46 protein-coding genes (1 of these 46 running past the window's edge) are annotated in these 57,671 nt (G+C 44.9%); 19 read left to right on the forward strand and 27 right to left on the reverse strand.

Features of this window, described 5'->3' with window-relative positions; all coding sequences use genetic code 11:
* Positions 1-442: 442 nt before the first annotated feature.
* Positions 443-3,721, forward strand: a complete 3,279-nt coding sequence (locus tag AC1DP6_RS17680; protein WP_477056021.1) for a S41 family peptidase — start codon at positions 443-445, stop codon at positions 3,719-3,721.
* Between the two features lie 28 nt (positions 3,722-3,749).
* On the opposite strand, the gene AC1DP6_RS17685 is transcribed toward AC1DP6_RS17680, so the two are convergent.
* The 8 genes from AC1DP6_RS17685 to AC1DP6_RS17720 form a co-directional block, all read right to left on the reverse strand.
* On the reverse strand, positions 3,750-4,211 hold the full coding sequence (locus tag AC1DP6_RS17685; RefSeq protein ID WP_477056022.1) for a hypothetical protein: 462 nt from the start codon (positions 4,209-4,211) through the stop codon (positions 3,750-3,752).
* A 6-nt stretch (positions 4,212-4,217) separates the two neighbouring features.
* Positions 4,218-4,613 carry an ACT domain-containing protein gene (locus AC1DP6_RS17690; RefSeq protein ID WP_477056023.1) on the reverse strand — a complete coding sequence of 132 codons (396 nt, stop codon included), beginning with the start codon at positions 4,611-4,613 and terminating at the stop codon, positions 4,218-4,220.
* Positions 4,614-4,696: 83 nt separating this feature from the next.
* The gene (locus AC1DP6_RS17695) at positions 4,697-5,674 is read right to left on the reverse strand and encodes a DUF6268 family outer membrane beta-barrel protein (RefSeq protein WP_477056024.1); all 978 of its coding nucleotides are present in this window, start codon (positions 5,672-5,674) and stop codon (positions 4,697-4,699) included.
* 187 nt (positions 5,675-5,861) lie between these two features.
* Entirely contained in the window at positions 5,862-7,103 is a 1,242-nt protein-coding gene (gene fabF, locus AC1DP6_RS17700; protein WP_477056025.1) for a beta-ketoacyl-ACP synthase II, read from the reverse strand.
* Between the two features lie 6 nt (positions 7,104-7,109).
* Positions 7,110-7,667, reverse strand: a complete 558-nt coding sequence (locus AC1DP6_RS17705; RefSeq protein ID WP_477056026.1) for a TetR/AcrR family transcriptional regulator — start codon at positions 7,665-7,667, stop codon at positions 7,110-7,112.
* A gap of 69 nt (positions 7,668-7,736) precedes the next feature.
* Positions 7,737-8,762 (reverse strand): hypothetical protein, encoded by a 1,026-nt coding sequence (locus tag AC1DP6_RS17710; RefSeq protein ID WP_477056027.1) that lies wholly within the window; start codon positions 8,760-8,762, stop codon positions 7,737-7,739.
* Positions 8,763-9,236, reverse strand: a complete 474-nt coding sequence (locus AC1DP6_RS17715; protein ID WP_477056028.1) for a hypothetical protein — start codon at positions 9,234-9,236, stop codon at positions 8,763-8,765. It abuts the gene before it with no gap.
* A gap of 185 nt (positions 9,237-9,421) precedes the next feature.
* Positions 9,422-11,794, reverse strand: coding sequence for an ABC transporter permease (locus tag AC1DP6_RS17720; RefSeq protein WP_477056029.1), 2,373 nt, complete (start codon positions 11,792-11,794; stop codon positions 9,422-9,424).
* A gap of 265 nt (positions 11,795-12,059) precedes the next feature.
* Between AC1DP6_RS17720 and AC1DP6_RS17725 the strand changes: the two genes are divergently transcribed.
* On the forward strand, positions 12,060-13,088 hold the full coding sequence (locus AC1DP6_RS17725; RefSeq protein WP_477056030.1) for a hypothetical protein: 1,029 nt from the start codon (positions 12,060-12,062) through the stop codon (positions 13,086-13,088).
* Positions 13,089-13,184: 96 nt separating this feature from the next.
* Here AC1DP6_RS17725 and AC1DP6_RS17730 read toward each other — a convergent pair whose 3' ends face one another.
* Complete coding sequence (locus tag AC1DP6_RS17730; RefSeq protein ID WP_477056031.1) at positions 13,185-13,544, reverse strand: GIY-YIG nuclease family protein; 360 nt, start codon at positions 13,542-13,544, stop codon at positions 13,185-13,187.
* A gap of 4 nt (positions 13,545-13,548) precedes the next feature.
* The gene (locus AC1DP6_RS17735; protein WP_477056032.1) at positions 13,549-14,139 is read right to left on the reverse strand and encodes a TetR/AcrR family transcriptional regulator; all 591 of its coding nucleotides are present in this window, start codon (positions 14,137-14,139) and stop codon (positions 13,549-13,551) included.
* Positions 14,140-14,268: 129 nt separating this feature from the next.
* Here AC1DP6_RS17735 and AC1DP6_RS17740 point away from each other — a divergent pair, with 129 nt between their 5' ends.
* Both AC1DP6_RS17740 and AC1DP6_RS17745 read left to right on the forward strand, forming a co-directional pair.
* Positions 14,269-15,216 (forward strand): heme-binding domain-containing protein, encoded by a 948-nt coding sequence (locus AC1DP6_RS17740; protein ID WP_477056033.1) that lies wholly within the window; start codon positions 14,269-14,271, stop codon positions 15,214-15,216.
* A gap of 2 nt (positions 15,217-15,218) precedes the next feature.
* Positions 15,219-15,686, forward strand: coding sequence for a cytochrome P460 family protein (locus AC1DP6_RS17745; RefSeq protein WP_477056034.1), 468 nt, complete (start codon positions 15,219-15,221; stop codon positions 15,684-15,686).
* A 15-nt stretch (positions 15,687-15,701) separates the two neighbouring features.
* Here the strand turns inward: AC1DP6_RS17745 and AC1DP6_RS17750 are convergent, their stop codons facing one another.
* On the reverse strand, positions 15,702-18,911 hold the full coding sequence (locus tag AC1DP6_RS17750; RefSeq protein WP_477056035.1) for a hypothetical protein: 3,210 nt from the start codon (positions 18,909-18,911) through the stop codon (positions 15,702-15,704).
* A 114-nt stretch (positions 18,912-19,025) separates the two neighbouring features.
* Between AC1DP6_RS17750 and AC1DP6_RS17755 the strand changes: the two genes are divergently transcribed.
* Positions 19,026-20,009 (forward strand): glycoside hydrolase family 43 protein, encoded by a 984-nt coding sequence (locus tag AC1DP6_RS17755; protein WP_477056036.1) that lies wholly within the window; start codon positions 19,026-19,028, stop codon positions 20,007-20,009.
* Positions 20,010-20,098: 89 nt separating this feature from the next.
* Positions 20,099-22,534, forward strand: coding sequence for a TonB-dependent siderophore receptor (locus AC1DP6_RS17760; protein WP_477056037.1), 2,436 nt, complete (start codon positions 20,099-20,101; stop codon positions 22,532-22,534).
* Positions 22,535-22,683: 149 nt separating this feature from the next.
* Here the strand turns inward: AC1DP6_RS17760 and AC1DP6_RS17765 are convergent, their stop codons facing one another.
* The 6 genes from AC1DP6_RS17765 to AC1DP6_RS17790 form a co-directional block, all read right to left on the reverse strand.
* The gene (locus AC1DP6_RS17765; protein WP_477056038.1) at positions 22,684-24,876 is read right to left on the reverse strand and encodes a peptidase domain-containing ABC transporter; all 2,193 of its coding nucleotides are present in this window, start codon (positions 24,874-24,876) and stop codon (positions 22,684-22,686) included.
* Positions 24,877-24,890: 14 nt separating this feature from the next.
* Positions 24,891-25,895 (reverse strand): hypothetical protein, encoded by a 1,005-nt coding sequence (locus tag AC1DP6_RS17770; RefSeq protein WP_477056039.1) that lies wholly within the window; start codon positions 25,893-25,895, stop codon positions 24,891-24,893.
* Positions 25,896-25,948: 53 nt separating this feature from the next.
* Positions 25,949-27,289 (reverse strand): radical SAM protein, encoded by a 1,341-nt coding sequence (locus AC1DP6_RS17775; RefSeq protein WP_477056040.1) that lies wholly within the window; start codon positions 27,287-27,289, stop codon positions 25,949-25,951.
* A 99-nt stretch (positions 27,290-27,388) separates the two neighbouring features.
* Positions 27,389-27,628 (reverse strand): hypothetical protein, encoded by a 240-nt coding sequence (locus AC1DP6_RS17780; protein WP_477056041.1) that lies wholly within the window; start codon positions 27,626-27,628, stop codon positions 27,389-27,391.
* Between the two features lie 213 nt (positions 27,629-27,841).
* Positions 27,842-30,166: an outer membrane beta-barrel protein gene (locus AC1DP6_RS17785; RefSeq protein ID WP_477056042.1), complete on the reverse strand. Its 2,325-nt coding sequence runs from the start codon at positions 30,164-30,166 to the stop codon at positions 27,842-27,844.
* 456 nt (positions 30,167-30,622) lie between these two features.
* Entirely contained in the window at positions 30,623-31,864 is a 1,242-nt protein-coding gene (locus AC1DP6_RS17790; protein WP_477056043.1) for an MFS transporter, read from the reverse strand.
* Between the two features lie 117 nt (positions 31,865-31,981).
* Here AC1DP6_RS17790 and AC1DP6_RS17795 point away from each other — a divergent pair, with 117 nt between their 5' ends.
* On the forward strand, positions 31,982-32,869 hold the full coding sequence (locus AC1DP6_RS17795; RefSeq protein ID WP_477056044.1) for a LysR substrate-binding domain-containing protein: 888 nt from the start codon (positions 31,982-31,984) through the stop codon (positions 32,867-32,869).
* 96 nt (positions 32,870-32,965) lie between these two features.
* On the opposite strand, the gene AC1DP6_RS17800 is transcribed toward AC1DP6_RS17795, so the two are convergent.
* The 4 genes from AC1DP6_RS17800 to AC1DP6_RS17815 form a co-directional block, all read right to left on the reverse strand.
* Positions 32,966-33,949 (reverse strand): hypothetical protein, encoded by a 984-nt coding sequence (locus tag AC1DP6_RS17800; RefSeq protein WP_477056045.1) that lies wholly within the window; start codon positions 33,947-33,949, stop codon positions 32,966-32,968.
* A 24-nt stretch (positions 33,950-33,973) separates the two neighbouring features.
* A complete protein-coding gene (locus AC1DP6_RS17805; protein ID WP_477056046.1) occupies positions 33,974-35,035 on the reverse strand; it encodes a FecR family protein in 1,062 nt (353 codons plus the stop codon).
* A 66-nt stretch (positions 35,036-35,101) separates the two neighbouring features.
* Positions 35,102-35,659: an RNA polymerase sigma factor gene (locus tag AC1DP6_RS17810; protein ID WP_441576968.1), complete on the reverse strand. Its 558-nt coding sequence runs from the start codon at positions 35,657-35,659 to the stop codon at positions 35,102-35,104.
* Positions 35,660-36,383: 724 nt separating this feature from the next.
* The gene (locus AC1DP6_RS17815; RefSeq protein ID WP_477056047.1) at positions 36,384-37,715 is read right to left on the reverse strand and encodes a DEAD/DEAH box helicase; all 1,332 of its coding nucleotides are present in this window, start codon (positions 37,713-37,715) and stop codon (positions 36,384-36,386) included.
* A 150-nt stretch (positions 37,716-37,865) separates the two neighbouring features.
* On the opposite strand from AC1DP6_RS17815, the gene AC1DP6_RS17820 reads away from it, so the two are divergent.
* Positions 37,866-38,792, forward strand: a complete 927-nt coding sequence (locus AC1DP6_RS17820) for an NADP-dependent oxidoreductase (protein WP_477056048.1) — start codon at positions 37,866-37,868, stop codon at positions 38,790-38,792.
* Between the two features lie 26 nt (positions 38,793-38,818).
* Here AC1DP6_RS17820 and AC1DP6_RS17825 read toward each other — a convergent pair whose 3' ends face one another.
* Complete coding sequence (locus tag AC1DP6_RS17825; RefSeq protein ID WP_477056049.1) at positions 38,819-39,202, reverse strand: winged helix-turn-helix transcriptional regulator; 384 nt, start codon at positions 39,200-39,202, stop codon at positions 38,819-38,821.
* Between the two features lie 106 nt (positions 39,203-39,308).
* Here AC1DP6_RS17825 and AC1DP6_RS17830 point away from each other — a divergent pair, with 106 nt between their 5' ends.
* Positions 39,309-40,016, forward strand: a complete 708-nt coding sequence (locus AC1DP6_RS17830; RefSeq protein WP_477056050.1) for a DsbA family oxidoreductase — start codon at positions 39,309-39,311, stop codon at positions 40,014-40,016.
* Between the two features lie 82 nt (positions 40,017-40,098).
* On the opposite strand, the gene AC1DP6_RS17835 is transcribed toward AC1DP6_RS17830, so the two are convergent.
* The gene (locus AC1DP6_RS17835; RefSeq protein WP_477056051.1) at positions 40,099-40,563 is read right to left on the reverse strand and encodes a hypothetical protein; all 465 of its coding nucleotides are present in this window, start codon (positions 40,561-40,563) and stop codon (positions 40,099-40,101) included.
* A gap of 156 nt (positions 40,564-40,719) precedes the next feature.
* On the opposite strand from AC1DP6_RS17835, the gene AC1DP6_RS17840 reads away from it, so the two are divergent.
* Positions 40,720-41,691, forward strand: coding sequence for an ion channel (locus tag AC1DP6_RS17840; protein ID WP_477056052.1), 972 nt, complete (start codon positions 40,720-40,722; stop codon positions 41,689-41,691).
* A gap of 48 nt (positions 41,692-41,739) precedes the next feature.
* On the opposite strand, the gene AC1DP6_RS17845 is transcribed toward AC1DP6_RS17840, so the two are convergent.
* Entirely contained in the window at positions 41,740-43,182 is a 1,443-nt protein-coding gene (locus tag AC1DP6_RS17845) for a sodium:solute symporter (protein ID WP_477056053.1), read from the reverse strand.
* 157 nt (positions 43,183-43,339) lie between these two features.
* Here AC1DP6_RS17845 and AC1DP6_RS17850 point away from each other — a divergent pair, with 157 nt between their 5' ends.
* The 3 genes from AC1DP6_RS17850 (at position 43,340) to AC1DP6_RS17860 (ending at position 46,509) form a co-directional block, all read left to right on the forward strand.
* Positions 43,340-44,758, forward strand: a complete 1,419-nt coding sequence (locus AC1DP6_RS17850; protein WP_477056054.1) for an MFS transporter — start codon at positions 43,340-43,342, stop codon at positions 44,756-44,758.
* A 2-nt stretch (positions 44,759-44,760) separates the two neighbouring features.
* Positions 44,761-45,333: a Crp/Fnr family transcriptional regulator gene (locus AC1DP6_RS17855; RefSeq protein WP_477026383.1), complete on the forward strand. Its 573-nt coding sequence runs from the start codon at positions 44,761-44,763 to the stop codon at positions 45,331-45,333.
* 243 nt (positions 45,334-45,576) lie between these two features.
* The gene (locus tag AC1DP6_RS17860) at positions 45,577-46,509 is read left to right on the forward strand and encodes a bifunctional helix-turn-helix transcriptional regulator/GNAT family N-acetyltransferase (RefSeq protein WP_477056055.1); all 933 of its coding nucleotides are present in this window, start codon (positions 45,577-45,579) and stop codon (positions 46,507-46,509) included.
* Here the strand turns inward: AC1DP6_RS17860 and AC1DP6_RS17865 are convergent.
* A complete protein-coding gene (locus tag AC1DP6_RS17865; RefSeq protein WP_477056056.1) occupies positions 46,506-46,964 on the reverse strand; it encodes a DinB family protein in 459 nt (152 codons plus the stop codon). The genes AC1DP6_RS17860 and AC1DP6_RS17865 overlap by 4 nt on opposite strands.
* 209 nt (positions 46,965-47,173) lie before the next feature.
* Here AC1DP6_RS17865 and AC1DP6_RS17870 point away from each other — a divergent pair, with 209 nt between their 5' ends.
* From AC1DP6_RS17870 to AC1DP6_RS17890, 5 genes are all read left to right on the forward strand, one after another.
* A complete protein-coding gene (locus AC1DP6_RS17870; RefSeq protein ID WP_477056057.1) occupies positions 47,174-48,811 on the forward strand; it encodes an acyl-CoA carboxylase subunit beta in 1,638 nt (545 codons plus the stop codon).
* 152 nt (positions 48,812-48,963) lie between these two features.
* Complete coding sequence (rnhA, locus tag AC1DP6_RS17875) at positions 48,964-49,425, forward strand: ribonuclease HI (RefSeq protein WP_477056058.1); 462 nt, start codon at positions 48,964-48,966, stop codon at positions 49,423-49,425.
* Positions 49,426-49,495: 70 nt separating this feature from the next.
* Complete coding sequence (aspT, locus tag AC1DP6_RS17880; protein WP_477056059.1) at positions 49,496-51,211, forward strand: aspartate-alanine antiporter; 1,716 nt, start codon at positions 49,496-49,498, stop codon at positions 51,209-51,211.
* A 440-nt stretch (positions 51,212-51,651) separates the two neighbouring features.
* On the forward strand, positions 51,652-54,738 hold the full coding sequence (locus AC1DP6_RS17885) for a SusC/RagA family TonB-linked outer membrane protein (protein ID WP_477056060.1): 3,087 nt from the start codon (positions 51,652-51,654) through the stop codon (positions 54,736-54,738).
* An 11-nt stretch (positions 54,739-54,749) separates the two neighbouring features.
* Entirely contained in the window at positions 54,750-56,240 is a 1,491-nt protein-coding gene (locus tag AC1DP6_RS17890) for a RagB/SusD family nutrient uptake outer membrane protein (RefSeq protein WP_477056061.1), read from the forward strand.
* 96 nt (positions 56,241-56,336) lie between these two features.
* On the opposite strand, the gene AC1DP6_RS17895 is transcribed toward AC1DP6_RS17890, so the two are convergent.
* Positions 56,337-56,900, reverse strand: a complete 564-nt coding sequence (locus tag AC1DP6_RS17895; RefSeq protein WP_477056062.1) for a methyltransferase family protein — start codon at positions 56,898-56,900, stop codon at positions 56,337-56,339.
* A 98-nt stretch (positions 56,901-56,998) separates the two neighbouring features.
* Here AC1DP6_RS17895 and trxA point away from each other — a divergent pair, with 98 nt between their 5' ends.
* Positions 56,999-57,298, forward strand: a complete 300-nt coding sequence (gene trxA / locus AC1DP6_RS17900; RefSeq protein WP_477056063.1) for a thioredoxin — start codon at positions 56,999-57,001, stop codon at positions 57,296-57,298.
* 100 nt (positions 57,299-57,398) lie between these two features.
* On the opposite strand, the gene AC1DP6_RS17905 is transcribed toward trxA, so the two are convergent.
* A protein-coding gene (locus AC1DP6_RS17905) for a hypothetical protein (RefSeq protein WP_477056064.1) crosses the window boundary here: on the reverse strand, positions 57,399-57,671 show its 3' end. It continues 879 nt past the right edge of the window; 273 of the gene's 1,152 nt are visible here — the last part of the coding sequence; its start codon lies beyond the right edge, outside the window; the stop codon is at positions 57,399-57,401.

A 57,671-nucleotide genomic window follows, 5' to 3' on the forward strand; every position in this document is an offset into this window, starting at 1 on the left:
CATGTCTTCCAGACTCTTTCCTTTTCCACTGTTTGCTTTGCGTTCTTCCTTTCTTTCTGCCTTGTCCTGGCGTTGTTTCGCTTTTTTCTTTTCTTTTTCTTTTTTACCAACTGTTTCCTGGGATCTAGCCATATTTTGATTATATATTTTGATATGCTGCAAAGATCGGCTTTTTTTGCGTAAGCAGCCGGAAATATAAGCGTTTGCAGGCGTTATGCACAGGCAGTTTCCGCCAGGATGTACTGCAGGGGCTATTCTATCTTTTTTGCACATTCCTGAAATGGATGGCCTCACTTGCTATAAATGCGCTAAATACCATTAACTTGTTACATATAACATTAACAATATCTTTTATCAGATTTACATAGATTAGCAAATCGATTTTATAATCCGCAACAAAAAATCAGACCACCAAAAAGTCTGTTCAAACATCTAAACGCTTATGATGAAAAGAACTGCCCTGATCTTTTTCGCCGCTATGGCAGGGAAACAGGCAATGGCACAGGTAGATGCAGGCCTGTTCCGCTATCCTGACGTGTCCCGGTCACAAATTGCATTTTCCTATGCAAATGATATCTGGATAGTGCCAAAAACAGGTGGTACCGCTATCAAACTGATTTCTCCTCCCGGCGTGGAAACATTCCCTAAATTTTCGCCGGATGGCAGCAAACTCGCCTTCAGCGGCAACTACGACGGCAACACAGACGTATATGTATTACCGGTAGCCGGTGGTGTGCCGTTGCGATTGACGCAATTCGGCGGCGCCGATCGCGTGGTAGACTGGACCCCGGATGGGAAACAGGTACTCTTTGCTTCAGGCAGAGAAAGCACCAAAGAACGCTTTAACCAGTTTTACACCATCCCGGAAACTGGTGGCAGTGCTACCAAACTACCACTGGCCTACGCAGAATTCGGATCTTACTCACCCGATGCCGGCAAAATAGCCGTCACCACCCGCTCCCAGAGCTTCCGCAACTGGAAACGCTACCGCGGCGGCATGAAAGCAGACATCCACGTATTTGACTTTGCAAAACAACTCTCTGAAAATATTTCCGCGAAAAGCGAAGCCGGCGATGAATTCCCGATGTGGTACAACAACTACATCTACTTCCTCTCTGACCGCGGCGCCGAGAAACGCATGAACCTCTGGCGCTACGATACCAACACAAAAGCATACGATCAAATCACTACGTACAAAGACTATGATGTGCATTTCCCTTCTATGGGACCAGCCGATATCGTGTACGAAGCCAACGGTAAATTGTATGTGATGTCATTGGCAACACAACAATCCACGGAAGTGAAAATTATAATCACTACTGATCTCGCAGCACTAAAACCCAGACTCGTTCGTACCGTAAAGTACATACAATCCACGGCTATCAGCCCCGATGGACAACGGGCACTGATCAGCGCCCGCGGTGATGTGTTCTCTGTACCCGCCATCAACGGATATGTAAAAGACCTTACCCGCAGCAGCGGTGTAGCAGAACGTTACCCGGCATGGTCTCCCGATGGCAAAAACATTGCCTGGTGGAGCGATAAATCGGGCGACTATGAATTGTGGATGGCCCCTGCCGGCAAAGAAAACGAAGCCAGACAAATCACCCACTATGGCCCGGGTTTCCGCTACGCTCCATACTGGTCACCGGATAGTAAACAGCTGGCCTTTATCGATCAGGCCATGAAAATATGGGTACTCGATGTTACTACCGGAAAAACCACCGCAGTAGATCAGGCCCTCCGCTATTCACCAAATGTATTTGAGGGCTTCCGCTTCAGCTGGACACCCGACAGCAGATGGCTGACCTATAGCCGTGACCTGGATAACCTGCACGAAGCGGTATTTTTGTTTGATACAAAAAATAACCAACGCCACCAGGTCACCAGCGGCTTCTACGATTGCAGCAGACCAGTGTTTGATGAGGAAGGTAAGTATCTCTATATACTCACTAATCAATCTTTCAAACCTACCTACAGCAGTATCGACAACACCTTTATCTACGCTAATGCCACTATGATAGGGGTGATTGGCCTGGAGAAAGCAACGCCTTCTTTACTCGCTACCCGCAACGATGCCGTAGATGTAAAAGAAGATAAAAAAGAAACAACACCTGCTGCCAAAGAAAAAGGGAAGAAGGACAACGAGAAGAAAGACAAAAAAGAAACACCGCCTGCAGAGAAAAAAGCAACTAACATTGACCTGGACAACATGGAAGCCAGGCTAGTGTTACTGCCAATACCCGGTAGTAACTATTCCCGCCTCGGCGCTACCAAAGGAAAGATCCTGTTTCTCAACAGCACGCCCCCGGATGATGATGAAAGCAGCGGTGAATCTACCTTGCAGTACTACGATATCGCTACCCAACAGGTGAAAACGATCATCAAAAATCCAGGCTCTTACGAGATCTCCGCTGACCGCAACAAAATACTGATTAACAGCGGGCCCTATGGCATCATTGAGCCGGCAGAGAATCAGAAAATAGATACGGCCATGCGCGTGGAGGAAATGGAAATGACCGTTGACCCGAAAGAAGAATGGAAACAATTATTTATGGATACCTGGCGCATGGAAAGAGACTTTTTCTATGATCCACATATGCACGGGGTAGACTGGAATGCGGTGAAAGAGAAATACCTGCATCTGCTGGAAGGCGCCCGCACCCGTGATGAAGTGAGTTTCGTGATCAATGAAATGCTGGGTGAAATGAATGCTTCCCATACTTATAACTTTGGCGGTGATGTGGAAGAAAGTAAAACAGAAAGTGTCGGCTACCTGGGTGTAGACTGGCAGGCCGATGGGCAATATTATAAAATCAAACGGATCATCCGTGGCGCTCCCTGGAATGCGGAAGCCCGCAATCCACTGGATGAGCCAGGCGTGAATATCAAAGAAGGCGATTACATTCTTGCAGTGAATGGAGTACCGCTTACTACCGCACAGGAGCCTTACAGTGCGTTCCAGTCGCTCGCAGGCAAAGTAGTAGAGCTGACTTACAACAGCCGCCCTTCCCTGGAAGGCGCTAAAACTGCTATCGTAAAAACAATAGGGAAAGATTACCGGCTGCGTCATCTGGCATGGATAGAGAGCAACCGCAAACGCATTGCGGATGCCACCGATAACCAGGTAGGCTATATCTACGTGCCCAGCACCGGTATTGATGGACAGGATGAATTGATCCGTCAGTTCAATGCACAATGGGATAAAGCCGCGCTGATTATTGATGAACGCTTCAATAACGGCGGACAAATCCCCGATCGCTTCATCGAAATGCTGAATCGCAAGCCACTGGCATATTGGGCTACCCGTGATGGTAAGCCTTCACCATGGCCGGGATATGCCAACTTTGGTCCTAAAGTGATGCTCATCAACGGATGGAGCGGTTCCGGCGGAGATGCATTTCCTGACTACTTCCGTAAAGCAGCACTGGGCCCCATTATCGGAAGCCGCACCTGGGGCGGATTAATTGGTATCAGCTCCACACCCGGACTAATCGATGGCGGCGTTATCACCGTGCCGTCATTCCGTATGTTTGAAAGAGATGGTACCTGGTTCCGCGAAGGACATGGCGTAGATCCTGATATCGCAGTAGATGAAAACCTGGGCGATATGGCTAAAGGAATAGATCCGCAGATAGAACGTGCTATTACTGAAATTAAAAACCTGTTGCAGACGAAGTCTTACAAGGCCCCTGCACAGCCGCCTTACGAGGTAAGATAAAAAGCTGTGTCATCATGATAGCTGGTTATCATTGCCAGCTATCATGATGATCCTTTATTTGTTGCAGTATATGGTTGCCCCAGTGAAGGTCATTTTCAGTTACAATGATGGTATTGAAATGATGACGCCCCCCTTCTATAGCTACGCCTGGTGAGTCATCTATATGTACATCAATATTAAACGCCGGCGGATATTTGGAAATAAGAGCGGCCTTTTCTCCTAATGTTTTATCATGCAGGGTTTTATTGATGATCTTCTCCGGATAAATATCATAAGAAAAAAACAAGCACCTGATATAAGCCGGAGACCTGTAAGAAGTTGTATATACAAATATCCTGTGTTCCCTGGCCTTTAGCGCCTTCATCAAATCAATTGTACCTGCTCTGATTTTTTCACGACTGAAAAGCTTTTGCCACATTCCCCTTTGCTCTGTAGGAAATTGTTTCATACCAGGTATGAGGGTGTCGTCCAGGTCAAAGGAGATAGTCATGAGATGTTATGCTGACAGTTGTTGTAATACCTGCATCGCCTTTTCGGCGTCTTTGCTGGCTACAAAGATATGATCGTGGTAATAGGCGGCGACTACATTGCAACTAATATTTTGCGTAGATAATGCCGATGAAAATGCCGCCGTTAAACCTACTGCCTCGAGTGAGGAATGCACGGTCAGCGTAATCCACGCAGCTACAAAGGAATAGGGCAGCTGTAACTGGTCGGCCAGTTGTCGCGGAATGATGATGGCAACAGCTTCCTGTTCACGGAAAAAACAAATAATATCCGCCGGGTTGATAGCAGAAATATCTGGTACCGTACAGAAAGCATACTCTCCTGCATTCAATACAGGAGTCATTGTTTTAAGCAGGGTGTTGAGATTTGTGATACCTGTTGTCATAAGTGCTAAGATAGTAAGTAAAGAGAAATATCTGCCCCACACCAGTACACTGATATGAGGCGGACAAGCTTTTTGTGATGCCGTTAACGTCTTGGCTGGAAATTCCATCTCAGTCCGCCGCTGAAGAAATAATTGGTGCCGAGACGCGCCCTTGGTTTGTCGCTGAACATCTCAGATAATTTTTTCTCTGTGAAGCTGGTTTCATTCAGCAGGATAGAACCGCCCGTTGCTACAAAATCTATGCGCTTGCTCAGGTGCCAGGTGTTCTCCAGTCCAATGCTTATCTCGCTATGCCCCATCAGTCTCTTTTTGTCTGCGCCTCTTTCTACATCATATGCCGCACCATTCATGCGGAACGCCAGTCCCAGATCCGTGTATTTATTTAATGTGGTTGACACACTTATTTTTTCAGGGAAGTTGATATCAATTCTGAATTTATTTTCAGTCTGCCATTTGATCATGAATGCAGGTAATATCATAGGCGTACCAAAGCTATTGGTGAGCATAGCGCCCAAACCATATGAAAACCTGGGGTTCACCTGCTTTATGAACAATACGCCGCCATTGATAAAAATATCGTTCTGGTCAATTTTTTCCATATCCGTGAAAAGCCCTACAGATAATATACCTACCATACCCCAACGCTTGTTGATGTTACGGTAATGCTGCAGTGCTAACTGTACACCCAGTAATTCTTCCGGGAATATTTTACTATCATACTCTTTATTGGTGAGTTTAGTATAACTACCACCAGCCGCGAGGGACCAGTTTCTAACCTTGCCGGTAGCCGTATCTACGCGGTTGCTCAACATAAACATCGCACCAAAATTGTAGCGCACCTGCGTAGTAGTGGATTTTGTTTTCACACTATCTTCTCCTCTGATATAGTGGGATGGTGGTAAATAATCTATACTGAGACCTACTCCGGGACCATTCGGTGTAGCGGCGCCTAATTGTGCCCACAGGCGTTGTGCGGGAGTGAGGGCGAATAATGCGAGTAACAAACAGGTGTAACCTTTCTTGTGATTCGAATGTTGCAGGTGTGTTGGCTTACGGCTCATAATGACGTTCTTACTTAAAGTGATTTTTTATTGCTTTAGAGTACGACAGCATGAGGACCTTCTACCCCTACGAGAAGATTAAATTTTTTTTAGCTTTTAGCCATTAGCTTTTAGCAAAAATGCAGCGAAAAGAAACATAACTATTATGTTCTTCGCTGCATTTTTGCTAAAAGCTAAAAGCTAATTTTTATATTTTCCGGAAGACAACAATACCATTATGTCCGCCGAATCCGAACGTATTGCTCATGGCTACGGATACTTTTTTTTCTATTGCGGTAGTCAATACAATCTGCAATCCTGTGGGTATAGCCGCATCCAGTTGCTGCGTATTAATAGTAGGAGGGATGATACCCTGTTCTATACTCTTAACGCTCGCAATGGCTTCTATAGCTCCTGCAGCGCCTAACAGATGGCCTGTCATTGACTTGGTGGCACTGATGTGCAAATGATCCGGTGTAGTGCCAAATAGCTTACCGATAGCGGCAATTTCACTCAGGTCACCTACAGGAGTAGATGTAGCATGTGCATTCAGATAGTCCACTTCCTCTTTATTCAGTCCTGCATCTTCCAGGGCGAGCTGCATGGCGCGGAAGGCACCCAGACCTTCGGGATGGGTGGCAGTCATATGATAAGCATCAGCAGTCATGGCCGCACCGGCTACTTCTGCATAGATATGTGCGCCTCTCGCTTTGGCATGTTCGTATTCTTCGAGGATGAGGGCGCCGGCGCCTTCTCCCATCACAAATCCATCCCGGTCCACATCAAATGGGCGGGATGCTGTGGTAGGATCTTCATTACGTACAGACATGGCTTTCATGGCGCAGAAACCGCCTACGGAAGCTGGGGTAACAGGAGCTTCGGAACCACCTGTTACCATCACTTTCGCCTTACCTATACGGATATACGTTAACGCATCCATAATGGCCGTGTTGGAAGTGGCGCAGGCAGATACGGTTGTATAGTTAATACCCATCAGGCCGTATTTAATGGAGATCATGCCGGAAGCCATATTGGTAATGAGTTTGGGCACAAAATAAGGACTGAAGCGAGGGTTGAAATCGCCTGTAACATACTCTGTTACCTGCTCTTCGAAGGTTTGCATACCACCCTGACCAGAACCCCAGATGACGCCTGTATCAAATGGGTCCATGCTGCTAAAGTCCAGTCCGGAATCCCTGATCGCCTGATCGGCAGCCACCAGTGCATATTGTGTAAATGGATCCGTTTTGCGTACTTCGGCTTTGTCCAGTAATGCAGTGGCATCAAAGCCTTTCAGCTCATGGGCGAAGCGTGTACGGAAACGGCTGGCGTCAAAATGGGCAATAGTGGCAGCGCCGCTTTTCCCGTTTATAAGACTATTCCAGAAATCCGTTACGGTGTTACCGACAGGAGATACCGTCCCCATTCCTGTAATGACAACTCTTTTCATAGTATGTTATTTTTGACACAGATCTTCCAGCAACTGATCCGCAATACTGCGGAAGGCTGCCGGTCCCATTACCCTGGATAATAGCAGGGAAGACTGTAAATTGGACATGATGATAAGGGCCCGCGCATGGGCAGGTCCTTTAAAGTGAATACATTTATTTTTCCTGCCCTGCTCCAGGCAGTTAGTCAGCCAGGATACAATGCCATCGGCCATTTCCTGCACCTTCGCCTGCATAGCGGGTGAAAATGTTTCAAAGTCTGTGGCCAGTGAGCCCATCAGGCAGATATTGCCCTGGTTATTGTGTTTACGAAATACCTCCACCAGTTTGGCAAGCTGCTCATTTTCCGGCAACTGTTTCCATTTAACGGTAAAGCTGTTGAATTTTTCAATCTCCTGGTCAATCACTTCCACTCCCAGGTCTGATTTAGCCGGGAAGTGATAATGTACTGCCGCATTTTTAATATCCAGTGGTGCCGCAATATCCTTGTAACTAAAGGCATTGAAGCCTTTTGTCCGTACCAGCCGGTCAGCCATGGATACTATTTTATCTTTCGTTTCTGACATATATGTGCCTTTGGGCGCCACAAATATACTTACTTAGTAGTAAGTAAGCAAATAGGGCAAAAAAAACGACTAATTGCGGTAGCTCAATTTTTCTTCTATAAGCTGCAGGATTCGCGTAAACTGTTGCCGGTTTTCCAGTAAGAGCGGAAGGTAACATTCCTGCCAGGTAGTATGGAGTAATATGCTGTCGCCAAATAGTTTAGAGGGTATCAGCTCCACAGACTTTATATCACTGTAGGCTATAAACCGGTATTTCTTTCTGAAATAGATGTCAATGATGGGGTTGTTGTTACTTCCACGGCTCCAGCCGGACCTTCCCCATACCATATCCTTAAAGAGAAGGCCGTTTGTCCCGATTTCTAATTGTATGATTTTTTGCCTGAAAATGAGGATACACAGAAAGAGTAAGCCTAAACCCAGTAACAGGAGGCAAACGGATAGTATAAGGATAAATAGATCCGGATGACCGCCGACCAGGTCAATGATCATGTTGATGGACATCCAGAGTAGTATACATCCCATGAAAAATAAGGCGCCGGCGAGTAAGTATTGTCTGAAGGGAGAAATATAAATCTGCGTACCATTGCCAGACAAACCCGGCACTACCGTTCCCTGGTCTGCGCGTGGTTCCGGGGTAGTTTTTGAAGCGTCCTGCTGGCTACTGGTTTTGGTGGTGATCAAAGCAGCCAGTAGTTGTATATCTTTTCCGGAGAAGTTATCCAGCCTGAGGTGTACGGACGCCCCAGTCTTTATATTCAGATCCAGCCGGTAAAATTTGTACCCGTTGATAACAGCATCTGTTAGGGTACAATGATGGATGTCTCTGTAATAATAAAAAGTTTCCCTGTTTCCTAAATTCTTCGCTACCAGGCCATCAGCATAAGTGTCTATATAACTGATGCTATCCGCTTTATAATGGGAGTCATATACATACCAGCCCATTGCAGCCAGCAGGAGGGCGATAAAATAGTAAACAGGGATTTCATAGTTTAGGTTTGGGACAAGGTACCAGTATAACAGGTAGGTTAAGGCAGCAAAAATGAAGAACAGGAATATCAACTTATAATGGCGGAAGGAGAAACGCTGTTCTTTCATTTAATCTGCTTTTGAGCTGGCCACGATATATGGCACAATGGAATCCTTGTAAAATTTCTCTGCTTCTTTGGCGGCACCGGGCAGCGTTTCGAAATAAATCTTATTGTCTGCCTTGTTTTCGAAGCCTACTAAGGTGTACGGACCATAATCCTTGAAATTCAGGTTAAATGAAAAGTGGGCATAGGTTTCATTGGTTTGTATAATATAAAAACGACTTTTGCTGAACTTTACTTTTATCTGGTGTATGCCCTTCGGAATGTTGATGACCCCGGTGGGAAACACGGTTTTTACTTCCAGGCTGTCAATACTGGTGATCTCTATATTATTGCCGGTATAAAGTGATACACTGCTGTCGCCATGTATCAGATGTTTCAGTGAACGGATATTACTGCGTCCTTTGATTTCTGTACGTGCAAAGAAAAATACGCCCAGTAACAGGAGCAGGATATAAATAATATTCTTTAGTATTTTCATCGGTCAACGGTTAAAATCTACAGCTAAACTAATGACTTCGCCTGTTGCTGACCGTTCTTAATGCATATTCGTGGGTACCTATTGTATATTCGTCTTATCTAGTAGGATCTGCGTGATAAAAGCAATGGCCGGCTCATAGTTTCCCATGAATGACCGGCCATTGCCTTTATATCGTGTTGAATAGATTATTCTGCTTTTAAGCTCTCTACGGGGTTCATGAGCGCGGCTCTGATAGACTGGAAGCTGATGGTCAGCAAGGCTATCATCATGGCTGCCAGGCCCGCCAGTGCAAATACCCAGTAGTGAATCGTTACGCGGTAAGGGTATTTCTCCAGCCATTGGTCCATGGTATACCAGGCCACCGGGAAGGCAATGAGTGCTGCAATACCCACCAGTTTCAGGAAATCGGCGGACAGTAACCGGGTGATACCCGTGACACTGGCCCCCAATACTTTGCGGATACCAATTTCTTTTGTTCTGCGTTCGGCTGTATACGCTGCAAGGCCAAATAAGCCAAGGCAACTGATGATGATGGCCAGGGTGGCAAACAAACGGGAAAGCTGCTGCATCAATGTTTCATTTACAAACATGTCATTGAACTGATCGTCTGTAAACCGGTAAGTAAAGGGATAGGCAGGGTTGTATCGCTTCATCACTTCACCTATTTTAACGAGGCTGGCTTCTTTGTTGGTGCCGGCATTCATTCGTACATACATGAGGGTAGCTTCCTCTGGCATGCAGTAAAATACCACCGGATCAGGGGTACCATACATATTGCCGTATACGTAATCTTTTATGACGCCCACAATCCTGGAATGGACAACACTGTCGCCATGAGGAGTCAATAAAGTTTTGCCAACAGCACTTCCTTTCCCCATTACCTTTTCCAACGATTGGGTAATCAGTACATCCATACCATTGGCCGCTGCTATCGGCTTGAAATCACTACCGGACATTATTTCCATACCGGAAGTACTAACAAACTCCGGACTGATGAGTCGTTGGGAGATCAAAATTTTATCCGTTTCCGGTTTGCCTTCCCAGGTAAGAGCATTTGTATTATTACCGCCGTCAATGGTAACATGATCGGCCAGTGCCACATTCTGGACGGTACCAGTGGCCAGCAATGCATTTTTTATAGAGGGGAAATGCTGCACCATATCTCCTTTTACTTCCATGGAAATCAGGTTATCCTTATTGAATCCCAGGTTCCTGCTTTTTACATGTTGTATCTGCTGGTAAATGATCGCTGTACAAATGATTAATATGATGGACACGCTGAATTGCGCTACTACCAACCCTTTACGGATAAAAGTAGCACTGCCGGCCTTTATTTTCATGCCTTTCAATACAAAAACCGGATTGAAGGAGGAGAGATATAACGAAGGATAACTACCCGCTACCACACCGCAAACCATGGTGATCAACAATAGCGATCCGATGTGCATCGGATTGTTGAGGCCAACAACGAGGTTTTTATCTACCAAAGCATTAAAACCAGGTAATACCACACATAATATTAACAGGGCTATTCCTGCTGCCAGCAGTGACATGAACAATGCTTCGCTGATGAACTGTATGATCAGTTTACCTTTTCCGGCGCCCATTACTTTTCGGATACCCACTTCTTTTGCCCGCTTTTCACTCCGCGCGGTAGCCAGGTTCATGAAGTTAATACAGGCAATGAAAAGAATGATCCAGGCAATCAATGAAAACAGGTGCACATATTCAATCCGTCCTCCGCTTTGCTGCCCGTTCTGAAACCGCGCCCGTAAACGCCAGTCGTTCATCGTAAATAAAAAAGCATGATTGATAGCCGCCGGATCATATCGCTGTATATAATTCTGCAATTGATGATTAATCTTCCCCAGATCTGCATTAGGAGCCAGTTCCACATAAGTACTTACCGCGTTGGCGTTCCATCTTTTTAGGTAACCATTGGCATTAACAGCTACTTCAAAAGGAGCCACCCAATCAAACCGGATACTCGAATTCTCCGGTATATCTTTTATCACACCAGATACCACATAAGGTTGTTTATTATCAACTATCACCGTTTTGCCAATCACATTTTTGGTGTCGCCAAAGAATTTCCGGGCAGTTTTTTCAGTAAGAACAATGGAATATAACTGAGGAAAGGCAGTGGCAGCATTACCGGCTACAAATGGCAGCGTGAAAATATCAAACAGACTGGAATCTGCGTACATACCTCCTGCATACAATGCTTTATCACCAATCGTAAACAAGGCGGTCGTCAATTCTTCTGTTGTGCGACAGGTTTGCCGGATACCTGGTATGTCTGCTTTTATGGCTGGGGCCATTGGACCAGGAGTAGACGAAAAGGTGCGGATACCATCATAATTCCAGTTCTCCATCACCTGGTAAATCTGATCTTTCTTTACATGACTATTGTCGAAAGTCACTTCATCTTCAATCCATAAGTAAATAACCCCTGCGCAAGCCAAACCTATTGCTAACCCAAAAATATTGAGGAAGCTGTAAGTCTTGTTTTTCCAGAGCGTTCTTAATGTGATTTTAAAGTAATTTTTAAACATCATGATATGTTCACCTTTTACAATAATAGTGAGGTTGCATAAAAGACCAAGATAATGCCATGGTACTAATTATTGATAATTAACTATTTAGAGAATGATGCCTGTCCGCTTTTAATGAAACGGTGTCCGGTTTTGAACAATAGTACTAAGATGCTACTTTTAAATTGATAAATAATTATTTCTTTTGCACGCATGTTACCTATGTTTCATTAATTATTGTAGTACCTGATTGTTGATGTGTTACCCTGTTTTTAAATTTAATTTAATTATGAAGAAGATCCTCTTTTTGTCCCTGTTAGTATTGACCTTTACCAACAGATTATCAGCACAGCTGGATTCCTTAAAGTATGTCCTTAACCGTACCGGGCCTACACAAGTAGCTAATTTTAATATAGCCGGATTCGGTGCATTTGTACATGATGGATCCAATAACTTTTCGGGTACTTTATTATTGCAAAATGCGACCGCTCCAAACGGTGGCGTAAATATGCAGTTGACCGGCGAAGCTACCCCCGGCTTCGCCACCTGGATGCGTGATGCCACCGGCTTCAAAGAAAGAATGCGGCTTCTTTGGAATGGCAATTTGGGAATAGGTAGTACGGCACCCTCCGCCAGGTTGCATGTCAACGGAGATTCGCTTGTCTTTTTTAAAGTTACTCAATCAAACATAGCAGCTACAGATGCATATCTGCATATTAGAAATGCTACAAGTAATCTCGCTTATTATATTCCAAATATTATAGGCCGCACTTCCATGCCGGGCCGTGCATATGGGCTTTATATTACCGGCGAGGCGGAAGATGTACTTCCGGCAAGCGATAATTCCATTGCTGCAGTTATACTGGATGGCAGAACTAAAACCGCCACCAGGCTGCAAACCAATAACGTACTGGCCATTAACAGCGCGGGGGCAAATCTCCTCATGGTAAAGGCGGATGGAAGTTTAGGGATTGGTACTTCGGATACCAAAGGGTACAAGCTGGCAGTCAACGGTAGCGGCGTATTTACCAGGGTTGTCGTGAAGGCATACAATAACTGGCCGGACTTTGTATTTAAACCGGACTATCAATTACCATCACTTACTGCAGTAGCGCAATATGTAACGAAACATGAGCACCTGCCAGGTATTCCATCTGCCGGCGAGGTAGAGAAAGAAGGTATTGATGTAGGGGAGATGAACAAAAAATTATTGCAGAAAATAGAGGAGCAGATGTTGTATATGATAGAAATGAACAACCAGATCATGACGCTGAAAAAAGAAGTACAGGAGCTGAAAGAAAAAGCAGCAACAAAATAAGCATCTTCCTCCGGTGTTCCTCTGCAGCATGGTTTGCAGAGGAATACCGGAAGTTTTAGGATCGGATATTTCTCGGAATGGTGTCAAAAATGCTGTTCAGAAAATGTGTTTTTGATGATATCCCTTCTCCTCATATGGCTCCAGCTCCATCATCACCAGTTTTTCCATGGTCTTTACTTCCTGTTTCACATCCACAGCCGGATCATTATTCTCTTTTATTACGGCTACTATTTCATATGCGAACTCCGCTTCCCCCAGTTCCAGCCAGTCCCGCTGCAGTTGTTCATTAAAATGATTGCCCGTTTGTAACTGTACCCGCAGGGAGTTCCAGGCTCTGTCCAGGTCCATACTGCTACCAATAAATACTTTGTTGTTACGTGTATTTCGCAACTGATAAACCCCTTTTCGGAAAGTCATTTCTCTATATGCCTGCTTCAGTTCTTTTTTCGATGTCATGTGTTTAATTTTTTAATTGTCCGTCTATTAAATTACCCGCCTGTTTCAGAAAAGCCGTGTAGCTTTCCGGATGCCGCCTGTTCAGATATAAGGTGAGTAAGCCGGTGATGCCATAGAGCAGCGCGGCCTTTTTTAACCCGGCTTCTCTGGCTGTCAGCATGCGTTTGTCGATACAGTAGGTCCAGTCGGCAGCGCACAGGTCTTCGAGCAACGATGTGACCAGCGCCGTGGTGGCTCCTTTGTTATCCATATCAGATAGCTTCTCCACAAAAAATAGTTCAAAGATGCCGGGGTATTGAATGAAGTATTCCATATAAGCCAGCATAATGGCCTTTAACCGCTTGTTGCCCGGTGTTATGGCCGCAGTACGACTCAACACGTGCTCCCGGCACTCTTCCCGGAAATCCTTGACACAGAGGAATACCAGGTCCTTCACATCCTTGAAATAATTATACAGGGTAGCAAAAGAATAGCCTGCCCTGTCCGCAATATTGCGCACACTCACACTCTTCAACCCCTCACTTTTCAGGATGTCTTTGGTGGCGGCAATAAAGTAGCCTTTCACCCTTTGTTCCTGTATTTCCTTTTTATTCATAATAGCGCAAATATATTGAACACTGTTCAAAATGTAAAACAGTGTTAAATAGAGATGGTTTTGCAACCTTGTAAGCGATTCATTGTTATCTGAATGCCTGTTTGATACGGTGCGCCAAATTGTTGGACTATGACACATAAAAAAAAGTGGAAGGTGGTACTGCTGATCCTGGTTGGTGGCTTTATTGGAATACAATTTATCCGCCCGCAGATAGATCATCCGCCGGTAACAGCAGATATGGATGCGCCACCCGCCGTAAAAGCCGTGTTGCGAAAGGCTTGCTACGACTGCCATTCCAACGAAACCCACCTGGCCTGGTTTGATAAGATAACGCCCGCCAACTGGCTGGTCGCCAGCCATATCAGGGAGGGGAGGCAACTATTGAATTTTTCTCAATGGGATAGTATACCCAAAGACCAGCAAAAAGCAAAACTCTTTGAATGCTTAAATCAGATGGCCTTTGACAGAATGCCCATTCCACAATATACCATGCTGCACCCGGAAGCAAAGCTCAGCCCCGCCGATATCACCGTGCTGCAGGACTATCTATCCGGGCAGTTCGTGGCCGGGCCGCCAGATAGTAGCAAAACAATCGCTGCCAATAAACAATTCAATGTCTGGCTGGCGGCACCTTTAATACCGTCAGTTAAGCCTGCGCCCAATGGCATCGGCTTTTTCCCGGAATATAAAAACTGGCAGGCTATCAGCACCACACAACGACTGGATAATGGCACCATGCGGGTAATTATGGGGAATGACGTGGCCGTAAAAGCTATCCTGGAACAGCAAATCAATCCCTGGCCAGATGGCACCACCTTCGCTAAAATAGCCTGGGATGAACAAATAGATGCCCAGGGAAATATTATTCCGGGTGAGTTTAAGCAAGTAGAGTTTATGATCAAAGACAAACATAAATATGCTGACACTGATGGTTGGGGATGGGCCAGATGGAAGGGAATGCAATTGCAGCCTTATGGAAAAAATGCCATGTTCACGATGGAATGCACGGGCTGCCATAAACCCATGCGTGACAACGATTTTGTGTTTACGAAACCCATTAACCTTTCAACGAAATAGCCATGAAGTATTGCTTATTCTTAATCGTCAGCATGGTATTGCTTAGCTGCGGCGGGAAGCATCGGACCAACGACTACAATACCGCTGCCGCATTGCCGGATACCTTGTTGCTTCAACCGCAGGAATGGAAAGTGATCACCAGTAGTATCAATAAAACCACCCAAACCATGTCTACACTCTATGATAATGAGCTGGCGGTGAAAGCCGCCAGGAGCGGGCAGGGGGACTATCCCGCCGGTGCATTGCTGTCGTTGGTTACCTGGAAGCAACAACCGGATGATCACTGGTTTGGTGCCATTATTCCCGGCGCAGTGAAGTCTGTAGAACAAGTGTCATATACCGCGGGTAACATCTCCCCGGTATATACAAAATATACCGGTAACAGGCTGGCGAAAAGTACGGAAAGCCCGGAAGACAGCCATAACAGGACGAACTGGATCATACAACAACGCGCATCTGTCATGCCGTGAAGCATGCAGGCCGCGTCACGTTGTCTGCTTCGCCTTCTTCAATGCTATTTTATATTTGTCCGGAGTACCTGAAATATTCAGATTCATGAAACGTATTTTTTTGTCCTTATCCCGGACTTCAATGGCGTCTACCTGGTCGACATTCACCTCTTCCTGTTTTCTGCCAAATAACGCCTGGAAACCTACCTGGGTCACCATCTTCATGGGGATACGGAGGTAGTAGTTCATACTCATATCCAGCGACTGGCTACCAGATACTTCTATATAACCCAGAGACGAATTGATATTCATATTCGGTATTTGCAATACGCCGTTTTTAAGCGTCAGCTTATTACGAAGTGTATCAAACCGTACCATGCGGAGGTTCTTGTCTTTGAAATACCCGGCCATGGCCTGCATAGGGCCAAAGTCCAGCAATGTACCATTATGGATTTCTATGTCCATCTGCGATTCCGTTTCACTTAGTACAGGCGTAAGATCCGGATGCATCCGCACATAACTCTTGATATGTCCACTCAGGGTACCTTTCAGGTTGTTGTTCAACACAAAGTCCTGCCCGAAATTATCAAACTTGATGAGCAGTTTGGAGATGTCTACATTGTCCAGGTAAATCCCGTTTTTGAAATACAGCTTTTTCGGATCACTGGCATTGAACATGCCACGCATGGCTACATGACCACCGGCAATGTTCATAGCAATGGTGTCGACCTTTATTTTCTGATCTTCCCGCATATGTACATTGGCGAGCACGTTTTTCAGCCACAGCTTTTTGTACTTCACTTTTTTTACATCTACCTGTGCTTCAAATTCAGAAAAAGGAATATTGAAAATATTAAAGCCCGCAGCATGCAGAGAGTCGTTTTCCTTTACAGTAGTGCGTTTTGTAGGTGCAGCTGTAGCCACCGGATGATCAATGAAGTCATAATTCATCAGCTCATCTATATCCAGCATATTGGATTTAAACCGAAAATAATTACTGCGCTTTTGTTTGTTTTTACCCGGACCTACAGCGTAACGCATGTTCAGGTCAAAGTCCGTACGACCGACTTTTCCGGCCAGCGTATCAATAACAATAAAGCGATTATTACCATAACGTATCCTGCCGGTAACTTTTTCAATATTAATAGGATGCTCTTTCAATGTGCCGGAAATATTGGCGATGCGGGCATCTACTTTTTTGAAAACGGTATCGTATTTAATATTCATTTTAGACCGCAGCCAAACGTTGTTGGCCTGTTCATACCAATAGCCCTGCGGGATGAACTTGCGGCCACGCTGGCTGATCAGGTCATTCACTGCCAGCCGGTCTGACTTGAAGTCGAACGCAATTTCAGTATTCCCCTTTTTGATTTTATCGAACCAGATCAGGTAATTGTTCAACCTGCCTTTGAATGTAAAACTGCTGCTATCTATATTTCCGCTGAAATTAGGCACGCGTAAGCTGGTATCATTAATGATAACCGCCGCATTAAAATCATGTAAGGCATGCGGATACTGCTGGAATTTAGCATACAGCTTTTCCACTTTGAAAGTGCCGCGGGGCAAAGGGTTGGGATGCAGTAATTCCTTCACTGACGTTTCCAGTGCCAGGCCAATATTGAATCCGGTAACCACTTCTTTTGATAATATGGCATGGGTAGAATCAAATTTATATAATTCTCCCAGCTGTAAACGCTTGCTGGACGCACTGAAATTAACCGCTACCGGCTTATTCTGCTGATGAAACAACGCAGGTACATCACTGACCGATCCCTGCGCCAGTATATCGGAGCTGCCTATACGAAATGCAATGGAATCCAGCTGTAAACGCCCTTGTTCTATCTGTGCATGCACATTCATATTCCGTACGGGCAGGTGATAGCCGGGGATACGAAACTCCAGGTTTTTTACGGTTAGTTCACTCTGCACGCCATCTTTCAGTTTCGCGAGATTTTCTTCCGGAATGCGCAGGTCCACCAATTCCCGGAAATTCATATTCAGCTTTATTTCACCGCTGATCTGCTCCAGATCTTTGATGCCCAGGAATTCTCCCACAAACCGCAGGTTCAGCTCAGAATAAAGCTGCATGATGATCTGCGGGTCAGTAAAGTTTTTCATGACAAAGTTACCTTTGAACACGCCTGTACCGGGTCTTGCATTGAAATTCAATACATGCAGTTCTGAGGTCTGCAGATTATGTGCGGCGCCGTTGGTATAATACCCCTTAAAGCCCATTGAGTCTACCTTGCGGTCTATCTTCTTATTCTGAAACCATACATTTTCGCAACCAAAATTAAACGCCATGAGCGGCATGATGCCTTTGCCAATTTCACCTTTAATGATACCATCAAAGAAAATGCGGCCATCATGTTTGTATTTGTCCATCATATCGGCCACGTCTTTAGGTACCATGGCCAGCAACAGGTTCATATCTGGTTTGTCGCCTTTAACTTTAAGATCTACATAATGCTCACTGGCAGTTCCTTCCAGTTGCAACGAGGCTTCTTCGAGGCGGATAGTGCCGGGAGGTAGCGTGAGTTGTTTCTTAAGTTTATCGTAAACACCACTCAGTTTGAAGCTCAGTTGTTTATGCCGGAACAGGGAAGTATCCGTTTTGCCGGTAACATCTATCAGCAGCTTACTGTCCAGGTCAATGGCTATGCGGGCCGAGTCCATGGCGAAAGCCGTTTTTATTTTATCAATATGAGAGGAGACCTTCCAACCGGAAACATGATCCTGGTAGGTGATATCGATATTTTTCAGGATAATTTTCTTCAGGTCCAGGTTCAGGGTTTCAGCCGTATCAGCAGGAGTGGGGCTGCTACTGCCCGTAAATTCATGTGCTTTGATCAGGTCCACCTCGCCATTGGCATAACGGGCCATGTGTACACGTCCATTAGCCAATACAATGATTCGGGCATTATATTGTTGTTGTAAAACATCCGGCAAACTGAAACCAACGTACAATCTTTCTACCTGGTACAAAGGGGAACCACTCATTTTTTTGTTGGCAAAAAAAAGGACATCATGTAAAGCGATAGATATATATGGAAAATTGCTGAACGGTGAAATGCTGCTGCTTTTAATCACCAGCTCTCCGGCAAATTGCTTGTTCAGTTCTTTCACGGCCATCTGGGTGAGCCGTTCCTGTTGACTATACAGGATACCACCTGCTATAGTCACTAATAATAAAAACACACCTATGATGATCAATAGTAGTCTGATGATTTTTTTTCCCCTCTTCATGTAAACTGCCTTTCTATGCGATAAAAGTATGAAAAAAACATACTGAAAATTTATCATCTCTAAAACGCCACGCGTTTTTTATTATTTTTAACGATTCATATTAATTGCAGCTACATGAAAAGAATAATAGCGTTGTTACTATTGGCGGGAAGTACGCAAATCAGCACAGCCCAGCAGAAAAAGTTGGATAAGCTATCGGGGAACCCCGTATTCCCGGGCTGGTACGCTGATCCGGAGGGCGTGGTATTTGGTAAAACATACTGGATTTATCCCACCTGGTCTGCTGCCTATGAAAAGCAGGTATTCTTTGATGCCTTCTCTTCTCCTGACCTGGTCACCTGGACGAAGCATCCGCAAATCCTGGACACAGCTGCCATCAAATGGGCCAAACGTGCCATGTGGGCGCCTGCCATCGTAGAAAAGGACCAGCGTTATTACCTATTCTTTGGGGCGAACGATATTCAAAGCAACCAGGAAACCGGTGGTATTGGTGTGGCGGTAGCAGATAATCCTGCCGGCCCCTTTAAAGATTACCTCGGCAAACCCCTGGTCGATAAAATCATTAACAAAGCCCAGCCTATTGACCAATACGTTTTCCAGGACAGTGACGGGAAGTATTATCTCATCTACGGCGGCTGGGGACATTGTAATATTGCCCGGTTAAAGGATGACTTCACCGGCTTCCTGCCTTTTGAAGACGGCAGCACCTTCAGGGAAATTACGCCGGAAAAATATGTGGAAGGCCCTACCATGTTCAAGAAAGACGGTAAGTACTACTTTATGTGGTCGGAAGGTGGCTGGACAGGCCCCGACTACAGCGTAGCCTACGCAATCGCAGATTCCCCGATGGGGCCGTTTAAACGGATCGGCAAAATACTGGAACAGGATCCGGCTATCGCCACCGGTGCCGGCCACCATTCGGTGATTAGCATCCCAAACGAAAATCGCTGGTATATTGTGTACCATCGCCGTCCACTCACCGAGAAGGCCGCCAATTCCCGCGAAACCTGCATCGACAGAATGTATTTCGATAAAGACGGACAGATAAAACCTGTAAAAATTACCTGCGAAGGCGTCACCAAAGCCGTGATCCGCTAGACAATTTCCGTATTGCGTAAAAAAAATTCCGGATTGGATCACCGAGTCGGTCTTGCCTGCACCAATTTTGCACCACTAAAAAGCAAAACATGAGCAAGCAGACTGGCTTTGTATTTCTGATAATGGCCCTACTCTTCACTTCAGTGCGGGTAATGGCAGAAGATGAAAATGGTGGTACTATCAGAGGTAAAGTGTTGACTACAGACGGTAAAGCCGCTACAGATGTCATAATTCTCCTGAAAGAAACCAACGAATCGGCCATATCTGAAACAGACGGTTCTTTTACATTTGACCACGTAAAGCCGGGTAGTTATCACCTGATCGTTACCCTGATGGGATATGCTCCGGTAGAAGAACAGGTGGTGGTAAATGCCGGCAAAACCACTAATATCCGCCTGCAACTGGCCGTGTCCAGCAAAGCGCTCAAGGAAGTAGTGGTAACAGGCACCCATAATAAACTCATCAAAACATCCAGCTACGATGTGGCTAAGATGCCACTGAAAAACCTCGAGAATCCGCAGGTATACAGCACTATCACAAAAGATCTGCTGCAGCAGCAGGTAGTATTTTCGGTAGATGATGCACTGAAAAATGCGCCCGGATTAACGCGCATGTGGGACGCTACCGGCCGTGGTGGCGATGGTGGCGGCTATTATAACCTCCGTGGTTTCATTGTACAGAGTAAACTGCGCAATGGTCTGGCAGGAAATGTAACGGCTAAAATTGATGCCTATAACCTCGAACAGGTGGAAGTGATCAAAGGCCCTTCGGCTACCTTATTTGGCAACAGTCTCACTTCTTATGGCGGATTGATTAACCGCGTCACCAAAAAGCCTTACGATCATTTTGGCGGAGACGTGACTTATGCCATGGGGAGTTATGGCTTTAACCGCGTAAGCGCAGACGTGAACACGCCGCTGGACAAGGAAAAAGATGTATTACTGAGGATCAATACCGCTTATAATTATGAAGGCAGCTGGCAGGACTATGGCTTCAATAAAAACTTTGCTTTCGCTCCCAGTTTATCTTACAGGGTCAACGATCGCTTGTCGTTCCTCTTCGATGCGGAGTTTTCTACCGGGCAAAATACAGGTCTGAATGTATTTTTCTTCCCTTATCAGCAAACCGTTGCATCGCTGGGAACTAATCGCGCCGATGAACTGAAAATAGATTATAACCGCGCCTATGCCAGGAATGACCTGTACCAGACCTCCCGTAATACCAATATTTTCGGGCAGATGAAGTACAAAATATCCGAGCAGTGGAACATGAGTACTAATATCAGCTCCACCAACAGCTTCTCAAATGGTCCTTCGCCTTACTTTTATCTCTTGTCGGATGCTGCCGCCACTGGCGTACCCGGCGCGACAGGCAGCAACTATATTTCCCGCAACGACCAGTTTACCGATAACAGTAAAGATAATATCCTGGAGATACAACATAATTTCAACGGTGACTTCAAAATCGGTAGCCTGAGAAACCGGTTTGTAGGTGGACTGGATTATTTCTATCATAATTCCAATCAGTTCTTTGGTGGTGGAACTTACGATACCATTCCTTCTCATGGCGAAATTCCAACTTACGCCAACTTCAACCGACGTAACCTGGACACCTTGTATGCTAATCATGCTCTTGGATTTACGTTTCCATCCCGTGCCCTTTCCAGTACCTATAGCGCTTACGTTTCTGATCTGCTGAACCTGACGGACAACCTGATGGTAATGGCCGCTCTGCGCGTGGATTATTTTGATAATAAAGGCAGCTATAATGATGTGAAAGGAATCTATGAAGGAGGCTATAATCAAACGGCATTCTCTCCCAAACTGGGTATCGTGTACGAGCCATTGAAAGACAGGGTTTCCCTGTTTGCCAACTACCAGAACGGATTTGCCAATCAGACAGGTACTACGGCAGCAGGTAAAGCATTTAAACCGGAGCAGGCCAATCAGCTTGAAGGTGGTGTGAAACTGCAGTTATTTAACGGTCGTATCAATGGGACCTTCAGTTACTACAATATCAAAGTAAAAGATGTGCTTCGCCCGGATGCTGCCAATCCAAATTTTTCTGTGCAGGATGGAACACAGGTGAGCAAAGGATTTGAGGCAGAAATAATTGCTAACCCTTTCCAGGGATTTAATGTGGTGGCAGGTTTTGCTTACAACGATTCTAAATATGAAGCGGCTGCGAAAGACGTGGAAGGCATGCGGCCTGCTACCGCCGGCGCACCTTCTGTAGCGAACCTCTGGCTCAGCTATCGCATTTCTGCAGGGGTGGCCGATGGATTAGGATTTGGATTTGGTGGCAACTATGCCAGCGATAATAAAATTCAGAATGACAGAACAGTAGGTACTTTCTTCTTACCGTCTTACACTGTTTTAAATGCCAGTATCTTTTACGATCAGCCACGTTTCAGGGTAGCATTGAAAATGGATAATATCACGGATAAACACTACTGGATCGGCTATACGACAGTGAATCCACAGAAACCAAGAAGCGTTACCGGTACGGTATCGTTTAAGTTCTAAGACCATTGTGGTCCGGCTCAGGCAAGTGTTTAGGGGATAAAAAAGGGGGCGAAGCCCCCTTGATAGTTTATAAGTTTGGGTTATCACGCTCAAAACTATCAACCTGGCTAACGATTAAAAGCTTTTCCCGGGTGTGGTTGACATCGGTCTCAGGTGCCAAGTTCCAGCTGGTTCCGGATAAGCTCAAAGTATTTGTTTCTGCTTTGTACCAGCTCGGTATGCGTGCCATGTTCTATTATTTCTCCTTTTTCCAGCACAATGATCTGATCGGCATTCTTAACGGTACTTAACCGGTGTGCAACGATGACTACTGTCTTGTTTTTCATGAAACTATCAAGGTTATTAATAATGGCTTTTTCATTCCTGGCATCAAGAGAGCTGGTAGCTTCATCTAAATAGAGGAAGTCAGGGTTTTTATAAACTGCTCTTGCAATCAATATTCTTTGCTTTTGCCCGCCGCTGAGATCCGCTCCTGAATTACCTATTTTAGTATTGAATTTCATTGGCAGGCTATTAATGAAATCATCAAGACAAGCAATTCTCAGCGCTTCCCAGAGACGTTGGATATTTGGGGTCTCGTCTGATAATGCAATATTTTCCAGTATGGTGCCGCTAAAAATATATCCATCCTGCATAACGATGCCACAACGGTTTCTCCAGTGATCTGTATTCACGTTTCTCATATCAGTGTTATCAATTGAAATGCGCCCGTTTTGTAGCGAATAAAAACCAAGTAACAATTTAAGGAGGGTTGTTTTACCGCTCCCGCTGCTACCTACAATGGCCGTAATTCGCCCTTTGGGGATGTGTAGGGAGATGTTTTTAAGTACATATGGCTGATAACTCCCATCATATTTAAAACTCACATCCTCTAAGAATATTCCATCGTGTATCACATCCGGAGGAGGAACTTTATCTGCATTATTTTCATCCTCTTTCCTATGGATTTCATCAATACGTTCCACTGAAATGATTGCTTCCTGCGCTATTCGCATAAAGTCCGCGAGTGACTCTATGGGCGCGGAAAGCATGCCGGTAATATAACCTATGCCCATCATTTCGCCTATGGTAATGTTGCCGCGTATCACCCAAACGGCGCATAAGGCATTGATGATAATATTTTTAAGCTGGGTAATTGCACTTACGCCCATCGTTTGATAAAGATTAAGGCGCAGTGATTGCAATTTTAACTGGTAAAGCTCCAATTGTATCTTTCTCCAGGTACTGACCTTATTTTGCTGGGCATTATTGATTTTCACCTCGCGCATACCAGTAATCAGCTCCATTTGGGCATTTCGGTTTTCTGAAGCCAGCCTGAAATTGTAATAATCAATATTCTTTCTTTGCGCCTGGAATAGGAATATCCAGGTGATGGAGAACGCGCTCATAAAGAAGAACACCGGGAAGACCGGCGCATTATAATGAAGTAGTCTGACAGACAGTATTGTTATCAGTACAATGGAAAACAATGTCTGAATGATGCGTTGTGTGAGGAATAATTCTATCCTCTGCTGATCATCAATCCGTTGAAGTATGTCAGCATTCATTCTGTTGTCAAAAAAACGTACCGGCAGCCTTATAAGTTTATAGAGGAACTGTGAAACTACTTCCATACTCACCTGAGTGCTGAAACGGACGCCTATCAGGCCACGCAGCCAGTCAAATAAAATCTGCCCCATCAGGATTCCCCCCTGGAAAAGCAATACCGCCCAGACTACATTGATGTTTTTTGGGTTTATACCTTTGTCAACGAGTTGCTGCATTGTAATGGGCAACAAATAAGCAAGGGAAGTACTCAAAAGAAGAAAGACGATGAGCAGTAGCAGTTTTCCGCGGTGCGCCCGAAGATGGTGCGCCGTAAAGGTTACCCCTTTTTTTAAGGCTTCCCATTTTTGCACCGGAGGGAAAGGCGCAGCAAGAAATTCTTCTGTCGGTATTAATAGCAAGGCAACGCCTTTTTCATTGTTGCCTTGCCACATACGCACAAATTCACGGGCCGGCATTTTTATTCTGCCATAACCGGGATCTGAAATATAGAAATAACCTTTTTCTGATATTTTATATAACACTACAAAATGATCCTGCTTCCAGTGCAATATACATGGCAGTATTTTGTTCCTGGTCAGGCTTTCTACCGTCATCTGGTATACCGTTGCATTAAAGTGCAGTACCCGGGCTGCAGTGATCAGGTCGCCCATTGTAATTCCCGATCGCGTTACAGCACAGATGTCGCGCAGGTGGGCAAGACTACAATCTTTTCCGTAGTACTTCAGGATGATCTTCAGGCAGGTTGGGCCGCAATCTGAAAACTCCAGCTGTGTGAAGTGAGGGAATCTTTTCATAATCATGCAGTAGTTTAAACGATAGGCGCCGTAATAGCAGTGGGGTTTACGCCCAGTTTTTTCTCCAGGGTGTTACAGAACATTTCATAGTTGTTATGTTTTGTAATATCGTATTCATACTGTAACAGTAAATCCAGAAAACAACGGATGACCAGCTTTTGTACGTTCTTGGCAGCTTGTCTGAATGAGTCAAAGCAGTCGTTGAGCATCCCGATAAATTCAACAGGGCTTCCATGATAATAAGTATGTAATAGCATCACTATATCAAAGCCATCCTTGTTAATAGCCGGCACCGCTATATTCTCGTAAATGGAAGCACATAACAGGCGCATAAATGTGTCCTGCTGACTGCTGCTGAAAACACCGGGACGCTGCAGTTCCATCAGCAGCTGACGGAAGATATGCCAGAGCATTGTACGCTGATCGTCCGGTTGCAGAGCAAGCAAAGCGGCTGTTATATATTCCTTTCCTGGTTTCCACGTCCCTGTGAAGGTGAAACAGAACAGGCTTTCTGCTTCTATACGTGCAGCTTCCAGGTCTTTTTTCCGGAACTGCACCCGCAACCTGTTCAACCATTGTTCCTGTATAGAGGATACTATCATAGGAAATAGCTTAGCCTGTTCTTCACAATGCTGTATGGCTGTGTCAAGTTCCTGAAGAGCCGCATCCAGGTTGCCCTGTACATGTTGCCGGTAGGCCGACATCGCCCAGAAGATTAGTTCCATCCCCGCTTTTATGCGACTGTCAAAATTCCGGTCAAGTGCAACAATTTTTCCAAACAGCATCTCAGATGTATGCAGTTCCCTTTTCTTCAGGTGTTGCAGGCATGTTTCATAACAATAGAAATGATAAAACATCTTCCTGATTTCATCATTACTCAGTTCTTCGCTGTAGGCTTCTTCCAGCTTATTATAAATATGATAGGTGGCACTTTTGCCGGAAGGCGCGTCAATGGCTTCTATTGAACCAAACTGATACAGGAAGTTATCAATCGCATTATTCATTTCGTAGTTGTTCATATATCGTTGTATGGAGGTGAGGAATAATTGAAATAATAAATGTATCCATCGGTTTATTGGGTTAGCATTTTTCTCAAAAACAACCGCTCATCGATATTGAATTTAAATGATGGGCATGCAGGGGTACCAAAATTCCACTCCTTTGGGCAAGAGCCGCCACAAACAGGAAGAAAAGTACATTTCTTGCACCAGGTGTCGTTGGTAGGGATTTCATCGTACCAATGTCTCATAATAGCATTGCTGGTGTCTACTTTTTCGACCTGCCGAAGATTTCCTGATACGTAGGGTGTATTAAAATAGGAGGTAGTATAGGGTACATCCCAACAGGTTGAAATGTTGCCATGCGCATCGAACACTTCTGCGGATTCATCAACTACCATACAGGTATAGGTACTGCGTTGAGGTATCAGGTTACCGGGATTGAGTGCTTCGTATTCCTGCAGCTTCATAAAGACTTCTATCTCGAACTGTGCAAAGTCTTCCTTGCTAATACCATGTACTTTGCTGGCTCCGTTATCCCCCCAGTCATGTACCGCTGAGATATAAAAACCAACCTTACCCAGTATACCAGCTGCTTTCATCTGCTCCAGCAGTTCAAATACATTCTCTTTATTCTCTGCGTCAACATTGCAACGGATATTAATGCGCGCACCGGATGTGGCAAAGAAATCAGACAAGGCTATGGCCACCACATTACTGAAGATGATCTCAAAAGAGGCAGTACCATTTTTCAGCATCCTGCGTTTATCGTGAAAATCGGCGGTCCCGTCTATGGTAATCTGGTAGTCCATTATTTTATATTGCGTTACCAGTTTTTCAAAGAGGTCCTGCTTCAGTGCCAGCGCGTTGGTGATAATTTCCGCTTCATATCGCAGGTTGTGTACAGCTGCCAGTTGCATGAGCCTTTGCGAGTTGTATTCAATGCTGCTCAGCCCTGTGATGGGTTCTCCGCCATACCAGGTAATATACAGTATACTGATGTCCTTTCCTTTGGAAATAATTTTTTCTTCAATCCTGCTGATCATAAGGTCAGCCACTGTTTCATTCATCACATGTTTGGTATGGCTTTGTCCGCAGTAATGACAACCTAACTGGCAATTGGCGGAAGGTTGGATGGTGTAACTAAGTGTTTTACGATCCTTCACTTCTGTTTTATTATATTCAAGAATACTCTTCAATTCATCTTCTCCTTCAGGAACCAGCACTTCGTTGCGTATCAGTTTTTTCTGCAGATCTATGGAAAGTTGCTCATATTCGCCTGATTGAAGCAATGCCACATGAGTGTTTGGCAACTCAATGGCAACACCTGTTCTGGTAACATATACGAGTGAGTGATCAGGCATTATATCAGCATCCTGGCTCACGTATACATACCTGGATAATTTAAATTTCATAATAAATATTTTATGTGAAAAAACGGATCATTAAAGAACAATACTGCCTTACGGGGCGGTATTGCCTGGAGATGATGTAATCATTCCTGGTACAGATGACTAATAAATTTTACAGCCATTATCAGTACAGTCGCAACTACTCTTATAGGTCCCGCAGGTATTGCCAGCGCAGGTGCCATCAGATTCTACCTGATCTATACATGGGCCGGCAGCGTTACCACCCTGCAGGTGAAACGTGCTTTCTTCATTGATGATCAGAAAATCATCCTGGTTTTCTTTTTGTTGTTCCAGCGCAATATTCTGCCGAAGCATCAGCGCTTTGAGTTTTGAATTTTTCATAAATTGAGTTTAAGGAAAAATAACAGGCATAGCGATTTACATCTGTATGCCATTCAGATGCACCGGGTGTTGCAATCAACCGGTTTTTATATATCCGGAATATATTTCTTTGTTACCAGGTAATAACTTTGCTATGCATTGCAGGCAGGTACTTTACGACGATGCCTGGGGTTACTTCATATGCCTGTCTATCGTTGGGTTAACGCCGGAATGCTATTGAACTCTATTGGCTTCTTCTCCGTTACTGGTACTTTTTCTTTTTACAGCTTTTATTTTGTTGCTTCCTATCTTTTGGGTTATTGTAATTCTTATAAATCGTGTATCGCTGAATCCAGTCATATCGGATACAGAGAAATCATTTATGCTATAAAAGTGTTTTAATCGTTGCGTGTTAAATATATCTCCTGCATATAAGGAAAGCTGTGTATTCCAGGCGGGTATCTTTCGTAAAAGGCCGATACCCACCTCTCCGAATCCTGTAATTTCACTGTTGGCGCTCACTATCTTACTCAGGTAGCTGCCGTTAAATGAAACATCAATTTTACTGTTAAAGACATTGCTGAATTGCTGTGACAGGTTACACATATATAGGAAATTCCTGGTATTGCTCATGACCTGCGGTACATCAACGCTTTGTTTAAAGAGGGAAAAAGAATTGGTYAACGTGATTTTCCATCTGTTTTTCATCAGCGATTTATTGATGATACTTGTCAGGCCCCATTCATCAGAATTGCCATAGTTAAATCTGTCCAATAAAGTGGTGTCGGGTGGAATTACAATAGCTATTTGTTCAAAAAGGTGATTCTCCCTGGTATATCGTGCTATGAAAATATAGTCCTTATTGAGCGTATAAGTGATCTCTGCAATCATGCTGTTGGACGGCCTTAGCTCCGGATTCCCTTTCACCAGGTATTTATCACTGATGATATTTATGAAAGGGTTCAGCTGCGAGTAGGAGGGGCGCCGGATATCACTTCTCACAGCAAACGAGAGTACATTTTTATCATTGATGGTATAATTGAGGTAGGCTGTGGGGAAGAAATTAAAGTATTGGCGGGAGCTGGTTTGTTTTGATGTTATTTGTGCTGTTTCCAATGATGTCTCTTCTATTCTTCCTCCAACCTTTACTTCTACATGATCATTAAATTTCCTGTACAAAGAAACATAAGCAGCTGCTATACTTTCTTTGTACCTGAACTTATTGGATCGGTTTGTATTGATGATCCATTCTCCGGTTACATAATTATCTGAGAGGAGGTCATTATTTGTTTGCGTCCGTGAAAAACGTACGCCAGTCTCCAATTTAATATTACTGGCAAGCGTCTTTGTGTAGTCCGCCTTGACAGCATAGTTACGGATATGCTGCGAAGTAGCGTTACGATATCCGTTATGAACGCTATCAGGATTGCTCCTGTTATAGGATAGAAATCGTGCAAGCTGATCGTTCTGATAATTGAAGTAGTCAGCACTGATCATTAGTTCCTGTTTCCTTTTAGTATCAGTAAACTGGTAGTTAAGGTTGAAGGATAAGTAATTGGTATTTCTCCTTTCCGGGTTCTCATTATAATACTGCTCTTCCTTCTGACCACTATCAATGTAATTAATAATATTATATCCACTGTTATAATCATTAGCATGGGCTGTTCTGTACTCTGCCACTGCACCTATAATGGATTTCGGGCTGAGGGTATAATCTGCAGATGTTGAGAAGCCAACATAATTTTCGGGTTTCTTTATTGTCTGGTTATGGATTAGTTCTTTTTGTTTACCGGTATAGGTAATGTCATTGTCGCTATAATAATACCCTTTGCGGGAGCCACTGTTTACGGTCAACTGCTGGCCATACTTTTTACTACGATAGTTCAGGGCTATATTTCCGCTTTGTGAATTATAGGTAGCCTGGTTATCTGTAATGCCAACCGATCCATTCAACCCTTCCGTTTCATTTTTTTTGAGCACAATATTTATGATCCCTCCCGGGTTCCCTGCTTCGTATTTACTGGGTGGCATGGTAAACACCTCAATCTGTTGAATGTTGTCGGACGGTATACTACTCAGGTATTGCTGCAGGTCTTTCCCGCTTAAAACGCTTTTCCGGTTATTGATATATACAGAAACGCCTTGTGTCCCCAGCAGGGATAAGGTGCCCGATTCCTGTGCATTCACCATGGGGGTCTGTGTTAAAACACCCCAAATATTATTTCCTGCAACGAGGCTGGTGTTTTGAACATTAAAAACAAACCGGTCAATCTCTTTTTTAAAAACGGGCCGGCTTGACGTGACGGTTACTTCTTTTAATGTCCTGGTGGGATCCGAAAGATTTACGGTAATGAAAGTATCCCGTTGCAAAGGGATTATCAGCTTGCCGGCAAGCTGATAATTTACGCTATTTATTTTCAGTTGATAACTCTGTCGGGTGAGGTTATTAAAAGTAAACTTTCCCAGTTTATCAGTGACGGCATTGTACTGCCTGGCACTATCAACGGACACAAGTTGAACAGGTATATCGGACAACAGATGATGCGAACTATCGGACATTACCCCTTGAAGCGTATGTTGCGCTAATACTGTTGTACAATAGACCGATAAAAGAAAAAATAAACAGATAGTTCGTACTGTTGTGGTATAACAGGGTTTATTCGTCATATCATCTGTTTTCAAAGGGATATGACTATTGTATGGTATTTAATGTCAGTTTTCCTGTCCTGGGTAAGGAGAGGAGCAAGGATATATGTAATCACCTTAAATCGTAGAATGGCTAACAATGAGAAATACATAAAATAGGGTTGGATAATTGGGTCGGGTTCATTCCGTGATGAAATTAATTATTTCCATTGGAATTATTCATGAAATCTATATCAAGATAATAAATAAGTAGAATTACGTGCCATAAATAATGCGTAGACATACTTATTTATGTATTTTATATATATAATAATAACATTATCTTTTTAGATAAGCTGGAAGAGGTACAAAACGAACAGGCAGGAACAATCACGCTGCTATTTTCGCACCATTTGGTATTTCATACGGCGTGGTGCGTATTTTTTTACGGTAGTTCACAAAGATCACAGTAGCAATGGCGCCTGCCAAACCAGCTACGAATACGGTTAACCGGGGACCAATAAAGTGAGCCAGCAATCCGGTAAGCAAACTACCCACCGGGATAATACCCTGGAACGCCATGATATAATAACTGATAGCCCTGGCCCGCATTGATGGGATAGCATGTGTTTGAATGTAGGTATTGATAGACGCCGTTTGTGCCATCATGCCCACGCCGGAAAGCATCATGAATAACAATGCCAGTGGCAACCAGCCGGAAAAGGCCAGCAACAACACACTCAACGAAAATACCAGGCTGGCGGTAATCAGGATCTTCACCAGGTCTTTATTGGGCTTTAGTTTGGCCATGTAGATGGCGGACACAATAGATCCCAGTCCGGCGGCACTTTCAAACCAACTGAATGTTTTAGCATCTCCGTTGAAAATATCTTTTGCAAATACCGGCATCAGGGTATTAAAAGGAATGACGAATAAACTGCTGGCACTTAGCATTAGCAGGAGGGAGGCCAGGTCTTTATCTCCCGAAATATAATGAAAGCCTTCCTTCAGCTCCGCCCATATACTCCTGTCGGATTTAATGACGGGAGGCAATACAATTTTCATCATCCACAACGAAATCAGTACAGGTGTATAACTCAGAAAGTTGCTGACAAAACAGATATCCTCACCAAAAGTACTGAGTATAATCCCTGCCAGCGCCGGACCCGCAATACGCGCAAAGTTTGCCATGGTAGAATTCAGAGCGATGGCATTGGGGAGGTCTTCTCTTTTCTCCACCATCTCTACCATCAGCGACTGACGGCAGGTGACATCGAAGGCATTGATCACGCCCTGTACAAGCGAAAGAAAAATGATCCCGGGGATATTGTAGTTACGTAACAGGATCATCAACGCCAAAGCGCCTGCCTGCAACATCGAAATGATCTGCGTGATCATGAGTATGCGGTAACGGTTATGACGGTCTATATAACTACCCGCATACGGCGACAGCAGCAGGGAGGGAATAAGACTTACAAAGCTCACTACTCCCAGCAACACGGCCGAATTAGTGAGGCGGTATACGAGCCAGCATACCGCTGTTTTCTGCATCCAGGTACCTATAAGTGAAATTGATTGTCCGTAGAAGAAGAGCCGGAAATTCCGGGAATTTAAAGCACGAAAAACATCCATCTGATTAACATATTTGAGGCAGTAGGCCATTTATAATCTGATGCAAATTTCGGGAAGATCGATATATTTGATAAATAGATTGTTTTAATGATATTCATTGGTAAAAACGATTGATATATGGAGCGACGCCAACTGATGTATTTTGTTAAGGCCGCCGAAACAGCGCATTTCACAGCCGCCGCAGCGGCGCTGTATATTACGCAGTCGACTTTATCACAGCAGATCAAGCAACTGGAAAATGAGCTGGGCATGTTGTTGTTCGACCGGATTGGCAAACATGTACACCTCACGGAAGCCGGTGGCGTATTTCTGCTGCATGCCCGGCAAATATTACTGGACGTAGAGAAAGGGCGACAAGCTATTCAGGACCTGCAAAATATGCTGAGCGGGGATTTACGTATAGGCGTTACGTATGCTTTTACTTCTTTCCTGTTGCCCGCACTGACTACCTTCCCGGTAAAGTATCCCGGTATCAAAATATATATTGAATATGGTACCACGGAGTTGCTGGAAAGTAAACTACGGGCCTCGGAACTGGACCTGGTACTGGCTTTTCACCAGGAAGCCTTTTATAAAGATCTGGAGACAAAGGAATTGTTTCGCTCCAAAATTGTAGTCGCCGTATCGAAAAAGCACAAGCTGGCAGGAATGAAAAAGATCAACCTGCAAAGTCTGACAGGCATGGACCTGATCTTTGCCTCCCGGGGCTTCAGCGCCCGCGACTCCGTGGATGAAGTGCTGGAGCGGAATAAAATTCAACCGGCTGTAAGAATTGAAATGAATGATGTACACTCTATATTGTCGCTGGTAGAAAAGGGACATTGGGCCACGTTACTGAACGAGCGGGCATTGTTGGGCTGGAAAAACCTGGTGGGCATTCCTATTGAGGGCAGGGAGTTACAACGTCGTGCTTATATTATCTGGCAGAAAGAAACCTATCATAAAAAAGCTGCAGATCTGTTTATTCAGGAATTATTAAAAGGATTACCCGTAGAAGGGAAGTAGCTGTAAATATTTTCCGGCAGGCGTGACCGGAACAACAGATTTCAAATGGCACTCAGCAGCGGCATAGTGCCGCCGCCGGGTGACCACAAGTAGGGGTTATTGTGCTTTTCGCAAATCCGCGATGTTACATTTATAATATTGTTCAAATTCCTCCGTCAGTTCTTCCCAACTGTTATGTTTGGTGAAGGTGGAAATATACGTGAGGGTATGATTCGTTTCAGTGATCATTTTAAACGCCAGCGCCATGTTTTCCTGTTGTATCAGCACGTTCACCGGAATATGGTATTCCTGTTCAAAGGGTCTGTCCAGGAACTCAGGCACTACCCCGAATTTGCTGCAGAGATGTTCTACACTGCCGGCTTCCGCGGGGTGCTGAATAATATAATGGGTAATTTCCCGGAGTTGTTGCTGGTGACTTTCCTTCAGCATAACCGGAGCTATGGGAGCCAGGTAGCGCAGGTAAGTACTGTAGAAGTCAATGGCACTGCGCCGGAAGAAGATATCGGCAGCTTTGCCAATCAGCTTACAGTTCAGTATCCGGTTCATCACCTGGTAGTTCACCTCATTCAGCCGGAATGGGAGCCTGTTGGAAGGGTTTAACGCTTCTTTTACACCTACTTTGTTAATGATGCTAAAGACGGGAAATTCTTCTTTCAAAGCTGTCAGGTGGTGAATGTTGAGGTTTACGTGGAAGTTCATGATAAACTCTCTCTCGGTAACCACCGTCCCATCGTCCGAGGCGGGGTTGAAAGTATCACCTGCTTTTTTGCTGAGCCGCATTTTCATGGAAACGGGCATATTGTTGTCAGCAAAACCGGATACGGTGGCTGGTAGCAGGTATTTGGATGGAGGCACCGTTGTAAGTTCCACCCCTTCTTTCAGATGTATCAGGTGGTAATAGATACTAAGCTCGTCCATCTGCAGTTGCTGATCTATAATAATGCCGTTATCATCAATATCTGTATAACATTTGGCATAAGGGATCAGCTGGGACTGGAGGTAGCTGGGAATGCACTCGTAGGTGGTGTAGACGCGGTCATTCCTGTCAATCAGGAGGTACTTGTTTTCTGGTTGCTTCATGGTTACTTGCCTTTGTGTTGCCTATTATTTGAAATGCAGTGTGCTGTCTGCGGTAAAATAATAATCAGTTCCGGTAGTGGCTTTTATCCCTTCCAGGAGAAAACTGATGGGCGTTTTCTTGTCCAATAAGCCGGTAAAGGGTCTGCTGGCGATTGCCGGATTGTCCAGGGATGCGTGGACGCCGTACCAGCGGAAAATAACGTTACATATTTCATCCATTCGTGTGTCTGAGAAACAATAAAGTCCCTTCTGCCAGCCCAGTTCAACGGTGGCGTTAAACGGTTGTGTATCGATAGTGGCGTTTTCCTTATGGAAGATGGCTTGTTGTCCGGGTTTCATCATAACGGTCTTTTTGCCGGCTTTCATTCTTACTTTACCATCTACCAGGGATACTTTTACCACACTGCTATCGTAGCTGTTCACATTAAAGGTAGTACCCAATACTTCTACAGTACTATTGGGAAGGTGTACCAGGAAAGGTTTACCTGCCTGTTTGGCTATTTTAAGATAGGCTTCCCCGTTGAGCGTGATTTCCCTGTTGCCTTTAAAGCTAAAAGGGAAGTCCATCCGGGTGGAAGCATTGAGCGTAACTACGGAGCCATCCGGGAGGGCTACTTCATAGCTCTTACCCTGCGGCACGATCAGTGAATTCATACCTGCCGGTAATTCTTCACCAGTATTAAGAAAGAGCGTATTATCCTTGTTAATAATTTGTTTGCCGCCAACGTTAATATTGCCGGTAGATTTTGTAAGATTGACGGTAGGCTGACCGGCTATTTCCAATAGTACATCCGGAATAAGGATCGCTGCCTGGGCTTGTTTACGGGGGAATATAGAGTCCCATTTCCAGGCTGTCAGCGCCACCAGTGCCAGTACGGCCGCTGCTGCTGACCATGTCACGAGTACGCGGCGCAGGGATTTCTTCGGTTTAAAATCGATCACCTCCAGCCAGGGGGCCGGTGGTGGAGGTATGGGGATCATAGAAAGTTGTTCCCATTTCTCCCGTACTGCAGCATCTTCTTCGATTAGATCCTCCAACAATTGATCATCTGCTGCGGAAATTATTCCCGCAAGCTTTTCAGTCATTAGCCTGTATATTTCGTCTGCGCTGTTCATGTACACTATTAACCGTTTATTTAATTGGCCGGGGTATTAAAAAAGGATTTTTTTTAAAGATGCCCGTAAAGTTTTCAGCGCGGTGGCGACTTGTTTTTTCACAGTTTCTTCACTGGTGTCCATGAAGGCCGCAATTTCTTTGCGTGTTTTGTGCTCCTGGTAAGCCAGCCTGAAGGCGATTGATTGGCGCTCCGGCAGCTGGCTGATGGCGGTTTCCAGCTGTTCCTTCAGTTCGTTGTTTTCTAACCTGCTTTGTGGATATGTGTAGGTTTCAGGCAGAATGATGTCTTTTAATCTTTTGCTTCGCGTGGCATCCTTAGCTATTTTATTCAGACAGCGGTTGCGGATGCTGACAAATAAGAAATTTTTCAGAGAATTGGTGGTACTCAGGTCTATCCGCGCACTCAGGTCTTTTTGCCAGAAATCAATAAAAAGATCCTGTACCAGCTCCTGGGCCTCCGTTTCGTTTTTCAGTATAGACACAGCAGTTACGTACAGCCACTGACGGTAGGCACTGTAAAAATACTGGAAAGCCGGAAGACTGCCCGTCTTCAGTTGTGCAAGCAATTCAATATCGTTGATAGATGCACTCATGCTGGGATTTAGTTGATAATGGCAAACCCGGTATCTGGTTGCTGTTGTTTCAAGGGTGTTATTACGCGGTTATTTAATGGTAACTGTCAGTCAAATTCACATAAAGCACTGAAAATGACCTTCTGAAAGACAGTTTGTTTTTTCGATACACTTACATGCACATGTTTATATTCGATGCAATTGGCGCGACGGATTTTTATTTACCAACGAAGTTTGTTAATGAATTGTTATTCTATTAACAAATGAGTCCATTTCATCGGGGCTATACATCGGGAAGTCATCCCCGCATCAAGTCCACCTCTGCTGCAGAGCTTTTATAGGTACATAGCGGGTGCTAGGCATCTCCGCATCAAGTCCACCTCTGCTGCAGTGCTTTTATAGGTACCTGGCGGGTGCTAGGCATCTCCGCATCAAGTCCACCTCTGCTGCAGAGCTTTTATAGGTACCTGGCGGGTGCTAAGCATCCCCGCATCAAGTCCACCTCTGCTACAGTGCTTCTATAGGTACCTGGCGGGTGCTAGGCAAAGGATCGACAGCATCTACATAATGAAAGGCTAACTATCATGTGCCGGATGCCCTGAGTTGCCCGGCTGAGAGCGCAGGGTATGTGTAACAGGAGATGTTACAGAAATAGCTGAAAACAAAAAGCCATTGTGTAGTAGCATAAAGCGTAAATCATTCGCTTATATCTCGTACACAATGGCTTTTTGCTTTCAGCCTTTAGCTATTTCTTTTTGGCACCACGCTTTTTAGGCTTGCCATATTTCAACATCATCTTTTCTTTATGCGTCACCTTCTTGTTGGTTTTCCTGTTTTTGGCCAGCTTTTCGTGGAAAGCAGGGCCTACATCTTCCCGCTTAGGTGCTTTCACCAGTACATTACGCATATGTATCTTCGGTTTTTCATCTTCCGTCAACACATCAGAAATAGTTAAATCCTCTGGTAAAGGTTGTTCAGGAATCACGTAATTCATCAGGCTTTCTATCCGCGACAAGTTTTCTGCTTCTGCGTCTTTGGTAAAGAGAATAGAAATACCTTTTTTATCAGCTCTACCGGTTCTGCCTATACGATGTATATAGTTTTCGGGTACTTCCGGCGTGTCAAAGTTAATGACATGGGTGACCTCGGCAATATCAAGCCCACGGGCAATGATATCGGTAGCAATCAGGAAACGGTATTCATTTGCCTGGAATTTGCGAACGGTATTGAAACGATGATTCTGTTCTTTATTGGAGTGAATGATACCTACCTTGCCGGGAAATTCTTTCTCCAGCTGTTCATGCAGGTCATCGGCTAACTGCTTGGTTGCCGCGAAGATGAGGGTTTTGGTCATCGTCTGATCGTCTGTAATCAGCAGCTCCAGCAGGTTTACTTTGGTATAGAAGTTAGGTACCTTGTACACAATCTGGTCAATATTCTCCAGGGGAGTACCGGTAGGTGCCGCTTCAATCCGCAGTGGATTGTCGAAATGCGTTTGAATCATTTTCTCTACATCTTCCGTAATGGTAGCGGAAAACATCAGGTTTTGCCTTTTCGGAGGCAACAGGTCCATGATGTTCCTTAACTGTGTACGGAAGCCCAGGTTCAGCATTTCATCTACTTCATCGATGATGAGGCGCTTTACAGATTTTACTTTCAGTGCGCCACTGAGGATAATATCGTACAGGCGTCCGGGTGTGGCCACCAGTATATCCAGTTTATCCTGTACGGCTTCCATCTGGGGATTCATATTTACCCCGCCATACACACCCAGTACAGATACATTCATGTACGTGGTAAGTTTCTTCACCGCTTCCACCACCTGTACTACCAGTTCTCTGGTAGGTACAATAATCAGCACAGAGGGGTATTTCTCTTTCGAAAACTTAAACTGACGAAGGGTTGGTAACAGGTAAGCAAATGTTTTACCTGTTCCGGTTTGCGCAATTCCGCACACATCCTTGCCGGACATGATCACAGAAAATGCACGCTGCTGTATAGTCGTAGGTCTTTTATAGCCTAATTCATCTAACGCATTTAATAAAGGAGTATTGAGGTTTAAATCACCAAAAGTCATGATACTGCTATAATATGAACGGCAAAGATAGCTTTTTTTAGCTTTTGGCTTTTAGCCTTTAGCTTTTAGCTTGCCATATGTTGATCTCCGCTGCATTTGCTAAAAGCTAAAAGCTATAGGCTAAAAGCTTATTTTAGCATCAAAAAATCTATGAAAAACCTCCACATACCAGCCATTTGTGTACATGCCTATGGAGGCCCGGAACAGTTGAAACTGGAAGAGGTACCGGTACCAGTGCCTGCAAAAGACCAGGTGTTGATCAAGGTGGTAGCCAGTGGGGTAAATCCCATCGACTGGAAATTAAGAGAAGGATTAATGCAGCATCCGCTGCCCTATATACCCGGTGTGGAAGCATCCGGAGTAGTTACTGCTGTTGGTGAAGGTGTATTTGGTAAGAAAATAGGAGATGAAGTTTATGGCGCTGTGGATGGTTCCTATGCTGCCTATGCTATTTCCCCGGCAGAACTGTTGTTTCGTAAACCCACACATCTTTCCTTTGAGGAGGCAGCAGCCATGGGCGGCGCTAAAACAGCCTGGGGCGCATTGTTCGATGTGGCACGACTGACAAAGGGACAACGGATCCTGATTCATGCCGGCGCAGGTGGAGTGGGCCATTTCGCAGTACAACTGGCCTATAACGCCGGGGCCTATGTGATCGCAACCGCCAGCGCAGAGAATATCGCTTTTGTGACCGCATTAGGTGCCGACGAAGTGATCGACTACAAAGCCGCGCCTTTTGAAACGCAGGTACACTCAGTAGATATCGTGTTTGATACAGTAGGAGGAGATACCACAGAACGCTCCATGGGAGTGCTGAAACCCGGAGGACTGTTACTTTGTATTGTTCAGATGCCTGACCCCGAAAAGGTGACTGCTGCCGGTATCCGCGCCGTATGGGGTGGTACTAAAACACTGGCGGCCATGAAAGAAGTGCATAAAATGCTGGAAAGAGACCTGATCAAACCATATGTCCGCCGCGTGTTCCAGCCATTATCCCAGGCCGCTGCAGCGCAGGAGTTCAGCAAAAACGGCGGCCCTGGAAAAGGAAAAATTGTATTGAAAATTTCGGAAGAATAGAAAAAAAGCGCATACCGGTGTAGGTGCTATTTCCCCAATATCTTTTTTCTGTGTTGGATGCCCCACTTCTGTAAGGCAATGATAACGCTGTCTAACGTAGCGGCGTAGGGCGTCAGGGTATATTCTACGGATACGGGTTGTGTATCGTATACCGTACGCTTCACCAGCTTATGTGTTTCCAGGTCTTTCAGCTCTTTAGACAATACTTTAGACGTGATTTTAGGAATGCTGCGTTCAATATCCCGGAAACGTTTATGCCCCCTGGACACCGCAATGATAATAGGTAGCTTCCACTTACCACTGATCACATCCAGTGCATCCCTGACCGGCATAATCACTTTATGGCAGTCGCTGTGGCTGTTCCCTTCCACTTCTTTACCACAATTGATCGTTAATTCTTCTGTTTTCATCTGCATATAGGTTGGTTACCTCTTGTAAAGCACTTACTTAAAGGAAACTGGTTACTTTTTGATAGCAAATATATTAACTTTGCAGCTGGATCTTAAATAAAATATAATGAAAGTAGAAATATGGTCTGATATCATGTGTCCGTTTTGCTACATAGGCAAACGGCGGTTTGAAGCAGCATTGGAACAATTTCCGGGAAAAGATAACGTCACCGTAGAGTGGAAGAGCTTTCAACTGAATCCTGCGTTGCAATCTCAGCCAGGCAAGGATGTATACGATTATGTGGCAGAAATAAAAGGGCAGTCCCGTGAATGGTCTTTGACGGTACACGAACAAATGACCAGTACCGCTAAGGACGCCGGTCTCACCTATAACTTCGATAAAGCTGTCATCGCTAATTCCTTTGACGCACACCGCCTGATTCAACTGGCGAAAAAGCACCAGCTGGGCGACGCGGCAGAAGAACGCCTGTTTTACGCCTACTTCACCGAAGGCAAAGACATGAGCAATCACGAAACCCTGCTGGAACTCGGTACTGAAATAGGATTGGATAAAGCCGAAATAGCTGCGGTATTGAAATCCGGCGACCTGACCGCTGCTGTAAATAATGATGTGAATGAAGCACAGCAGCTAGGCATCAGAGGGGTACCGTTTTTTGTACTGGATCGTAAGTATGGCGTATCCGGCGCGCAACCGGTAGATGCATTTACGCAGGCATTGGAGCAGGCATATGGAGAATGGAAGAAAACACAATCCGTAACAGAGCTGGAAACCTTATCAGGACAAGTTTGTACACCGGATGGTGATTGTAAATAAATTTCTTTGAGGAAAAGGTTGGCTAAAAGCCAACCTTTTTTTGTTAACCTTAACCAGTCAGATAAATTTCCTTTTACAAGGATCAGGAATTTGTTAATCTTATCTCTACTGTACTGGCGCTGCCGGATATGGGAACAGGCGACAATATTACAGGTACATTGGAACCCATAGACGGATAATAAAATTGCATAGGCGTTTTATAAGCCAGCACCCCATCTACATATGCACTTACATAGTAGTGATACCCATAAGGCACATCAATGAAATAGAGATTTACTGTAATCGATTCATTAGGCGGATTGAACGCCAGTTTATAGGGCGATGTATAATATCCCCCAAAGGCATTGACCCCTGTAGCATCATTACCGCTTCCGGCAAAAGAAATAGTGTGAAACTGAATAGTGGGACTTCCGCTTCCGGATGGCGGTGTTAGTTGCCCGTTTTTAATCAGCGTACACACGTAGCTCTGGGAGCGGGCGGAGAAGGCAACAGTCATTAGGGCAACCAGCAACGTCAATGAATACGGGATCTTCTTGGTTAAATGCATAACATGAAATTTAGGGAAGGTTTTAAAATGGGTATACTAAACAGACTGAATTAAGGTGGTAATAAAGTAGGGATATTTTTTAATAAAATATTTATTTTTTGGTTGAATGGCAAGCATGATTTTCTCTCTTACCTTTATGCCATAATTATCGATCTTATGGCGCTTCTGAAAAGAATAAACCCTTTTTCCAGACAAAATGACGACACCGGATTTGGCGTGAATGCAAATGGTTACGGCGGTCGTTTTATCAATCGTGACGGGAGTTTTAATATACGTCGTGAAGGACGTTCCTTTATGCACCGTTTCAATATTTATCATGCATTGCTGAACGTGCCGGCCTGGCAGTTTGGCGTGGTCATCCTGCTTTTTTATTTTTCTATCAACCTGCTGTATTCCGGTATATACTGGTGGTTAGGGGCAGCACAATTCCAGGGTATTATAGGTCAAACAACCTGGGAAAGATTTAAAGAGATTTATTTCTTCAGCACAGAAACCTTTACCACAGTAGGGTACGGCCGGGTAAACCCCGTAGGAGATGGTGTAAACCTAGTAGCGGCAATTGAGGCCATGACGGGTTTCCTCTCATTTGCGGTGGCTACAGGTCTTATCTATGGCCGGTTTTCGAAGCCCCGGGCCCATCTGCTGTTTAGCGATGAAGCACTCATTGCTCCTTACCAGGATAAAACAGCCCTCATGTTCCGCTTTGCTTCCTACAAAGAACATCACACGCTCACCAATGTGGAAGTGCTGGTAACACTGGGTTTGCAGATACAGGAGAATGGCAATGCGGTATATAAATTTTATACGCTGCCATTGGAGAGGAGGATGGTAGAAACATTATCAATGAATTGGACAGTGGTGCATCCCATTGATGAAAACAGCCCCCTGCTTGGATTTTCTGCACAGGATCTGGAAACGGCAGATGTGGAACTATATGTAACCGTAAAAGGATTTAATGATGTATACGCTAATACCGTGATACAGCGTACCTCTTACACCTACCAGGAAATTTTGCATAACCGCAAATTTGTACCAATGTACCGGGAAAGTGAGAACGGGAAAACAACGATACTGGAGTTACATCATCTGAGCAAAACAAAGGCAGTAGAAGTAGCTGTGGAAGCGTAAATAACAGCTGCTGCTATGCTGTTGAAGGCATAGCAGCAGTACTTGAAATTATGCTTTACGGGAAATGAGTAACAATCCCAGGTAGGTAAATAATCCATTAATAATCAGTAATTCCAATCCTATCTGGAAGCTGCCGAAGAGGGCAGACTGATTAAGATCAACCACCAGGCAGAGCAGGGGAGCAGCCACACATACTATCGGTACCAGCATATCGTTTACCCGGCGTTTAGTTAAAATACCAAAGGCAAATAACCCCAGCAACGGACCATAAGTGTAGGTGGCTACTTTAAGAATCACACCTATCATACTCTGGTTATTCACCCACTCAAATATCATCACAAACAGCAGGAAAATAAATGCCATCATCAGGTGTATACGCTGACGGTATTTTTTCTTCTGTTCTTCTGTCCAGTCAGTTCTCGTTTGCATGTTCAGGATGTCGATGCAAAGAGAGGAGGTCAGCGCCGTCATAGCACCATCTGCACTGGGGAACAGCGCGGAGATCAGTGCAATGATGAAGATAACGGAGATCACGGGCGGCATATGATGCAATGCCAGCTCCGGGAATAATTTATCTCCCGTAACAGTTACCTGCTGCTGGGCACCATATAAGTGAAGTAAACCACCCAGGAAAAGAAACAGCCCAATTACGATCACCATAATAAAGGCCAGCGATACCATATTTTTTTTCGAATCTTTTAATGTTTTTACAGAGATGTTTTTCTGCATCATCTCCTGATCTAAACCGGTCATGGTAATGGTGATGAAGGCTCCCGCCACAATCTGTTTAAGGAAAAAGAGTTTGCTGTCCGGATCTGTATTGAAGATGGTAGTCAGCCCTTTCTCGTGCATGGCGGTGAAACTTTCTCCCAGGTTCAGGTGCATGGTATGCAGCATAAATCCTACACAAATCACCAGTCCTGCCAGCATACAGGTAGTTTGTAAAGTATCAGTATACACAATGGTTTTAACACCACCTTCATAGGTATACAGCAATATCATAAACAGGATGATCAGCGTGGTAAGCCAGAAGGGAACACCGAAGCTGGAAAGAATAGCATCCTGTAATATTCTTACTACCAGGTACAACCTGGCGGTAGCTCCCAGGGTGCGGGAAAGAATAAAGAAGGAGGCGCCTGTTTTGTAAGAACGGTTGCCAAAACGACTATCCAGGTAATTATAGATAGAGGTGAGCTGTAACCGGTAATACAATGGTATCAATACATAGGCGATGGTGATGTATCCTATGAAATATCCAAGGGTGATCTGCATGTAAGAGAAGGCATCTTTTCCTACGGCTCCCGGTACGCTTACAAATGTAACTCCGCTGAGGGAAGTACCTATCATACCAAAGGCAACCAGCATCCAGTTACTGTTACGGTTACCGATAAAAAAGGAGTCATTGTTGGAATTACGACCCGTGTACCATGCTACTACTAAGAGAATTACAAAGTAGGCAACGACGAATGAGAATAATAAACCTGGCGACATAAATCAAATTTGATCAAGATACTACTTTCCTGCAAAGAGGCAAAGATAATGATCTTCCTGTCTTCCGGCGGGAAGGGAATGCTTCCCTCATTTATTGACATGGATCAATTTTCAGGGAAGCGGATAAAGTCATCTTTGCGGCATCAAAAAATATGATATGTCTGTTTTAACAATGAATGCTCCGCCAGTGGCGGATTCGCCTCAACCCCATCCATGGCCGGTGAAGGCAGCAGTGATAGGAATTTCACTGATCCTGTTTATGGTAAACCTGGATACAAGTATTGTCATCGTTGGATTACCGGTATTAACGAAACAATTACAAGCTTCTTTTGCGGCGGCACAATGGGTGGTTCTTAGTTACATGCTGCCGCTTACTGCACTGATTGCCGGTGCCGGCCGTCTGGGAGACATCTTTGGTAAAAAGAAATTATACCTGTTTGGTATTAGCTTGTTTACCCTCGCTTCCCTTGGCTGTGGCCTGGCCCCGGGTATCAGTACGCTGATCGTTTTCCGGGGCTTGCAGGGTGTTGGCGCCGCTTTTTGTTTATCACTCAGCTTTGCTATTGCGGGCGACCTGGTACCTAAAACACAATTGGGCAAAACAATGGGATGGCTTACAATGATGGTGCCCCTGGGCATTGCTTCCGGCCCTACCTGTGGCGGCATCCTTGTATCTACGCTGGGCTGGCAGTCTATGTTTCTCGTGAATATTCCGCTGGGTATACTGGCATATGCGCTGGTGCGCCGGTACGTACCTGTGGTGGCCAAAGCGGGAGCGCAGCAAACTGATTGGACCGGGATGCTGATCCTTGCAGGGGTACTGGTTTGCTATTGCATGGGCATGACCATGATGGAGGATCAGGGGCTGCTAAGCGGGCCGGTACTGATTTTGCTGGCTGGTTTTGCCGGTGGCAGCGTACTCTTTGTGTGCTACGAAAAAAAGGTCAGCCAGCCATTTCTGAACATGCAACTGTTTCGTAATCCCTTGTTGAGCGCAAGTCTTATTGCTGCATGGCTGGTGTATACCGTCATCATGGCAACCGTGGTACTATTACCATTTTACCTTACAAATGAAGGATATTATACCCCATTACAAACAGGGTTGCTGATGTCATTTGGTCCACTGGTGACCGCGGTGCTAAGTGTGTTTGCAGGTAAGGCGGCCGATAAATTTCATGCCCGTAAAGTAATGCAGGCAGGGGTACTCATCATGGTGGCTGGTTGCCTGGCGATGAGCAGTCTTAGGACTGAACAGGGTATCTTTGGCTTTTTATGGCGCATCGGGCTGATTCAGGTAGGACTTACTTTCTTCCAAACACCCAACAATACAGCGGTGATGGAGTTGGCAACACCAGAACAGCGGGGATTGATGAGTGGGTTGTTATCATTGTCGCGCACTACCGGTCATATAACGGGAACGGCTGTACTGGGAGCTGTATTTGCTTTGCTCATCCGGCAGGGAACTATTACGCACGCTATCTCTGTGGTATTCCTGGTGGCAACTACCCTGGTGGCGATCGCCGCATTATTAATATATTTGGTGCTGAGAAAGCAGGCACACCGTAATAACATGTAAGTATGTACGAACAGCTCACCACCTACATCCTCAGCAAAGTAAATGTAACAGATGCGCAACTCAGCGTCATACTGTCTCATTTCAAACCGCTGAAAACGGTCCGCAATCAGCTGCTGCTGGCGGAAGGAGAGGTGGCTAAAAATATCTTTTTTGTCGGCAGCGGTTGTGTAAGGGTTTATTTTTTGGATGAAAACGGACAGGAAGCTACCCGCTATCTCGCATTTGAGAATAATTTTGTCAGCGGATTAATGAGTTTTATTGGCCAACAGCCCTCTCATGAATTCATCCAGGCAGTGTTGCCGGGTCAACTGCTGGCCATCTCCCGTAACGATTTTTATTACCTGCTGGATACCATACCGGGCTGGGAGAAATTTTATCGTCACTACCTTGAAAATGCCTACGTGGTAAACACCGGGAGATTGATGAGTTTTATCACCCAGAGTGCCGGAGAAAGGTACCAGCAACTACTGCACAAAAATCCGCATATCGTACAAAGGCTCCCTAATAAGTTAGTGGCCTCTTACCTGAATATTTCCCAGGAAACGCTCAGCCGCCTGAAATCAAAACGGCCGTAGCCCATCTCCGGTGATACCGGATGAAGGGGATTTCAATAACCGGACGGGCTGTTGCGCCCACTCCGGTTGCAGCACGCTAACGAATGTTTTGCACGCCACGATTCACCTGGTAACAGATCGTCAACGGAATAAAAGACCACCGGAAAGGGCAAATTATGGCCATTAATAAATACTTGACAAAGGCAAATAATAAATTTGCTTTTGTCAAGTATTTATTTACTTTTGTCTGGAAAACAATCACCTATGGCCAACGAATCTCCCGTAGTCAGCGACATCCGAAGCTTTAACCGCTTTTACACCGGCATGATCGGATTGCTCAATCAACATATACTGGAAAGTAACTTATCCCTCTCTGAAGTAAGGGTCATTTATGAAATCGGGCAGCTCAATAAATGCACCGCAGGGGAGTTAATTAATATTTTAAAGATCGATGGTGGTTACCTCAGCCGCATGCTGAAGAAGTTCGAAAAGAACGGTTGGCTGAACAGACAGCAGTCTACCGCCGACGGCCGTACGTTTTTTCTGCACCTCAGCGCTGCCGGTAAAAAACTGTTGGCAGGACTGGAAGAAAAGTCTACCGGAGAAATTCAGCACCTGATAGCCCCTTTGGCTGAAAAGCAACAGCTCCAAGTATCCGGCGCCATGAAAACGATACAACAGGTGTTGTCTGCCGGGGAAGGAGCAACCGTTTCGGATATCCATATCCGTTATAACCTCCAGCCAGGGGATGTGGGTTACCTCATTTACCTGCATGGACACCTGTATGCGAAAGAATCGGGGTACAACCTGGAGTTCGAAGCATACGTATGTAAAACATTCTACGAATTTTTACCTACCTATAATCCCGCCAAGGATCGCATCTTCCTGGCGATAGCAGATAATCAGATCGTGGGATCTGTAGCTATCCTGGGCTCTTCCAGGCACCTGGCGCAGCTTCGCTGGTTCCTGATACACCCGGACTACCGGGGCAGAGGATTGGGTAAAAAATTATTACAGGAAGCCATTGTCTTCTGCCGGGAGAAAGATTATCAGAAAGTATACCTGATGACAACCAGTATGCAGGAAACGGCGATTGCACTTTATAAAAATGCAGGCTTCCGCAAAACAGGTGAAAAATACCTGCAGCTATGGGGTCAACAACTGTATGAACAGCGCTATGATATGGATTTGTTTTAAGCGTATTTGTGTAACAATACAATCTGCCCCAGGTGATAGGCATCATGTTCTGCCAGTCCCTGCAGATAATAGATAGCTATGTGTTCTGTGCCGGGAAAAGTATCGAACAATTCCTTCTCCGGAAATTTACGGATCGTGGTGGCTATCTGCTCAAAAGAATGCGTCAGCCGGTGTATGGTGGCCTGCCAGTTTTCTTCTCCATGATTTTCAGGCATATAAAAATCCGGCAGATCTCCGTCCTGCTCGGGGGCTTCGTTATGCATAAAACGTTGCGCACGCTGATGCCAGAATATGATATGATTGACAATCTCCCAGATATTATTTGATTCCCCAAACGTCTTTACTGCCTGTCGCGCATCAATGCGGGATAGGTGCGGGGAAAAGGTAACATCAATCCAGGGCTGTCCATTGTAAAGGTTTTCCAGTGAAGCGGCTAAATGTTCCGTTAACGACATACGATCGGATTTTATTTTTTAAAAGATATCCTTGTCTCTTTTAAACGGGTACTTACATAACCGGTGTACGGCTGTATAAATAAGAATATAACCCCTTTAATCATAATAATCATCTAAATGTGGGTAAGACAAAGGCCGGTAGCCATGTCGTAATTCGAATTTACTGAATTCTTTCCCTTATTTTTAAAGAATATAAAAAAACCATCGTTATGGATCAGCAGCAACTGGAGAACAACAAAAATGAAGATGCTATGCGGATGGCAATCAGCACCATGAAACAACGCCTCGGAGTAATAGAACAGGGCGGAGGAAAGAAAAGCCTGGAGAAAGTACGGCAGCGCGGCAAGCTGACTGCCCGTGAACGTATTCATTATTTAATAGACAGGGATTCTGCGTTTACAGAGATAGGTGCTTTTGYAGCTTATGATATGTACGCAGAATATGGTGGATGCCCTGCAGCAGGCACTGTAGGCGGAATAGGCTACGTAAGTGGCCGGCAGTGCATGATTGTAGCGAATGACATGACGGTGAAAGCAGGTGCCTGGTTTCCGATGACCGGCAAAAAGAATCTTCGCCTGCAGGAAATTGCCATGGAAAACAGGCTGCCGGTGATCTACCTGGTAGATAGTGCTGGTGTATTTCTGCCCATGCAGGACGAAATATTTCCGGATAAAGAACATTTCGGACGCATCTTCCGCAACAATGCACGGATGAGTGCCATGGGGATTACACAGATTGCAGCGGTGATGGGCAGCTGTGTTGCTGGTGGAGCGTATCTGCCTATTATGAGCGATGAAGTACTGATGGTAGAAGGCAACGGTTCCATTTTCCTCGCAGGCCCCTACCTGGTAAAAGCAGCGATAGGCGAAGACGTAGATGCGGATACGTTAGGCGGCGCCGTTACACATACAGAAATTTCAGGTATAGCCGACTATAAATTTAAAACAGATGAAGAATGCCTCGACCAGGTAAAGCGCATTGTAAGTAAGCTGGGACATCAGCCTACCGCGGGATTTGATCGGATTGAACCTCATATGCCGCTGAAGTCAGGAGAAGACCTGGACAGCGTTTTGCCGGTAGACAGCTCCCGTCCTTACGATATGCTGGAAGTGATTGAACGCCTGGTAGACGGATCTGCCTTTGATCAGTATAAACAGGATTATGGCAAAACCATCTTATGTGGGTATGCCCGCATTGATGGCTGGGCGGTGGGCATTGTGGCCAATCAACGTAAAATAGTAAAAAGCCGCAAAGGTGAAATGCAGATGGGTGGCGTTATCTATAACGACAGCGCCGATAAAGCTGCCCGCTTTATTATGAACTGCAACCAGAAAAAAATTCCGCTGGTATTTTTGCAGGACGTTACCGGATTCATGGTCGGCAGCAGGAGTGAACACGCCGGAATTATTAAAGACGGCGCCAAATTAGTGAATGCAGTGGCCAACTCCGTGGTACCCAAAATAACTATCATCATAGGTAATTCATATGGCGCCGGCAATTACGCCATGTGTGGTAAGGCCTATGATCCCCGTTTTATCTATGCATGGCCTTCCGCCAAAATAGCGGTGATGGGAGGAGAGCAGGCAGCCAAAACATTACTACAGATTCAGGTGGCATCTCTCAAAGCAAAAGGAGAGGTGATTACACCGGAAGAAGAAGCCCGCCTGCTGAAAGAAATTACAGATAAGTATTACGCACAAACCACTCCTTATTATGCGGCATCCCGCCTGTGGGTAGATGATATCATCGACCCGGCAGACACCCGGGTGCGCATTGCGGAAGGTCTCAAAGCAGCTAACAACGCACCGGTAGAACAGGCATTTAATGTTGGTGTGTTTCAGGTGTAGAAAGAGCGGAAAGCTTAAAGCAGAAAGCAAAAAGCTATTGAAGCGGATACTTTAAGCGTTATTCGCTATTATCTTCGCTTCAATAGCTTTTTGCTTTCTGCTTTCCGCTTTATGCCAATATAATCTATCTTAGCGCTTCTTTAAAAATGAACATGGCTGAGCTGGTAGTATATACTGATGGTGCATCCCGCGGCAATCCTGGCCCGGGAGGATATGGCGTTGTGCTGATATGGGGAAATATCAGGAAAGAATTATCGCAGGGATATCGTAAAACCACTAACAACAGGATGGAACTCCTGGCGGTGATTGTAGCACTGGAAGCCCTGAAGAAAGAGGGCGTGGCAGTCACTATTTTTACAGACAGCAAATACGTGGTAGATAGTATTGAAAAAGGCTGGCTATGGGGCTGGGTAAAAATTAATTTTAAAGACAAAAAGAATAAAGACCTCTGGTTACGTTTCATTCCCTTATATAAAAAGCATAAAATAAAAATGCAGTGGGTGAAAGGGCATGCCAGCAATCCGTTCAATAACCGCTGTGATGAATTGGCTACACAGGCTGCCGACAGCGGCGACTGGCTGATTGATGAGGGATTTGAAAGTGGATTGATGTAGAATAAGCTTCTTCCTTCCGAACCAAGAGGTGATCATAATTGTAATATAAGCGCAAACTTAATATTTCATTATGCTCACCTGGTTTATCGACACGCTGCAGAAATACCCTGAAATAGCGGTGATGCTTACCCTGCTTATTGGCTACCTGATCGGGAAAGCACACATCAAAGGCTTTACATTGGGTACGGTAACCGGTGTATTACTGGTGGGTATTGCCATTGGCAGTTTTCATATTAGTATTCCTTCTGAAACAAAATCTATCTTCTTCCTGTTCTTCCTGTTTTGTACAGGTTATGGTATAGGCCCCCAGTTTTTTCAGGGCCTGAAAAAAGATGGATTACCTATTGCACTATTCTCCTTTATTGTATGTTGCAGCAGCTTACTCTTTTGCTGGGGTATTGCCTCTTTGCTGCACTTCGAAACCGGTACCACCGCTGGCTTAATGTCAGGTGCCAATACCTGCTCCGCTATTATAGGGGTTGCTTCCAATACCATCAATGAACTGGATCTGAATGATGACCAAAAAACAACCCTGGTCAACCAGATTCCAATCGCCTACGCAGTCACTTATATTTTTGGTACGGCCGGCACCAGCTGGTTTCTTTCTGTGATTGGTCCCTGGTTTATGTCTGGTAGCCGGGCAAAGTTAATTGAAGAAACCAAAGAGCTGGAAGCGAAGGTATCGGAAGCCAGTGCAGAAGGAGAGGAGAATATCACCAACGCCTATGATCACGTGGCGTTCCGGGCCTACCTCGTCAACGGAGAGCTGGCGGGAGAGGGCAGAACGGTAGGTGAGATTGAAGAGATGCTGCATGACAAAAAAAGACTGTTGTACATTTTGCGGGTAAGACGAAGCGGGAAACTGTTTGAAACCAGTAATGGATTTATCATTAAGCCCGGAGATATTATTGCCATCGGTGGTCAACGCTCTGCGGCAATTGCTTCGGAATCCTTACTGGGTAAAGAGGTGGCAGATGCGGAATTACTGACTTTTCCCGTGCAGTCAGCTTCAGTGATTATCACCAATAAGGCGGCTAATAATAAACCACTGAAGGAATTTACCCGGCATCCTGAATTTCATGGCATCAGCGTACGCAAAATCACCCGCTCCGGTATCGAAATGCCTTTGTCTGCACACACCATTGTACAAAAAGGAGATGTGGTAGAAATGGTAGGTATTCAGCAGGAACTGGACAAAGCGGTGGCGGTGCTAGGCTATAAGGAACGGGGTGGCGTGGAAACAGATATCGTTTATCTCGCAGCTGGTATCGTGGCAGGTACACTGTTTGGCAGTCTCAGTGTACGCCTGGGTAATGTACCGGTAGAACTAAGTACCAGCGGTGGTGCACTGATTGCCGGTCTGGTATTTGGCTGGGCACGTGGTCTCCATCCCCGTTTTGGTTATATTCCCGCTGCCTCCCAATGGGTACTCACCAAGCTGGGCTTACATGTATTCATTGCCATCGTTGGACTAAGTGCCAGTGAAGGCTTTTTAAAAGGATTGAAAGAAGAAGGCGTAACGCTTTTCCTGGCGGGTGTGGTACTAAGCCTGTTGCCAATGGTAGTGGCGCTGTTTCTCTCTAAATATGTATTCAAGTTCCATCCGGCTATAGGTCTTGGCGCCTGTGCGGGCGCGCATGATGAATCTGCCCCTTTGCTGGCGGTGCAGGACGCCCTGAATAGTAAAGTGCCTGCGCTCGGATATACAGTGGCTTATGCGGTGGCTAATATTACCCTCACTACTTCCGGTGTTATTATTGTCCTTTTAATACACAAGGGAGGCTAACCGTTCATCATATTTTTTTCATAGAAATTTCAGTCTTGTCTTGTACATTAATTTTAATGTGTTATTTTTATTTCAACTTTTTTAACAATTCTTTTGTTTTTATCTCTTAAAGATGATAGCTTTGCGGCCCACTAGTCTATAGGAATTATAGGATAATAAATTTGGAACTGTTTTTAAAGAAAAAGCTTATGGAGAAATATACCCAACCATTTACTGTTTACAACTATTGTTGTTGCATTAATTAAACCAAAAGAAAATTTTTATCTGCTTAGCCCAGTCGCATGCAAGCAGGTTACAACGATCATTAACTGTCCCGGAACTCCGACTGTACCGGTATTAAATCAACAATGGAATTCAACGCTGTAAAGCCTGTTTAAATACAGGTGTAGCATTTTTATTGCCAGGAAAAACCAATCACTGCTCAATTCAACATTTTACTTATGTTACATCGACTACTCCTCTTACTGCTATTATTCAGTTCAACAGCAGTATGGGCACAAACACGAACCGTTACCGGACGTGTTTATGCTGCAAAAGACAATACACCTTTGCCAGGTGCTTCTGTGGTAGTGAAAGGTACCACCAGTGGTACCGTTAGTGATGCAGATGGAAATTTTAAACTGCAGATCAATGATCCTGCAGCCACTACTTTACAAATCCGATTTATCGGTATGGAACAACAGGAAGTGCTGATCAGCAATACTCCGCTGAATATTGCACTTCGTTCTTCCGGAAAGGATTTAGGTGAAGTAGAAATAATAGTAGCTTATGGTACTGCTAAGAAGGGCTCTTATACGGGCTCTGTTGCACAGATCAAAGGCACTGAACTGGAAAACAGACAAGTATCCAGCGTCACCAAAGCATTACAGGGGCTGGCAGCGGGTGTGCAAAGCACCTCCAGCAGCGGGCAGCCAGGTGCTGATGCCACCATCCGTATTCGCGGAATTGGTTCTATCAACGCTTCTGCTGATCCGCTATATGTGGTGGATGGAGTACCTTATGGTGGTAGCCTCAGCGCCATCAATCCATCCGATATCGAGTCTATCAGCGTGTTAAAGGATGCGGCCTCCAGTGCATTGTACGGTTCCCGTGCGGCGAATGGGGTGATTATCATCACTACCAAAAAAGGCCGGGGCCAGGGTACTATAATAGATGCACGTGTTAGCCAGGGCTACTCCAAGAGAGCCGTAAAGGATTATGAAAAAGTAAGCACCGATCAATACGTTCAAATGTACTGGGAAGCACTCCGTAATGCCGGTTTAACCAATGGTCAGTCTCCCGCAACCGCCGCTACACAGGCGAGCAGCAGTCTTATCAGAAGAATTGGGATTAACCCTTACGGAACCGCATTTCCTCAACCGGTAGGCACAGACGGTAAACTGGTGGCAGGCGCTAAAACATTGTGGGATGATAACTGGAATGATGCGATGCAACGCACCGGACATCGTACACAAGCCGATCTGAACATCAGTGGCGCTACCGAAAAAAGCAGGTACTATATTTCCGGCGGTTATCTCAATGATCAGGGTGTTTACCTGGCCTCCGGTTTTAAAAGATATAATGTACGCAGCAATGTAGAATTAGACGCCAAGAAATGGCTGAAAGTTGGATTGAACGTGAGTGGTGCACACTCCGACCAACAGGCGCCTCCTTCAGAAGACAGCCGCTCAGATAACTACGTGAATTACGGTCGCCTCATGGCCAGCTTTTATCCTATTTATCAACGGGATCGGGCTACAGGCGCTTATATATTGGACGCTAAAGGGAACAAAATATTTGACTATGGTAGTTACCGCCCCAGCGCAGCCAATACCAACAGTAACCTGGTAGGAACTTCTGCCATAGATAAGCATAACTACACCAGAGATGATGTGTCCGCACGTGTATTTGGAGAAGCGACTATCTGGAAAGGGCTGAAGTTTAAAACCAGCTACAACGCAGATTATACCGCCCAAAATCAACATGATTATACCAACCCGGTGTATGGTTTTGATGCGGAAGTAGGAGGTACAGTAGAAAAAGTATCTACCCGTACTTTCAGCTGGACTTTCAATAACATCCTTACTTACGAGCAAACATTCAATGAAAAGCATCACCTGAACCTGTTGGCAGGACAGGAAACCTATAAATATACCAACACCTTCATGGATGGTACACGTTCAGGTTTCTCCCTGCTGGGTCTTGATGAACTGTCTGATGCCTCTCTGATCAAAGATCTGCAGGGATATTCAGATACGTATAACCTTTATAGTTACCTGGGCCGTGCAGAATATGACTACCTGGGAAAATACTTTTTATCAGGATCCGTTCGTTCCGACAGATCTTCCCGTTTTGCACCTGATCGCGCCTGGGGTACTTTCTGGTCTGTAGGCGCTTCCTGGAAAGTTACGGAAGAAGAGGTCCTGAAAAACAGCAGCTGGCTTAACCTGCTGACGCTTCGTGCCAGCTACGGTGCACAGGGAAATGATAACCTCGGTTCTTACTACAACTATCTTCCATTGCTGGAAGTAAACAGTAACCTGGGAGAAGGTGGTACTTATCGCAGAGTGCTTTATAACAAGAACCTGAAATGGGAAACCAATCTGAATCTGAATGTGGGAGTGGATTATTCTATGTTCGATAACCGGTTCGGCGGTACCCTGGAATTCTTCCAGCGTAAATCCAAAGACCTGTTATATCTGAAACCATTGCCTCCTTCTTTGGGCTATGGATCGATCGCACAGAATATCGGCGCACTGAAAAATACAGGTTATGAAGTGACCCTGCATGGTGTTCCGGTAAAGACAAAGGACTTTAGCTGGGTAGTGGATTTCAATGCGACCCATTATAAAAATAAGGTGACGGAATTACCGCAAAAAGAAATTATCAGCGGCACTAAAAAGCTGATGGTAGGAAGATCTATTTATGATTTCTGGCTCCGCGATTGGGCCGGTATAGATGAGAAGACCGGTTTACCATTATGGTATGTTACCAATGCAGATGGTACCAAGGGTACAACTGGTACCTATAGTTCCGCATCGCTGTATTATACAGGTTCCTCCCTGCCGGATGTGTATGGTGGTTTCACCAATACCTTCAACTACAAAGGATTTTCGTTGTCGTTTATGGTTGCTTATAGTTTAGGTGGAAAAGTACTCGACCAGGATTATCTGTTCCTGTTAGGCACCGGAACCTCTGCAGGACGGTCTTTCGGTACAGAAATGCTGAACCACTGGACTCCGGAAAATACGAAGACAGATGTACCGAAGCTGACTACCATTCAAACCAACTGGACATCCGTTTCCAGTCGTTTTTTGTATGACGCCAGCTACGCCCGTTTGAAAACGTTGAACCTGAGCTATAATCTCCCTAAGTCACTGATGGAGAGAGCACATCTTAACAATGTACTCGTTTATGTACAGGGAGAAAATCTTTTCACCTTATATAATCATAAGGGCCTGGATCCTGAGCAATCCGTTGGAGGTACTACTTACTATCGCTATCCGGCTATCAAATCTTTATCTGCCGGTATTAACCTGAGCTTCTAAAAATCAAGACCATGAAAAAGAACTTTTTTATATTCATCATCGCTGCTCTTGTGCTGGGATCCTGCAGTAAGGACTTCCTGGAACCCAAGCCTACTAATGCTGTGCCAGACGATGAGGTGTTCAATACCGTAGATAATGTGGAAACTGTGATGAATGGTACCTGGTCTTATATGTTTGAAGAGTTTTTTACATATGCCGTTCCCGGTTACAAATCCATTCACCTGACCAGCGATGCCATGGGCAGTGATATTGCCGTAACACAATCATATGGTTTGAGGGACTCTTATGGTTTCACCGAAATGGTAGATAATACCAAAAACCGTGTAACCGCTTTCTGGACCATCCTCTATAAGGTGATTGATAACTGTAATAATATCATCGCGAAAATAGATAATGCTACCGGAGATGACGCTAAAAAACAGCGCATCAAAGGCCAGGCATATGCCCTGCGCGCCAACTGCTACCTGACCCTTGCTTCTTATTATCAGTTTAACAGAACCGGTACCGAAAAAGCAGTGCCCATTTACCTGGAGCCTACTACCGCTACGTCTGTGGGAAAACCTAAATCTACCATCGGAGATGTATATAAACAGGTGATTGCTGACCTGGAGAAGGCATTACCATTGCTGAAGGATTATGAGCGCAATCCGAGCCAGAAATGGAAGATTGACGGGAATGTAGCAAATGGTTTATTGGCCCGGGCATATCTCTACAACCATCAGTGGACACAAGCTATTACCGCTTCGGTAGCAGCGCGCAGTGGTTATTCCCTGATGTCTGGTGACGATTATAATAAAGGATTCAGCGACCTGAATAACGTAGAATGGATCTGGGGACATGGTCAGACGCCTAACCAGAGCAATGCCAGTTATAATTTCCATTTCCTGGATGTATCTACGCCGGCGTCTTACTACCAGAGCTTTATGTGCGATCCTTACTTCCAAAATTTCTTTGATAGTGCAGATGTACGTTTCCGTTTATTTGACTGGGATACATTACCTGATCAGGAAGGCTACCTGCGCTACAAGAAATTCCGTTTCCGTGATGCTACTGCACTCGTAGGCGACCTGGTGCTGATGCGTTCAGCAGAAATGTACCTGATAGAAGCGGAAGCTTATACCCGTAACGGTAATAACGGTAAAGGTGCCGAGGCGCTGAATGCACTGCGTGCTGCGCGTAATGCCACTACATACAAAGGCGGTGGTAATTTGCTGGATACTATCCTGGTGGAAAGAAGAAAAGAGCTGTGGGGAGAAGGGTTTGCACTGTCTGATATTATTCGTACAGGCGGCACCGTAGTAAGGAAGCCGTTTCTTTCCTATACCGGGGAAGACAGTATTATTAACGTACGTCGGGCAGACGGTACTTTTTTACAGGTAGCCGGTCAGGGACATCTTACCCTGAAACAGCCGGACGGCAAAGCGTTTACGCCGTATAGCAATTATTACCTGTTTGCCATCCCGATTTCGGAAATACAGAATAATCCCAATCTCAATAACTAAAATCAAATGCCGGGATTGGACCACCGGCGATTACATAAAAAATGGGCGGTATCATATTTTGATACCGCCCATTTTAAATTATGTCGTTCCTATATTTTAATAAATCCAGGGCAGTATTCTGCTGGTATGTTTCATATAGTCTGTATACTCTTCACCAAATTGCTCGGTCAACATTTTTTCTTCTATATTCATCCGGTAAATAAAAACTGCCAGCACCGGAATAAACACAATCGCCAATCCCAACCAGTTATTGATAGATAATCCAAACCCAAGGAAAGACAGCAGGGAACCGGCGTAGGAGGGATGCCGTAGTAAACCGTACAAACCGTCTTTTTTGATATGATGATCCTTGCGGATGGTTACCACCACGGTAAATAACCGTCCCAGCTGTGCAATAGATATAAAGCGAAGCAACATACCCAGCAGTATAACGGATAAGCCTATACGATTCATGAGCGGCCCCTGCATAATATAATAGTGTGTTTTAATAGACACCAGCACCGCGATATTTATAAACACAATGATTACGATCCAGATAAATGCCAGGCTGCCTCTGTCCTGCTTTTTTTTGTCGGCCTTATCGCCGCCACGGAGAATACGATGTAGTAATATTTCAGAAAGAAACCAGACCAGGTAAATAATGGACGATAACGAATTCATGATGTGACAGATATTAGAATAGTATATGCGTAATATATGCCATATTTTCTGATCTTCAAAAAGGTACGTAATTTGTATCCGCAATTAAAACGTGTGCTATGGAAAATCTGCAAGCAATATTACAATCTTCCACCCCTGTATTAATAGATTGTTTTGCTACCTGGTGTGGCCCCTGCCAGATGGTACCACCCATTCTGAAAGAGGTAAAAGACAAGCTGGGAGATCAGTTGAGGATTATTAAAATAGATATAGATAAGAACCAGCAGTTGTCAGCACAATGGCAGATCAGTAGCGTACCTACCTTACTGCTTTTTCGTAATGGGAAATTGATCTGGCGTCAGAGCGGAGTAGTGCCGGCGCATCAGCTCTTGCCGATACTGAAACAGCAACTGGTGTAGCTTTTAGCCATTAGCTTTTAGCTTTTAGGAAATGCAGCGGAGATTAACATATTATCTTCTCCGCTGCATTTCCTAAAAGCTAAAAGCTAATGGCTAAAAGCTAAATCCTATTGTAGAAGGTTTGCAAGTCCCTGGCCAATACGTCATAAATAGGCCGGGTAAATTCCATAAAGAGATCAGAAGGAGGGGGTGGTGGCATATCCTGTCCACCTATGAGCCGTTTATCATCATCACTTAATGCCCTTTCATCACCACGGAAGGTACCAAACTGATTCAGCCAGGTATAGCTTCCCGGAATGCGGTCTGTTCGCAGCAACTGCCCGTTACTGGTATTGGTAATGCGATAGTCCAGCAGTCCTTTCGATACAACCGT

The sequence above is a fragment of the Chitinophaga sp. 01L420 genome (assembly GCF_056399985.1).

Excerpts from the sequence above, each read along its gene's own strand:
- AC1DP6_RS17725 (WP_477056030.1), top strand. The coding sequence starts at position 12,060 with ATGAAGAAGATCCTCTTTTTGTCCCTGTTAGTATTGACCTTTACCAAC.
- AC1DP6_RS17850 (WP_477056054.1), top strand. The coding sequence starts at position 43,340 with ATGTCTGTTTTAACAATGAATGCTCCGCCAGTGGCGGATTCGCCTCAA.
- AC1DP6_RS17840 (WP_477056052.1), top strand. The coding sequence starts at position 40,720 with ATGGCGCTTCTGAAAAGAATAAACCCTTTTTCCAGACAAAATGACGAC.
- AC1DP6_RS17755 (WP_477056036.1), top strand. The coding sequence starts at position 19,026 with ATGAAAAGAATAATAGCGTTGTTACTATTGGCGGGAAGTACGCAAATC.
- AC1DP6_RS17885 (WP_477056060.1), top strand. The coding sequence starts at position 51,652 with ATGTTACATCGACTACTCCTCTTACTGCTATTATTCAGTTCAACAGCA.
- AC1DP6_RS17895 (WP_477056062.1), bottom strand. The coding sequence starts at position 56,900 with ATGAATTCGTTATCGTCCATTATTTACCTGGTCTGGTTTCTTTCTGAA.
- AC1DP6_RS17705 (WP_477056026.1), bottom strand. The coding sequence starts at position 7,667 with ATGTCAGAAACGAAAGATAAAATAGTATCCATGGCTGACCGGCTGGTA.
- AC1DP6_RS17780 (WP_477056041.1), bottom strand. The coding sequence starts at position 27,628 with ATGAAAAATTCAAAACTCAAAGCGCTGATGCTTCGGCAGAATATTGCG.
- AC1DP6_RS17760 (WP_477056037.1), top strand. The coding sequence starts at position 20,099 with ATGAGCAAGCAGACTGGCTTTGTATTTCTGATAATGGCCCTACTCTTC.
- AC1DP6_RS17775 (WP_477056040.1), bottom strand. The coding sequence starts at position 27,289 with ATGAAATTTAAATTATCCAGGTATGTATACGTGAGCCAGGATGCTGAT.
- AC1DP6_RS17795 (WP_477056044.1), top strand. The coding sequence starts at position 31,982 with ATGGAGCGACGCCAACTGATGTATTTTGTTAAGGCCGCCGAAACAGCG.
- AC1DP6_RS17805 (WP_477056046.1), bottom strand. The coding sequence starts at position 35,035 with ATGACTGAAAAGCTTGCGGGAATAATTTCCGCAGCAGATGATCAATTG.
- AC1DP6_RS17685 (WP_477056022.1), bottom strand. The coding sequence starts at position 4,211 with ATGACTATCTCCTTTGACCTGGACGACACCCTCATACCTGGTATGAAA.
- AC1DP6_RS17715 (WP_477056028.1), bottom strand. The coding sequence starts at position 9,236 with ATGAAAATACTAAAGAATATTATTTATATCCTGCTCCTGTTACTGGGC.
- AC1DP6_RS17770 (WP_477056039.1), bottom strand. The coding sequence starts at position 25,895 with ATGAACAACTACGAAATGAATAATGCGATTGATAACTTCCTGTATCAG.
- AC1DP6_RS17690 (WP_477056023.1), bottom strand. The coding sequence starts at position 4,613 with ATGACAACAGGTATCACAAATCTCAACACCCTGCTTAAAACAATGACT.
- AC1DP6_RS17745 (WP_477056034.1), top strand. The coding sequence starts at position 15,219 with ATGAAGTATTGCTTATTCTTAATCGTCAGCATGGTATTGCTTAGCTGC.
- AC1DP6_RS17855 (WP_477026383.1), top strand. The coding sequence starts at position 44,761 with ATGTACGAACAGCTCACCACCTACATCCTCAGCAAAGTAAATGTAACA.
- AC1DP6_RS17890 (WP_477056061.1), top strand. The coding sequence starts at position 54,750 with ATGAAAAAGAACTTTTTTATATTCATCATCGCTGCTCTTGTGCTGGGA.
- trxA (WP_477056063.1), top strand. The coding sequence starts at position 56,999 with ATGGAAAATCTGCAAGCAATATTACAATCTTCCACCCCTGTATTAATA.
- AC1DP6_RS17820 (WP_477056048.1), top strand. The coding sequence starts at position 37,866 with ATGAAAAACCTCCACATACCAGCCATTTGTGTACATGCCTATGGAGGC.
- AC1DP6_RS17765 (WP_477056038.1), bottom strand. The coding sequence starts at position 24,876 with ATGAAAAGATTCCCTCACTTCACACAGCTGGAGTTTTCAGATTGCGGC.
- AC1DP6_RS17720 (WP_477056029.1), bottom strand. The coding sequence starts at position 11,794 with ATGATGTTTAAAAATTACTTTAAAATCACATTAAGAACGCTCTGGAAA.
- AC1DP6_RS17800 (WP_477056045.1), bottom strand. The coding sequence starts at position 33,949 with ATGAAGCAACCAGAAAACAAGTACCTCCTGATTGACAGGAATGACCGC.
- AC1DP6_RS17695 (WP_477056024.1), bottom strand. The coding sequence starts at position 5,674 with ATGAGCCGTAAGCCAACACACCTGCAACATTCGAATCACAAGAAAGGT.
- AC1DP6_RS17865 (WP_477056056.1), bottom strand. The coding sequence starts at position 46,964 with ATGTCGTTAACGGAACATTTAGCCGCTTCACTGGAAAACCTTTACAAT.
- AC1DP6_RS17740 (WP_477056033.1), top strand. The coding sequence starts at position 14,269 with ATGACACATAAAAAAAAGTGGAAGGTGGTACTGCTGATCCTGGTTGGT.
- AC1DP6_RS17845 (WP_477056053.1), bottom strand. The coding sequence starts at position 43,182 with ATGTCGCCAGGTTTATTATTCTCATTCGTCGTTGCCTACTTTGTAATT.
- AC1DP6_RS17860 (WP_477056055.1), top strand. The coding sequence starts at position 45,577 with ATGGCCAACGAATCTCCCGTAGTCAGCGACATCCGAAGCTTTAACCGC.
- AC1DP6_RS17735 (WP_477056032.1), bottom strand. The coding sequence starts at position 14,139 with ATGAATAAAAAGGAAATACAGGAACAAAGGGTGAAAGGCTACTTTATT.
- AC1DP6_RS17750 (WP_477056035.1), bottom strand. The coding sequence starts at position 18,911 with ATGAAGAGGGGAAAAAAAATCATCAGACTACTATTGATCATCATAGGT.
- aspT (WP_477056059.1), top strand. The coding sequence starts at position 49,496 with ATGCTCACCTGGTTTATCGACACGCTGCAGAAATACCCTGAAATAGCG.
- AC1DP6_RS17730 (WP_477056031.1), bottom strand. The coding sequence starts at position 13,544 with ATGACATCGAAAAAAGAACTGAAGCAGGCATATAGAGAAATGACTTTC.
- AC1DP6_RS17810 (WP_441576968.1), bottom strand. The coding sequence starts at position 35,659 with ATGAGTGCATCTATCAACGATATTGAATTGCTTGCACAACTGAAGACG.
- AC1DP6_RS17835 (WP_477056051.1), bottom strand. The coding sequence starts at position 40,563 with ATGCATTTAACCAAGAAGATCCCGTATTCATTGACGTTGCTGGTTGCC.
- AC1DP6_RS17815 (WP_477056047.1), bottom strand. The coding sequence starts at position 37,715 with ATGACTTTTGGTGATTTAAACCTCAATACTCCTTTATTAAATGCGTTA.
- AC1DP6_RS17680 (WP_477056021.1), top strand. The coding sequence starts at position 443 with ATGATGAAAAGAACTGCCCTGATCTTTTTCGCCGCTATGGCAGGGAAA.
- AC1DP6_RS17710 (WP_477056027.1), bottom strand. The coding sequence starts at position 8,762 with ATGAAAGAACAGCGTTTCTCCTTCCGCCATTATAAGTTGATATTCCTG.
- AC1DP6_RS17825 (WP_477056049.1), bottom strand. The coding sequence starts at position 39,202 with ATGAAAACAGAAGAATTAACGATCAATTGTGGTAAAGAAGTGGAAGGG.
- rnhA (WP_477056058.1), top strand. The coding sequence starts at position 48,964 with ATGGCTGAGCTGGTAGTATATACTGATGGTGCATCCCGCGGCAATCCT.
- AC1DP6_RS17830 (WP_477056050.1), top strand. The coding sequence starts at position 39,309 with ATGAAAGTAGAAATATGGTCTGATATCATGTGTCCGTTTTGCTACATA.
- fabF (WP_477056025.1), bottom strand. The coding sequence starts at position 7,103 with ATGAAAAGAGTTGTCATTACAGGAATGGGGACGGTATCTCCTGTCGGT.
- AC1DP6_RS17790 (WP_477056043.1), bottom strand. The coding sequence starts at position 31,864 with ATGGATGTTTTTCGTGCTTTAAATTCCCGGAATTTCCGGCTCTTCTTC.